This is a genomic window from Acidimicrobiia bacterium, assembly GCA_029210695.1.
GTDB lineage: Bacteria > Actinomycetota > Acidimicrobiia > Spongiisociales > JAHEDJ01 > JAHEDJ01.
In genome coordinates this window covers 1-57671 of record JARGFH010000010.1, presented here as the reverse complement: position 1 = coordinate 57671, position 57671 = coordinate 1, and the positions used below count along the sequence as shown (strand labels likewise).

At 62.8% G+C, this 57671-nt stretch carries 50 protein-coding genes and 4 pseudogenes (1 of these 54 running past the window's edge); 28 read left to right on the top strand and 26 right to left on the bottom strand.

From position 1 onward, the window contains the following. Positions 1 to 234 carry the beginning of an aspartate aminotransferase family protein gene (locus P1T08_05190; protein MDF1595476.1) on the bottom strand. The gene continues 1095 nt to the left of window position 1, outside the view, so only the first 234 of its 1329 coding nucleotides appear in the window; its start codon is at positions 232 to 234; its stop codon lies off the left edge, out of view. A 191-nt stretch (positions 235 to 425) separates the two neighbouring features. Between P1T08_05190 and P1T08_05185 the strand changes: the two genes are divergently transcribed. From P1T08_05185 to P1T08_05160, 6 genes are all read left to right on the top strand, one after another. After that, positions 426 to 1865 (top strand): aldehyde dehydrogenase family protein, encoded by a 1440-nt coding sequence (locus tag P1T08_05185; GenBank protein MDF1595475.1) that lies wholly within the window; start codon positions 426 to 428, stop codon positions 1863 to 1865. Further along, a complete protein-coding gene (locus tag P1T08_05180) occupies positions 1862 to 2929 on the top strand; it encodes an ABC transporter ATP-binding protein (GenBank protein MDF1595474.1) in 1068 nt (355 codons plus the stop codon). The genes P1T08_05185 and P1T08_05180 overlap by 4 nt, the downstream gene beginning before the upstream one ends. After that, the gene (locus P1T08_05175; GenBank protein ID MDF1595473.1) at positions 2926 to 3807 is read left to right on the top strand and encodes an ABC transporter permease; all 882 of its coding nucleotides are present in this window, start codon (positions 2926 to 2928) and stop codon (positions 3805 to 3807) included. The genes P1T08_05180 and P1T08_05175 overlap by 4 nt, the downstream gene beginning before the upstream one ends. Then, complete coding sequence (locus P1T08_05170; GenBank protein MDF1595472.1) at positions 3804 to 4595, top strand: ABC transporter permease; 792 nt, start codon at positions 3804 to 3806, stop codon at positions 4593 to 4595. Before P1T08_05175 ends, P1T08_05170 begins: the two co-directional genes overlap by 4 nt. A 15-nt stretch (positions 4596 to 4610) precedes the next feature. Beyond that, positions 4611 to 5723 (top strand): spermidine/putrescine ABC transporter substrate-binding protein, encoded by a 1113-nt coding sequence (locus P1T08_05165; protein MDF1595471.1) that lies wholly within the window; start codon positions 4611 to 4613, stop codon positions 5721 to 5723. A gap of 126 nt (positions 5724 to 5849) precedes the next feature. Continuing rightward, entirely contained in the window at positions 5850 to 7859 is a 2010-nt protein-coding gene (locus tag P1T08_05160) for an FAD-dependent oxidoreductase (protein ID MDF1595470.1), read from the top strand. A gap of 162 nt (positions 7860 to 8021) precedes the next feature. Here P1T08_05160 and P1T08_05155 read toward each other — a convergent pair whose 3' ends face one another. The 7 genes from P1T08_05155 to P1T08_05125 all read right to left on the bottom strand — a co-directional run bounded on the left by P1T08_05155 (position 8022) and on the right by P1T08_05125 (position 19577). Beyond that, on the bottom strand, positions 8022 to 10493 hold the full coding sequence (locus P1T08_05155; protein MDF1595469.1) for an FAD-dependent oxidoreductase: 2472 nt from the start codon (positions 10491 to 10493) through the stop codon (positions 8022 to 8024). A 118-nt stretch (positions 10494 to 10611) separates the two neighbouring features. Continuing rightward, positions 10612 to 11991, bottom strand: a complete 1380-nt coding sequence (locus tag P1T08_05150) for an FAD-binding oxidoreductase (GenBank protein MDF1595468.1) — start codon at positions 11989 to 11991, stop codon at positions 10612 to 10614. Between the two features lie 64 nt (positions 11992 to 12055). Next, complete coding sequence (locus tag P1T08_05145) at positions 12056 to 13462, bottom strand: FAD-binding oxidoreductase (GenBank protein MDF1595467.1); 1407 nt, start codon at positions 13460 to 13462, stop codon at positions 12056 to 12058. A 47-nt stretch (positions 13463 to 13509) separates the two neighbouring features. Next, positions 13510 to 16005, bottom strand: coding sequence for an FAD-dependent oxidoreductase (locus tag P1T08_05140; GenBank protein ID MDF1595466.1), 2496 nt, complete (start codon positions 16003 to 16005; stop codon positions 13510 to 13512). A gap of 10 nt (positions 16006 to 16015) precedes the next feature. After that, on the bottom strand, positions 16016 to 17644 hold the full coding sequence (locus P1T08_05135; GenBank protein MDF1595465.1) for an amidohydrolase family protein: 1629 nt from the start codon (positions 17642 to 17644) through the stop codon (positions 16016 to 16018). A gap of 45 nt (positions 17645 to 17689) precedes the next feature. Beyond that, a complete protein-coding gene (locus P1T08_05130) occupies positions 17690 to 19051 on the bottom strand; it encodes an aspartate aminotransferase family protein (protein MDF1595464.1) in 1362 nt (453 codons plus the stop codon). Between the two features lie 46 nt (positions 19052 to 19097). Then, positions 19098 to 19577, bottom strand: a complete 480-nt coding sequence (locus P1T08_05125) for an Lrp/AsnC family transcriptional regulator (protein ID MDF1595463.1) — start codon at positions 19575 to 19577, stop codon at positions 19098 to 19100. A gap of 349 nt (positions 19578 to 19926) precedes the next feature. Between P1T08_05125 and P1T08_05120 the strand changes: the two genes are divergently transcribed. Genes P1T08_05120 through P1T08_05105 form a run of 4 tightly spaced genes read left to right on the top strand, consistent with a single transcriptional unit; the run spans position 19927 to position 24031 of the window. Next, complete coding sequence (locus tag P1T08_05120) at positions 19927 to 21201, top strand: spermidine/putrescine ABC transporter substrate-binding protein (protein MDF1595462.1); 1275 nt, start codon at positions 19927 to 19929, stop codon at positions 21199 to 21201. Between the two features lie 3 nt (positions 21202 to 21204). After that, positions 21205 to 22326 carry an ABC transporter ATP-binding protein gene (locus P1T08_05115; protein MDF1595461.1) on the top strand — a complete coding sequence of 374 codons (1122 nt, stop codon included), beginning with the start codon at positions 21205 to 21207 and terminating at the stop codon, positions 22324 to 22326. After that, entirely contained in the window at positions 22316 to 23212 is an 897-nt protein-coding gene (locus tag P1T08_05110; protein MDF1595460.1) for an ABC transporter permease, read from the top strand. The genes P1T08_05115 and P1T08_05110 overlap by 11 nt, the downstream gene beginning before the upstream one ends. After that, positions 23213 to 24031 carry an ABC transporter permease gene (locus tag P1T08_05105; GenBank protein MDF1595459.1) on the top strand — a complete coding sequence of 273 codons (819 nt, stop codon included), beginning with the start codon at positions 23213 to 23215 and terminating at the stop codon, positions 24029 to 24031. Positions 24032 to 24096: 65 nt separating this feature from the next. On the opposite strand, the gene pyrB is transcribed toward P1T08_05105, so the two are convergent. The 5 genes from pyrB to P1T08_05080 form a co-directional block, all read right to left on the bottom strand. Beyond that, complete coding sequence (pyrB, locus tag P1T08_05100; GenBank protein ID MDF1595458.1) at positions 24097 to 25074, bottom strand: aspartate carbamoyltransferase; 978 nt, start codon at positions 25072 to 25074, stop codon at positions 24097 to 24099. A gap of 216 nt (positions 25075 to 25290) precedes the next feature. Beyond that, positions 25291 to 26049, bottom strand: coding sequence for an SDR family NAD(P)-dependent oxidoreductase (locus P1T08_05095; GenBank protein MDF1595457.1), 759 nt, complete (start codon positions 26047 to 26049; stop codon positions 25291 to 25293). Continuing rightward, the gene (locus P1T08_05090) at positions 26042 to 26986 is read right to left on the bottom strand and encodes an SDR family oxidoreductase (protein ID MDF1595456.1); all 945 of its coding nucleotides are present in this window, start codon (positions 26984 to 26986) and stop codon (positions 26042 to 26044) included. The genes P1T08_05095 and P1T08_05090 overlap by 8 nt, the downstream gene beginning before the upstream one ends. Further along, positions 26983 to 27894, bottom strand: coding sequence for a bile acid:sodium symporter family protein (locus P1T08_05085; protein ID MDF1595455.1), 912 nt, complete (start codon positions 27892 to 27894; stop codon positions 26983 to 26985). The genes P1T08_05090 and P1T08_05085 overlap by 4 nt, the downstream gene beginning before the upstream one ends. Positions 27895 to 27899: 5 nt before the next feature. Then, positions 27900 to 29624, bottom strand: coding sequence for a thiamine pyrophosphate-binding protein (locus tag P1T08_05080; protein MDF1595454.1), 1725 nt, complete (start codon positions 29622 to 29624; stop codon positions 27900 to 27902). A gap of 141 nt (positions 29625 to 29765) precedes the next feature. Between P1T08_05080 and P1T08_05075 the strand changes: the two genes are divergently transcribed. Together P1T08_05075 and P1T08_05070 are read left to right on the top strand one after the other, a co-directional pair. Beyond that, positions 29766 to 30149, top strand: coding sequence for a hypothetical protein (locus P1T08_05075; protein MDF1595453.1), 384 nt, complete (start codon positions 29766 to 29768; stop codon positions 30147 to 30149). Between the two features lie 51 nt (positions 30150 to 30200). Next, positions 30201 to 31130 carry an oxygenase MpaB family protein gene (locus tag P1T08_05070; GenBank protein MDF1595452.1) on the top strand — a complete coding sequence of 310 codons (930 nt, stop codon included), beginning with the start codon at positions 30201 to 30203 and terminating at the stop codon, positions 31128 to 31130. Between the two features lie 298 nt (positions 31131 to 31428). On the opposite strand, the gene deoD is transcribed toward P1T08_05070, so the two are convergent. Then, positions 31429 to 32154 carry a purine-nucleoside phosphorylase gene (gene deoD / locus P1T08_05065; protein ID MDF1595451.1) on the bottom strand — a complete coding sequence of 242 codons (726 nt, stop codon included), beginning with the start codon at positions 32152 to 32154 and terminating at the stop codon, positions 31429 to 31431. 116 nt (positions 32155 to 32270) lie between these two features. Further along, positions 32271 to 33071, bottom strand: coding sequence for an LLM class F420-dependent oxidoreductase (locus P1T08_05060; protein ID MDF1595450.1), 801 nt, complete (start codon positions 33069 to 33071; stop codon positions 32271 to 32273). A gap of 88 nt (positions 33072 to 33159) precedes the next feature. On the opposite strand from P1T08_05060, the gene P1T08_05055 reads away from it, so the two are divergent. From P1T08_05055 to P1T08_05045, 3 genes are read left to right on the top strand one after another with little or no spacing between them, the layout of a single operon-like run. Continuing rightward, positions 33160 to 33810, top strand: coding sequence for a YceH family protein (locus P1T08_05055; protein ID MDF1595449.1), 651 nt, complete (start codon positions 33160 to 33162; stop codon positions 33808 to 33810). Then, complete coding sequence (locus P1T08_05050; GenBank protein MDF1595448.1) at positions 33803 to 34174, top strand: VOC family protein; 372 nt, start codon at positions 33803 to 33805, stop codon at positions 34172 to 34174. Before P1T08_05055 ends, P1T08_05050 begins: the two co-directional genes overlap by 8 nt. Before the next feature lie 49 nt (positions 34175 to 34223). Further along, complete coding sequence (locus P1T08_05045; protein ID MDF1595447.1) at positions 34224 to 35285, top strand: hypothetical protein; 1062 nt, start codon at positions 34224 to 34226, stop codon at positions 35283 to 35285. A gap of 4 nt (positions 35286 to 35289) precedes the next feature. Here the strand turns inward: P1T08_05045 and P1T08_05040 are convergent, their stop codons facing one another. From P1T08_05040 to P1T08_05030, 3 genes are all read right to left on the bottom strand, one after another. Next, positions 35290 to 36090 (bottom strand): RNA methyltransferase, encoded by an 801-nt coding sequence (locus P1T08_05040; protein MDF1595446.1) that lies wholly within the window; start codon positions 36088 to 36090, stop codon positions 35290 to 35292. 2 nt (positions 36091 to 36092) lie between these two features. Then, positions 36093 to 36713 (bottom strand): nitroreductase family protein, encoded by a 621-nt coding sequence (locus P1T08_05035; protein MDF1595445.1) that lies wholly within the window; start codon positions 36711 to 36713, stop codon positions 36093 to 36095. A 141-nt stretch (positions 36714 to 36854) separates the two neighbouring features. After that, positions 36855 to 38378 carry an ATP-dependent DNA ligase gene (locus tag P1T08_05030; GenBank protein ID MDF1595444.1) on the bottom strand — a complete coding sequence of 508 codons (1524 nt, stop codon included), beginning with the start codon at positions 38376 to 38378 and terminating at the stop codon, positions 36855 to 36857. Between the two features lie 167 nt (positions 38379 to 38545). Between P1T08_05030 and P1T08_05025 the strand changes: the two are divergent. Next, positions 38546 to 38908 (top strand): annotated as a pseudogene (locus tag P1T08_05025) (pyridoxamine 5'-phosphate oxidase family protein). 103 nt (positions 38909 to 39011) lie between these two features. On the opposite strand, the gene P1T08_05020 reads toward P1T08_05025, so the two are convergent. Next, entirely contained in the window at positions 39012 to 39359 is a 348-nt protein-coding gene (locus tag P1T08_05020) for a hypothetical protein (GenBank protein ID MDF1595443.1), read from the bottom strand. Further along, positions 39360 to 39971, bottom strand: coding sequence for a hypothetical protein (locus P1T08_05015; GenBank protein MDF1595442.1), 612 nt, complete (start codon positions 39969 to 39971; stop codon positions 39360 to 39362). It abuts the gene before it with no gap. 55 nt (positions 39972 to 40026) lie between these two features. Here P1T08_05015 and P1T08_05010 point away from each other — a divergent pair, with 55 nt between their 5' ends. Further along, positions 40027 to 40866, top strand: coding sequence for a phosphotransferase (locus tag P1T08_05010; protein ID MDF1595441.1), 840 nt, complete (start codon positions 40027 to 40029; stop codon positions 40864 to 40866). Positions 40867 to 40888: 22 nt separating this feature from the next. Then, positions 40889 to 41332 (top strand): DUF6174 domain-containing protein, encoded by a 444-nt coding sequence (locus tag P1T08_05005; protein ID MDF1595440.1) that lies wholly within the window; start codon positions 40889 to 40891, stop codon positions 41330 to 41332. Positions 41333 to 41383: 51 nt separating this feature from the next. Here P1T08_05005 and P1T08_05000 read toward each other — a convergent pair whose 3' ends face one another. Next, positions 41384 to 42379 (bottom strand): hypothetical protein, encoded by a 996-nt coding sequence (locus tag P1T08_05000; protein ID MDF1595439.1) that lies wholly within the window; start codon positions 42377 to 42379, stop codon positions 41384 to 41386. A gap of 136 nt (positions 42380 to 42515) precedes the next feature. Between P1T08_05000 and P1T08_04995 the strand changes: the two genes are divergently transcribed. The 3 genes from P1T08_04995 (at position 42516) to P1T08_04985 (ending at position 46162) form a co-directional block, all read left to right on the top strand. After that, the gene (locus P1T08_04995; protein MDF1595438.1) at positions 42516 to 43904 is read left to right on the top strand and encodes an FAD-dependent oxidoreductase; all 1389 of its coding nucleotides are present in this window, start codon (positions 42516 to 42518) and stop codon (positions 43902 to 43904) included. 83 nt (positions 43905 to 43987) lie between these two features. Then, complete coding sequence (locus P1T08_04990; GenBank protein MDF1595437.1) at positions 43988 to 45517, top strand: NAD(P)/FAD-dependent oxidoreductase; 1530 nt, start codon at positions 43988 to 43990, stop codon at positions 45515 to 45517. 75 nt (positions 45518 to 45592) lie between these two features. After that, positions 45593 to 46162, top strand: coding sequence for a rhomboid family intramembrane serine protease (locus tag P1T08_04985; GenBank protein ID MDF1595436.1), 570 nt, complete (start codon positions 45593 to 45595; stop codon positions 46160 to 46162). A 122-nt stretch (positions 46163 to 46284) separates the two neighbouring features. Here P1T08_04985 and P1T08_04980 read toward each other — a convergent pair whose 3' ends face one another. Then, entirely contained in the window at positions 46285 to 47553 is a 1269-nt protein-coding gene (locus tag P1T08_04980) for a hypothetical protein (protein MDF1595435.1), read from the bottom strand. Positions 47554 to 47686: 133 nt separating this feature from the next. Between P1T08_04980 and P1T08_04975 the strand changes: the two genes are divergently transcribed. From P1T08_04975 to P1T08_04965, 3 genes are all read left to right on the top strand, one after another. Further along, on the top strand, positions 47687 to 48757 hold the full coding sequence (locus P1T08_04975) for a type IV pilus twitching motility protein PilT (protein ID MDF1595434.1): 1071 nt from the start codon (positions 47687 to 47689) through the stop codon (positions 48755 to 48757). Beyond that, entirely contained in the window at positions 48754 to 49209 is a 456-nt protein-coding gene (locus P1T08_04970; GenBank protein MDF1595433.1) for a hypothetical protein, read from the top strand. The genes P1T08_04975 and P1T08_04970 overlap by 4 nt, the downstream gene beginning before the upstream one ends. Before the next feature lie 62 nt (positions 49210 to 49271). Beyond that, a complete protein-coding gene (locus tag P1T08_04965) occupies positions 49272 to 50261 on the top strand; it encodes a GNAT family N-acetyltransferase (GenBank protein MDF1595432.1) in 990 nt (329 codons plus the stop codon). Positions 50262 to 50317: 56 nt separating this feature from the next. On the opposite strand, the gene P1T08_04960 is transcribed toward P1T08_04965, so the two are convergent. Both P1T08_04960 and P1T08_04955 read right to left on the bottom strand, forming a co-directional pair. Continuing rightward, complete coding sequence (locus P1T08_04960) at positions 50318 to 51013, bottom strand: hypothetical protein (GenBank protein ID MDF1595431.1); 696 nt, start codon at positions 51011 to 51013, stop codon at positions 50318 to 50320. A gap of 254 nt (positions 51014 to 51267) precedes the next feature. Further along, on the bottom strand, positions 51268 to 53178 hold the full coding sequence (locus P1T08_04955; GenBank protein MDF1595430.1) for a DUF885 domain-containing protein: 1911 nt from the start codon (positions 53176 to 53178) through the stop codon (positions 51268 to 51270). Positions 53179 to 53298: 120 nt separating this feature from the next. Here P1T08_04955 and P1T08_04950 point away from each other — a divergent pair, with 120 nt between their 5' ends. The 3 genes and pseudogenes from P1T08_04950 to P1T08_04940 all read left to right on the top strand — a co-directional run bounded on the left by P1T08_04950 (position 53299) and on the right by P1T08_04940 (position 55698). After that, positions 53299 to 54195 (top strand): M15 family metallopeptidase, encoded by an 897-nt coding sequence (locus P1T08_04950; GenBank protein MDF1595429.1) that lies wholly within the window; start codon positions 53299 to 53301, stop codon positions 54193 to 54195. Between the two features lie 59 nt (positions 54196 to 54254). Then, positions 54255 to 55196, top strand: a complete 942-nt coding sequence (locus P1T08_04945; protein MDF1595428.1) for an aminoglycoside phosphotransferase family protein — start codon at positions 54255 to 54257, stop codon at positions 55194 to 55196. Positions 55197 to 55434: 238 nt separating this feature from the next. After that, positions 55435 to 55698 (top strand): annotated as a pseudogene (locus P1T08_04940) (transposase). A gap of 58 nt (positions 55699 to 55756) precedes the next feature. On the opposite strand, the pseudogene P1T08_04935 reads toward P1T08_04940, so the two are convergent. Together P1T08_04935 and P1T08_04930 are read right to left on the bottom strand one after the other, a co-directional pair. Then, a pseudogene (locus tag P1T08_04935) lies at positions 55757 to 56182 on the bottom strand (ATP-binding protein). A 211-nt stretch (positions 56183 to 56393) separates the two neighbouring features. After that, positions 56394 to 56840 (bottom strand): transposase, encoded by a 447-nt coding sequence (locus P1T08_04930; protein ID MDF1595427.1) that lies wholly within the window; start codon positions 56838 to 56840, stop codon positions 56394 to 56396. Positions 56841 to 57271: 431 nt separating this feature from the next. Here P1T08_04930 and P1T08_04925 point away from each other — a divergent pair. Further along, positions 57272 to 57550 (top strand): annotated as a pseudogene (locus P1T08_04925) (transposase). The last annotated feature ends 121 nt before the right edge of the window (positions 57551 to 57671 follow it).

Genomic DNA, 57671 nt, shown 5'->3' with positions numbered 1-57671 from the left:
ATCCGGATCGCCATGACCAAGGATGACGGGACCGAAGCCGAGCTGGTAGTCGATGTAGCGATTGCCATCCATGTCGATGACGTGGCCACCTTCCCCGTGGTCGATGACCATCGTGTCGTCATCGCCCCAGTATCGGAACTGGCTCGACACGCCATTGACCAGCGCCGCCTTGGCTCGACGGAACCAGGCCGCCGTCTGTTCACCCTGCAACCCCATGAGTTCTCCTCCTGCCATGGATACAACGGACTTTCGATTTCAATGACTCAGCGTCGGCGGACAAAGCGACACGAAAAACTCAGACGGAAGCGTTGACTGCGTGGCGATCACAATGCTACCGATGCTCGAGCCAGGCCGGAACCCCGCGCCGGGCGAAGCGAGGAGCCGCTCCCATCGGCAATAATGAGGCGACCTGATTCTGGAGAGCGATGGCACCAACTCTGAAGATGTACCTTGGCGGCGAATGGACCGAAGGTACCGGCGATCACGCCCACGACCTCATCTCCCCCGTGACGGGCGAGCACATTGCGACGGTTCCGCTTCCATCCAACGCGGATGTTGATCGCGCAGTCACGGCAGCTCGCCGGGCGGCCGACGAAATGCGGCACTGGTCGGCCTTCGAGAGAGCGGATCTCTGTCTCCGGATAGCGGCGGCCATCGAACCGCTGGAATCAGAGATTGCCCGAATCCAGACCCTCGAGCAGGGCAAGCCCTATCACGCTGAGTCACTTGCCGACATCGCGGAGGCCAACCAGTACTTCTACAACGCGGCCGAAGATGTGAAACGGCTGACCGGTGAGGTGATCCCCACCTCCGACCGCAACAAACGCATGTTCACCTTCCACCGGCCGATCGGCGTGTGGGCGGCGATCACGCCCTGGAACTTCCCGGTGACCATACCCCTCGAGTACGTCGGCCCGGGCCTCGCCACCGGCAACTCCGTCATCGTCAAACCACCTGAGTTCACCTCGTGGGCACTGTTGAAACTGGCAGAGGCATTCGACGAGGCCGGAGTACCGAAGGGGGCAATCTCCGTCCTACCCGGAGATGGCCGGGTAGGCGAGGCGCTGGTCACTCACGACGGAGTAGACGCAATCGGTTTCACCGGATCGTCGGCAACCGGCAAGCGGATCATCGCCCAAATGGGGGTGAAGCGGTCGATCATGGAGATGTCCGGCAACGGACCGACAATCGTCACGGCAGATGCCGATGTCGAGGCGGCCGCTCCCCTGGCGGTGTACGGGGCTTACTACAACGCAGGCCAGGTCTGCTGCGCCACCGAGCGTGTCATCGTGCTCGACGAGGTTCACGATCGGTTCGTCGAGTTGGCAGTCGCAGCTGCGTCCGACGTCAAGCTGGGAGATCCATTCGACGAGACTACAAACATGGGTCCGCTGAACAACGAGCCGACCGCGGCAAAGATGGACCGCCACCTGGCCGACGCCCGCGACCGGGGTGGGCGGGTACTGGTCGGCGGAGGAAGATCACCGGGACACCCGACCGACCTCTACTACGACCTGACGATCGTCGACAACGTGCCTGAGGAAAGCGCTCTCTCGCAGGAGGAGTCGTTTGGGCCGGTCCTTCCCATCCTGCGCGCCGCAGATGACGCCGAAGCGGTGGCGATCGCCAACCGTTCGAGGTTGGGCCTGCAGGCTGCTGTATTCACCCAGAGTCTCTCCAAGGCTTTTTGGTACGCCGACCGAATCCGGTCGGGTACGGTCGTTGTCAATGACTCGACCGACTTCTGGGAGACCTTCCAGCCGTTCGGAGGAGCGGCCGGGACGGACACCGGCTGGGGGCGTGGAAGAATCACGGAGTTCACCGACCTGCAAACGGTCGTATTCGACATCGGCCGCACTGAATGACGGCAGCAGCAGTCGGCATCAAGGGAGTGACGAAGCGGTTCGGCGACGTCGTAGCCGTCGAAAGCATCGACCTAGAGATCACAGACGGCGAATTCTTCTCATTGCTCGGGCCGTCTGGATGTGGGAAGACCACCACACTGAGGATGATCGCCGGACTCGAATACCCAACCGAGGGCAGCATCACCATCCATGGCGAAGAGATGGGGTTGCGTCCGCCCAACAAGCGACCGGTCAACACCGTCTTCCAGTCATATGCACTGTTTCCGCACATGACGGTGTCCGGCAACGTTGCGTTCGGTCTTCAGATGCAGAAGATCTCCGAAGATGCAACAAGACGACGGGTTGGTGAGGCAATCGATCTCGTCCGGCTCTCGGGAATGGAGAATCGCCGACCGGGAATGCTCTCCGGAGGTCAGCAGCAGCGAGTTGCCCTCGCCAGGGCACTGGTCAATCGGCCGCAGGTCCTCCTGCTCGATGAGCCACTCGGCGCCCTCGACCTCAAGTTGCGGCAAGCCATGCAACTCGAACTCAAAGAGATCCAGCGCGAGGTGGGTATCACCTTCGTCTACGTGACGCACGATCAAGAAGAAGCGCTGACCATGTCCGACCGCATTGCGGTGATGAATGAGGGCCAACTGCTTCAGGTCGCTCCCTCGGAAGAGATATACGAGCGACCCAACACGCGGTTCGTCGCTGAGTTCATCGGCGAAACGAATTTGATTTCGGGCACCGTTGTTGAGTCCGGGATCGTGAAGCTGGCAGACGGCAGCATCGTCAAAGCCAGAACTCATTCGGGTGCCGGGACCGCCGTGACGCTCAACCTGCGACCCGAGAAGATCGACCTGCATCACACGGAGGACTCCGTACCTGGGCACTTCAACAAGCTGGCCGGCACGATCGTCCGCAGGCTCTACTTCGGCGACTCACACTTCTACGAAGTCGACTTCGGCCACTCGATCGTCGACGCACGAGAGGAGAATCGGCCGGGCCGGGAACGCTTCGCGGAAGGCGCCCCCATCATCGCCGCCTTTCACCCGGATTCGGCTGAGGCGTTGACCGAATGACGACGGACGGGCCGGTCACCGCCGAACTGGAGGCCGCTGCCGACCGGGCGGAGTCGCGCCGCGGTTTGTTCCTGGCTCTGCCTTCCTACATATACCTGTTGTTCCTATTCGCACTGCCGCTGCTCATCATCGGTGTGTACTCCTTCGCCAGCCGGTCCCGCACCGGCATGCCCAAGCTCGAAGGCTGGAATCTCGACTCGATCACGAAGCTGTTCACCGATGATCTGATCCGTTCGATCTTTGCGCGGTCGCTGATCGTCGCCGTTCTCACGACTGTGTTCTGCTTGCTGGTCGGCTATCCATTCGCCTACTACATCGCCACCAGATCCGAGAAGATGCGAAACATCCTGCTTGTCTTCGTGATGATCCCGTTCTGGACCAACTTCCTGGTCCGCACCTATGCCTGGCGGGTTCTGCTCGGCGAGGACGGTCTGATCACCGCACTGGGCAGGTTCTTGAACTTGTGGGATTCCATGCTGTTCACGCTGCCGGCCGTCTACATCGGCCTGGTGTACGGCTTCCTGCCGTTCATGGTGCTGCCGTTGTACGCCTCCATCGAGCGACTCGACTGGTCGCTGGTCGAGGCGGCCCGAGATCTGTATGCATCCGGATGGGTGGCGTTTCGCAAGGTCACGCTGCCGCTCACCAAGCAGGGCATCATCGCCGGTTCGATTCTCGTCTTCATCCCGAGCCTGGGCGCCTACGTGACGCCGGACATCCTGGGCGGAGCGAAGACCACGCTCATCGGCAATTACGTCGTCAATCAGTTTCTGACCGCCCGCAACTGGCCGCTCGGATCGTCCCTATCGATGGCGATCATGATGGTCATGCTGGTCGCCACCGTCTTCTACTTCCGGTCGGGAGCAAAGACGCTATGACCACTCGCAACGGATCGGCTCTCACCCGCCGCCTCGATCGGATCCTCAAAGGCCACGCCTGGTTCGTGTATCTGTTCTTCTATCTCCCGATCCTCGTGTTGATTGTGTTCTCGTTCAATGAGAGTCGGTTCTTCACGTGGGAGGCTCTGTCGCTGCGGTGGTACCGACAGATGTTCGCCAATGACAACCTGATGGCTGCACTGTGGGCGTCTCTGCAGGTAGCGGCGATTTCCACCGTGATTTCAACGGTCCTTGGGACCGCCGCGGCGCTGGCGCTCGAACGCTACAAACGCTGGCTCGGCAAGCGGACGTTCGACGCGCTGCTTTATCTTCCGGTCATCATCCCGGACGTGACCATGGCCGCCATGTTGCTCGTCTTTTTCACTTCCCTTGGCCAACAACTGAGTATCACGACCATTGTCCTCAGCCATATCGCCTTCAACATTTCGTTCGTTTCAATCGTCGTGCGAGCTCGCCTCGCCAATCTGGACCCGGCGCTCGAGGAAGCTGCGGCCGACCTCTACGCGGGCCGGTGGCAGGCTTTCAGGAGGATCACGTTGCCGTTGATCATGCCGGGGGTATTGGGCGGAGCCTTGCTGGCGTTGACCCTTTCGCTAGACGATGTGGTCATCACCCAGTTCGTCAAGGGCCCGGATACTTTGCCGACGTTCGTCTTCGGTCTGATCAAGCGGGGTGTCACCCCTGAGATAAACGCCGTCTCAACGCTCATGTTGACGGCTTCCGTGGTCCTGGTACTCAGTTCACTAGCCTTGCAGAGACGGAATTGATAGGAGGAGTGGGCAGTGAGACGAATACTGATGATCGGATTGGCGTTCGCATTACTTGCGGCCGCTTGTGGGGGGGACGGGAATGCCGAACTGGTGGACGCAGCCGCCGCCTGTGAGGTCGGAGACGTCGATGGTGACCTGGACCTATACAACTGGTCTGAGTACATCGACCCGGAACTGATCACCGCCTTCGAGGCGGAGTACGCCGTAGCGGTCAACGAATCGTTCTACGACTCGAATGAGGCGATGCTCCCGCAGATCGAATCGGGTGGCAATGACTACGACCTGGTCGTGCCGTCCGACTACACGGTGACGATCATGTCGGAGGAAGGCCTGATCATTGCACTCAACAAGGATGCGATCCCGAATCTGAGCAACCTCGATCCTGCCTTCACCGGCCTCCCATACGACGAGACCGACGAATACTCGGTTCCCTACCAGTGGGGCACCAGCGGTATCGGCTACAGCTACGACGTTGTACCGGAAGACTGGGAGGTGAGTTGGGAGATCATCTTCGACCCCGCCTTCGCTCCCGATGTGTCCGGCAGCATCTCCCTTCTCAACGACCCGCGGGAAACGATAGGTATCGCACTCAAGTATCTGGGCTACTCCATCAACACGACCGACCAGGCAGAACTGGATGAAGCGGTCGAACTGCTCCAAGGCATCAAGGACCGCGTCAAGCTGTTCGATTCGGATCAGTTCGAAGACCTGCTCGTATCCGGTGAGACCACGGTCGCGCACGGCTGGTCCGGCGACTTCTTCGCCGCATTCGACGAAGCGTCCGACGACGAGTACGACGCCTATGAGGAGTTCGGATACGGCATTCCCAAGGAAGGGGCGGTGGCCTGGGTTGACACGATGGCCATTCCCATCACCGCCGATGCTCCATGCACCGCCCACACCTTCATCAACTTCCTTCTCGACCCTGAGAATGGAGCCGCGTTGACGAACTTCAACTTCTACGCCAGCCCGAACGCGGCGTCGGAGCCCTTCGTTGATCCCGAGATTCTCGACGATGAGACGATCTATCCCCCCGACGAGGTGTTCGAGCGCCTCGAGTTCCTCGCCGATACCGGCGACTTCGAGACCAACTACTCGGACGCCCTCAACGAGGTGAAAAGCTAGGAGCCGTTGGTGGGGACGGCCCTCGGGCCGTCCCCACCACAACCTCCGCCCGCCATGGGCTACCGGCTCGCTCATTGCGAAGCGTCGGAGTCTCAGCGGGTCGGACGCCAGAGCTTGGAGGAAGAAATGCCCCGCGACCCCCGATTTGACGTCCTGTTTGAGCCCGTCCGGATTGGACCTGTGACGGCTCCGAACCGCTTCTATCAGGTGCCCCACTGCACGGGCATGGGGTATCGCCGTCCCCAGACACTCGCCGGGTTGCGCGGGGTCAAGGCCGAGGGCGGGTGGGGCACGGTTTGTACTGAGTACTGCTCAATCCACCCCTCATCGGACGACGAGCCTTTCCCGTCCGCATCGCTTTGGGACGACCAGGACGTGACGGCCCTGGCGATGACGGTCGACAGGATTCACGAACACGGTGCTCTTGCAGGTGTCGAGTTGTGGCACGGCGGGGCGGCCAGCGCCAACCACTATTCCCGTGAGGCGCCCCTCGGCCCCTTCAGCCGGCCGGCCGGAGTGTGGGACCCGGTGCAAACGCGGGCGATGGACAAGGCCGACATTCGAGAGCTGAAGCGCTGGCACCTCGAAGCCGCCCGTAGGGCACAGCGCGCCGGCTTCGACATCGTTTACGTCTACGCGGCTCACTGGTATCTCATTCGCCAGTTCCTGCTCCCATCGAATCAAAGGGGCGACGAGTACGGCGGCTCGCTCGAGAACCGCGCACGGCTGCTGCGCGAGTTGATCGAGGAGACGAAGGAAGCCGTCGGAGACACCTGTGCGGTGGCCGTGCGCTTCTCCGCCAGCACCGGGGGCCCTGACGACGATCAGGAAACCGCTGAGCCGCGGGAGATGATCCGGCTCCTCGCAGAGCTGCCCGACCTGTGGGATATCACCGTGCACGACTACACCTTCGAAATGGGAACTTCGCGCTTCGTGCCCGAGGCCGGGCTCGAAGCGACGATGTCGTGGGTCAAGAGCGTGACCAACAAACCGGTCGTCAGCGTTGGACGTTTCACTTCCCCTGAGACGATGTTGCGCCTCGTTCGGCAGGGCGTAATCGATCTGGTCGGCGCAGCTCGTCCCTCGATTGCCGACCCATTCATACCCCATAAGATCTCAGAAGGACGGGAAGACGAGATCCGCGAGTGCATCGGCTGCAACATTTGCTACACGGGCGATCAGACGGGGACGCCGATCCGCTGCACACAAAACCCCACCATGGGAGAGGAGTGGCGGAAAGGATGGCACCCCGAGTACATCCCGGCGAAGGGATCCGATTCATCCGTTCTGATCGTCGGAGCCGGCCCTGCAGGACTCGAGGCCGCCGTCTCGCTCGGCAAGCGCGGCTACGACGTCACCCTGACAGAAGCACGCCGTGAGTTGGGCGGCCGGGTCACGCTCGAGTCCTCCTTGCCCGGCCTCGCCCAATGGGCTCGCGTCCGCGACTGGCGGCTCAATCAAATCGGGAAACTGCCGAATGTCGAGTTCTACCTCGAGAGCGTGGTCGACGAAGAGCAGATCCTGGAGTTCGGCGCCGATCGCGTTGTGATCGCCACCGGTGCCAAGTGGCGTCGAGATGGCACGGGTCGCTCGCTCGAAGAGCCGATTCCAGGCTGGGATGGCCCGTCGGTCATCACGCCGGACGACATCCTGGCCGGGGTGATGCCGACCGGTCCCGTCGTCGTCTACGACGACGATCACTACTACATGGGCGGTGTCATTGCCGAGAAGCTTCGCCGAACCGGCTTCGACGTCACCCTGGTGACGCCGGCCAACGAAGTCTCTACCTGGACCACTCACACGGAGGAACAGCACCGGATTCAGGAGCGGGTTCTCGGGCTGGGAATAGTGCTGGCGACCGGCACCACACTCGCCGGCGTCGCCGGGCACACGGTGTCGCTGAAGAGCATCCACACGGGGCACTCGCGAGAAGTCGAGGCTGCGAACGTCGTCATGATCACGTCACGGATCCCTCAGGATGATCTCTATTACGCGCTGGTCAATCGCATCGACATCCAGCGAATCGGGGATTGCCTCGCCCCCGGGACGATCGCAACTTCGGTGTATTCAGGACATCGTTGTGCGCGAGAGATGGATTCTGAGTCGATGGTTCCGGTCCCGTTCCGGCGGGAATGAGCAAACGGCACGGCATAGGAGATTCTCCAGAGACGCCGCTCACATTGGGAGGTTCTGGGTCATAGGTTCTAGGTTTTGTGATCGGCCGCGATTACTGACTAGCACCCAGAACCTAGAACCTAGAACTAACGCCTCTCCCTCTCGCCGCATTAGTCGGCATCTTCACATTCTCACGCGCCTGCTCATCGGATCGTAGAAAGAGCGGATTGAGGCAGTTGCCGGGATGCGTTCCATGGCCACTTCGATCTCGTACGTGCCTGCCTCCAGCCAGTCTTTGGTTACCCCGCCTCGATAGTTCAGGTAGCCCATCGCCAAACAGCGATTCTGGGCATAGCTCCACATTCCGGAGCTGGTGCGACCGACTATTCGGCCATCGCGGAAGATGGGCTCGTCGTGGTACAGCAATCGATCCGGGTCTTCGAGCCGGAACTGGATGAGGCGCTTCGCCCTCGGGAGCTCACGTTGCGCAAGCAGAACCTCCCGACCTCTGAACGATGGTTTTTCCCATCCGACTGCGAACCCGAGCCCCGCTTCGAGCGGGGTGTCCTCGTCGGTGATGTCATGTCCCCAGTGGCGATATCCGGCTTCGAGCCGCAGCGTGTTCATTGCGTGATATCCGGCGTTCCTCAATCCGAACTCATCGCCCGCCGCCAAGATGGCGTCGTACAGGGAACCCGTCTCGTCCCACGGGACGTAGAGTTCCCAGCCGAGTTCGCCCTCATAGGTCATGCGCATAGCCAGCACGTTGTGTCCCGCCACTTCAATCCGCTGCGCCGTCCCGAACGGGAACACGTCGTTGGTCAGTCCCGCCGAAGTCAGCTTGGAGAGCAACCCCCGTGAGTTCGGCCCCATCAAGCCGAGTGTCGAGGTCTGCTCCGTGACATCGGTGATGGCCACGTTGTAGCCGCGACATCCTCGGCGAAGCCAGGCGAAGTCACGAGTTCCGGCTGCCGCGGCGGTGACGACCATGTAGTCGTTTTCGTCGATCCTGGTGACCGTGAGGTCGGCCTCGATTCCACCCCGATCATTGCACCATTGCGTGTACACAGCCTTGCCGGCGGGAACATCGACATCGTTCGCGCAAATCTCGTTGAGGGCGGTGAGTGCATCCGGGCCCTCGACACGGATCTTGACGAAGCACGTCTGGTCGAAGAGCCCGACCGCGTTTCGCACTGCACCGCACTCGACACGGGAAGCATCAAACCAGTTCTGCTTGCCGTAGCTGTACTCGTAGACCCGTTCCTGACCCTCGAGGGCAAACCAGTTCGGTCGCTCCCACCCGGCTACCTCACCGAATACTGCACCGCCGGCATCGAGTCGATCGTGGATCGGAGACAGCCGCTGATTGCGGGCGCTCTCGTACTGGCGGAACGGCCAGTGCATGGCATAGAGCAAGCCCAGGCTCTCCGAGATGCGCTCCTGGAGGTAGTGCGGATTCCTCTGGAAAGGAAAGGCACGGCGGATATCGACCGACGCAAGGTCCATGGGTGGATGGCCGTCAGCGATCCAGTCGGCGAGCACCCACCCCACGCCACCTGCCGACTGGAGTCCCACCGAGTTGAAGCCTGCCGCGACGTAGCATCCGTCGACCTCCGGTGCTTCGCCGAGGTAGTACACCCCATCGGGGGTGAAGGCTTCCGGGCCGTTGAAGAAGAGCTCGAGCCCGCACTCCCCCAACGCCGGGACCCGGTGGATGGCCCTCTCGAAGATCGGTCCGATGTGTTCCCAATCCTCCGGGAGGGTACCGAACGAGAAGTCCCGTGGGATACCGTCCAATCGCCATACCTTGGCCCGGGGCTCGAAGAACCCGGCCATTATCTTGCCGGTCTCTTCCTTGAAGTAGGTGTAGCCACCCGGGTCGCGGAGCGTGGGCATACCCCGTTCCACACCGTCGAGCGGCTCAGTGACTATGTAGAAGTGCTCGCAGGCCTGGAGTGGAACGTTGACACCAACCGTCTCGGCGAGGTGACGGGTCCAGATCCCACCGGCAAGCACGACGGTCTCGGTTTCGACGTACCCCTGCTCGGTCTCGACGCCGACGATCCGGCCGTTTTCGGCAACGAGCTTCGTTACTGCGACGCCTTCGATGATCCGCGCTCCGCGCGCTTTGGCACCCTTGGCCAGCGCCATGGTCGTATCGACCGGAGAGGTGACGCCGTCGTCCGGGATGTACAGCGCTCCCACCAGGTCATCGGTGTTGAGGAGGGGAAACAGCTCCTTGGCGCGATCGAGGTCGATCACCTCCGTCTCGACATCAACAGTGGTTGCCATCGTGGCACCGCGCAGGATTTCCTCCCAGCGTTCCTCATCGGCCGCCACCGAGATTGAGCCCGGTGTGCGCCATCCGGTCGCTTGTCCGGTCTCGTCTTCGAGTTCTTCGAACAGCCTCGCCGAATAGGTTGCCAACCGGGTGAGGCTGTGCGAGGACTTGAGCTGAGACACCAGGCCGGCCGCGTGCCAGGTAGTTCCGCCGGTGAGCGCACCCTGTTCGATGACGGTGACGTCTGTGATACCCCGCCGGGTCAGGTGATAGGCGACACTCGCTCCAATCACGCCACCGCCGATCACGAGAACCTGCGTTCGGTCCGGCAAAGTCGCCTTGGACTTGGTGGTGGAACCGGTTGTTCGGATCATGGGTGCCTTCCCCTCTCGAGTGGATCGCTAACGGATTTGTGATCGAGTTGGCGAAGCATCGATCCTGTCGAGCTGGACATCTCCGATGATGAGCGCTTCCTGCTTGAAATGAATCCGATCACCGCATCAACTTCCACATCAGCTTGGCAAGAGTGGAGTCCTTGCCGGAGCGTGACTCGGAGCGGTCCGCCTGTCCCATCACTGCCAGGGCGCCGTTGATAGCGAGCCAGCGAATCGGTTCGGGTTCCCATTTGCGGGACCGATGCCCCACCCAGGGGAGATCGACCCGCGGAGACTCAGTGCCCGTAATCAGCTCGGCGAGTGTGCGACCGGCGAGGTTTGACGGCGATACGCCCTCCCCGACGTAACCGCCTGCCCAGGCGATCCCGGTGGTGCGATCGAACCCGACCGACGGGTACCAGTCGCGCGGCACACCGAGCACCCCGCCCCAGCGGTGGGTGATGCCGATGCCTTCAAGTACCGGGAACAACTCAACCAGTGAGGCGACGATCCGATCGTGTATTCGCGACCGCTGCTCGATGGCCGGGTCGATCCTGGAGCCAAAACCATAGGGCGCACCTCGCCCACCGAACGCAATTCGTCCATCCGCGGTGCGCTGGCCGTAGATGACCATGTGGCGATCATCTGAGAAAGTCTGCCGGTCGGACAGCCCGATTTCTGCCCAACGGTCGTCGCCGAGTGGTTCGGTGGCCACCATCAGGGAGTACAGGGGCGACAGCGTGCGCCCGTGGCCCTCGAGCGTTGGGGTGTAGCCCTCAGTGGCTCGCACCACCACCTCTGCCCCAACTGTGCCGAGTTCGGTCACGACCCGACCCGCTTCGATGGCGGTCGCAGCGGTCTGCTCGACGATAGTGCCGCCCAACCGCTCGACCGCTTCGCCCAAACCCCGGACGAGTCGGGCAGGGTCCAATGCCGCGGTATGGGCGTAGAACAACCCCCCAACCACGTCGGTGGCATTGAGATGAGCCCTGGCTTCACCGGCGTCGAGCATGCGGAGATCATCGTCGGTGAGTCCGAATGAAAGCTGGTGGTGGGCGACCTCTGCACGCTGACGCGCCAACTGTGCCTCGTTTCGAGCCAAGCGGATCGTGCCCCCCTTGGCGAAGTGACAGTCGATACCCTCCCTTTCTCCAACGCGCCCCACCTCATCGACCGAGTCGAAAACCTCTCGCAGCAAACGCCGAGCGGCATCGTTGCCGGCGACCCGCTCATGACGATCCGGGCTCGCCGCCAGTTCACCGACACACCAACCCCCATTGCGACCTGAGGCGCCGAAACCGACGATCTCCTTCTCGATCACCAACACCCGCAATGTCGGGTCCAGGCGGAGGAGGTAGTAGGCGGTCCACAGGCCGGTGTATCCGCCACCGACTATGGCCACGTCGACCTGAGTGTCGCCCCCGAGCGGGGGGCGTGGGTCGAGTGCTCCGGGATGAGCATCCAGCCAGAACGAAAGACTGCGGTAGTCGACAGTCATGCGGAAATCTCCTTGCGTCGGCGTGGTTAGCGTGGGTTGTTGATCGGTTGCTGAAACGTGGGGGTCACGAGTCGAATCCCACGCCAAAACGGTCGAGCAATCCGAGCCAGGCACCGCGTTTGCCGCCGTGACGGTCGGATCTCTGGATGGCTTTGCGGGTGAGTTGGACCACTGCCCACCGCAATGGTTCGGGCGGGAACGGAAACGGCTTCTTCCTCACCATTTCCAACTCGGTGTATTCCGTGGTCCGTCCGAAAACAAGATCCAAAGCCACCCGCGCCCCGAAGCGGCTGGAACCAACACCCAATCCTGTGTAGCCGCCCACCCATGTCAGACGGCCACCGTGGGCGGATCCCCAGGTGGGGGCAAAATGCGAGGTCGTCGCAACGGGTCCACCCCAACGATGCGTGAACCGTAGGCCCTCGAGTTGGGGGAATGTCTCGAAGAAATGTTCGGCCAGCAAGCCGTGCGTGACCTGGCTTTGATCATGTTGCGGATCCAGATCGCTACCGAAGTGATAAGTAGCGTCGTAACCGCCCCACAGAATCCTGTTGTCTTCGGTCAACCGGTAGTAATGGAACTGGTTCGAAACGTCCCCAACCCCCTCCCTTTCCTGCCATCCGATCGACGTCAGCTGTTCCGAACTCAAGGGTTGGGTCATGAGAACATGGTCGTAGACCGGGATGATGTACCGGCGCGGTCGGCCGATGGGACCGGCATAGGCGTTGGTGGCCATCACGACTCGCCCGCAGCGGACGGTGCCGGTCGGAGTTACGACTTTCAAGTCGCGGCCATCGCTCTCCACCGCCGTGGCAGGTGAGTTCTCGTAGAGCGCTGCACCCAGAGACTCCGCCGCTCGACGTAGCCCCCAACAGAGACGGGCAGGGTCGACCAACGCTATGTCGTTGTGGCGAACGAGGCCACCCAGGTAGGTCGGCGAATGGATCCGGGCCTGCATCTCATCGGCACCGACCAACTCGACGTCGTCTCCGAACGTCACGTGCTGCTCGACTGCTTCCCCCAAGGCCTCGACATGCCAGGCTTCCGTCGCCACGTCGATTTCTGCTGCCCGCCGGTAATCGGCGTTGATCCCGTAACGGATGATGCCGGCATCGATGCCGTTGAGGTTCTCGCGCCCGAGCCGGATCAGGCTCCTCATTTCATCGGGCCAGTGTGACAGCCCGTTTGCGAGGCCGTGGGTGAGCGAGCCGTCACAGAATCCACCGTTGCGGGAACTGGCACCAAAGCCGCATCGCTCGGCTTCGAGCAGGACGACGCTCAGGTCGGGCTGATCCTCAAGTGCCTGAACCGCCGTCCATAGGCCGGTCAGGCCCCCGCCGATCACGGTGAGGTCTGCCGTGACTTCGCCACCAAGAGAAGGTGCCGGTGGTGGAGCGTCCTGGCGGTCGGACCAAAACACGGCCGGCTTGGCGCCGGCCAATGCCTGCACTGCCCAACTTTCACTTCCCATTGCCGCAGCTCCCTCGGTCGGTTCGGATGGCGGTCAAAGAAGGCACCTCACATTCGCACACGTTCGGCCCCGGGGTCGTACATCGGCCGGAGCGATGCTCTGGCGGAGAATCGTTCACCCGCCACCAGGATCTCAAATCCACCAGCGCGGAGTAGATCCGGGGTCACACCGTCGGCGTGTTCAACGTAGCCGAATCCCATGGCACCGCCGAGTGTGTGCCCGTAGGCGCCCGATCGAAGGTAGCCAACCGCCACCCCGTTGCGCAGAATGGGCTCTTCCCCGTACAGCAGCGGCTCGGGATCTTCGAGCAGGAACTGGACCAGCCGGGATGGCAGTGGCCGGTTTTCCCGTTGCGCCAGGAGCGCCCGGCGACCGACAAATCCGCCCGGCTTGTCGAAATCGATGGCAAAGCCGAGGCCTGCTTCGAGAGCAGTGTCGCTGTTCTCCATGTCGAGCCCGTAGTCTCGCCTGCCTGCTTCGGTCCGAGTGCTCTCGAGCGTCTCGATGCCAGCGTGCGCGAGACCGAACTCGGCTCCGGCTTCGATGATCCGGTCGTACACGCCGAGGGCGAATTCCGTGGGGACGTAGAGTTCCCATCCGAGTTCACCGACGAAGCTCATCCTCAGCGCCCAAACCCTCGCCATGTGTATGTCGATTTCTTGCCCCGTGAAGTAGGGGAAGACGTCGTTGGTCAACCCGGCGGTCGTGACGGTGCTCAGAAGATTGCGCGACTCGGGGCCCTGCACACTGAGCAGTGTGTATCCGGAAGTCACGTCCGTCACATAGGCGCGGGCGTTGGCCGGTATGCCCCTATGCAGCATGTTCTCAACCCTCCGATGAAAAGCCTCAGCGGCGACGATGAAAAAGCGGTCCCCCGCAATCCGGGTCACCGTCACATCGGCTTCCACACCTCCTCGCACGTTCAAGAACTGTGTGTAGACGCACCGCCCGATCGGGACCGCCACATTGTTGCCTGCCAGATGATTGAGAGAACTCTCGGCATCGGGGCCTTGCAGCAGGAACTTCGACATCGACGACAGGTCGAACAGCGCCACACCCTGGCGGACCGCCTTGTGTTCGGCTGCATGAAACTCGAACCACTCCTTGCGTGCGTAGGCCTGCTGGTACTCGATCTCGACGCCGGGCGGCGCGAACCAGGCGGCGTTTTCCCATCCGGAGGAGTCCGCAAAATGAGCTCCGGCCTTCTCGAGTCTTTCGTGTATCGCGGAGCGCCGCACGTTTCGTGCCGTGGTCGGGTGGGAGTGCGGCCATGAGCCCGTCGAGTGCAGCCTGCCGAGCAACTCGACGCTGCGTTCCGCCAGATACGGGCGGTTCGTCTGAAACGGCAGCAACCTGGCGATGTCGATGTCAGTAACGTCGACCGGCGGAAGGCCATCGACGATCCAGTTGGCGACTATCGACCCGGCGCCGCCGCCGGTGAGGATCCCCAAGGAATTGAAGCCGGCGGCCACGAAGAAGTTGCGCAGCTCGGGAGCCTCCCCGATCAGGAATCCATTATCCGGAGTGAAACTCTCAGGGCCGGTGAATAACTTGCGAATGCCCACGTTGGCCAGGGCGGGCAGGATCTCCATCGCGTACTCCAAAAAAGGCGCCAGTCGATCCCAATCCGACGGTATCTCACCGAAGCTGAAATCATCGGGAATGGCGTCGAGCGACCACGGAGCCGCCACCGGCTCGAAGAGACCCACCATGAGACCCCCGACCTCTTCGCGGTAGTAGGCGAACCGATCCGGATCTTCGAAGATCGGCAGATCTCGCGACACCCCCTCGAATGGCTCGCTGATCAAGTACGCATGCTCGATCGCCTGGAGTGGCACCGAGGCGCCGGCCATTGCACCGACCTGTTTCGCCCACATCCCTGCGCAGTTGACGACGTACTCGGCTTCAATCGTCCCCTGGTCGGTCAAGACCCCGGTGACTCGTCCATCCTCTTTCTGGATCCCGGTTACGCGAGTGCCTTCGAAAACGCGAGCGCCTCGCATCCTCGCCCCTTTGGCCAGGGACAGCGTGACGCTCGAGGGATCGGCCCTACCCTCGTTGGCAGTGAAGAAGCCTGCCATGACATCTCTGGCGTCAATCTGAGGCCACATGGCGGCGACCTCAGCAGGAGAGATTTCCTGGCGATCGATCCCCATGAGTCGCATGAAGTCCGCTTCGCGGCGGAGCTTGTGCGTCCGCTCCTTCGTGCTCCCCGTCTGCAGGTATCCAACGGGGCGAAAACCCGTCGAGAGACCCGTCTCCTCCTCGAGGACCTCGAAGAGGTCACGCGAGTACTTCGCCATCCATGCCAGCGTCTCCGTTGTCATGCCTCCCGACACGACGAGACCCGCCGCGTGCCAGGTGGTACCCGAGTTGAGCTGATCGCGCTCCAACAGGACTACGTCACTCCATCCGAGCTTGGTGAGGTGATAGGCGACGCTGGCACCGATCACGCCGCCTCCGATGATGACTACTCGCGCCCGATCGGGGAGCGACTTGTCCGGCCTCGTCTCCGCCATGCTCCGACTTCCGTCATCCGTCATTTGTCACCTTTCAGTTCTCATAAACGCACTCGCCTTCGATGAACGTCATCTCCACTCCTGCATCAGCGATCTCATCCACGGGGCTGTGGCGGATGTCACGATCCAGGACGACGAAGTCGGCCAGTTTGCCGGGGACCAGAGTCCCGGTCAGGTGATCGAGATGATTCACGTAGGCGCTTCCTCTGGTGGCCGCCTGCAAGGCAATTCCGAGATCAAGCCTTTCCTCGGGATAGAACTCGGCGGCAGCTCGATCGAACGGCGACACACGCCTCACCGCGGTTTCGATGATCGCCAGGGGGTTCGGGGTGGATACCGACCAGTCGCTTCCGAAGGCAAGGCGAGCGCCACTGCGCACCAGGCTGTGCCACGGGTATTGCCAACCGCTGCGGTGTGGACCCAGAAACGGAGCAGTGAGGTGATCCTGCTGGTCCTCGTGGACCGCCCAGAACGGCTGCGCGTTGGCCACCACGTCGAGCAGGCGGAATCGAGGGATGTCGTCCGGGTGAACCAGCTGGAGATGGGCAATGTGATGGCGGTGATCCGATGCGCCGTTGACCCGTCTGGCCTGGTCGACGGCGTCCAGGGCGTTTCGGACGGCGCGATCGCCGATGGCATGGAAGTGGACCTGAAACCCGGCGGCGTCCAACCGCGCTACGTATCGGCCGAGCCGCGACGGGTCAATGAAGTCGAGGCCGGCGTTCTTGGTTGGCCGGCCGTCTGCGCCGCGGTACGGCTCGAGCAGCGCGGCCGTGAAGTTCTCGGCGACGCCGTCGAGCATGATCTTCACTGCGCCGGGTTTGAATCTCCCGGCCGGCCCCCTTGCCCTCCTCCGCTGGAGCTCTTCGATCTGCTCTTCGCCTCGATCCCGTTCCCACCAGAGCGCGCCGACCACCCGGGCTTTCAGACTCCCGTCCGCTGCAAGAGTTCGATATGCCTCTTCAACCTGGCTGGTTACCCAGGCGTCCTGCCAGGCAGTGATCCCCAGCGACAACAGGTAGCTCTGCCCTTTGGTCAGTGCCTGTTGCAGTTCGGTATCCGTTGTCTCAGGCACCAACCTCTCGACCAGATCCATGGCACCTTCCTGCAGGCAGCCGATGGGATCTCCGCCGGCGTCTCGCTCGATTCGACCGTCGGCCGGGTCGTCGGTGTGCCGTCCGATACCGGCCAGTTCCAAAGCTTTCGAGTTGACCCATGCGCCGTGGCCGTCCCGGTTGACGAGGAATACCGGGCGGTCGGCAACCAGGCGGTCGAGTTCGTCCCTGGTTGGAATGCCGTTGGGGAAGTGATCCATGCCCCAGCCGCCTCCCAGAATCCACTCCCGCTCGGGGTGATCGTCGGCATACCGCCGGATGCTGTCCAGATAGGCGCCTCGATCGGGGTCGTTCGCCAGGTTGCAGCGCAGGAGATTCAGCCCACCAATCGGGGGATGAACATGGGAGTCCTGGAAGCCGGGCAGCACCATCCGGCCATCCAGATCGACGATATCCGTCCCGGGACCTACCCACTCGTCGAGGCCACCGCTCATCGCCACGATCCTTCCACCCCGGACAATGAGGTGGTCGGCTTCGGGTTGGTCCCGATCCACCGTCACGATGGTGCCACCGTGGACAATGAGATCGGCAGGCTGACCCGGTTTCACTGGGCTCCTCGCTCCTGCTGTGGTCTCACCAGCACAGCTCCGACTTCAGGAAGTCACATCCTTGGCGAACTCCTCGAAGACCGCGACGTAGTGGTCGAGTTCCTCGTCCGAGTGCGCAACCGAGAGGGTCCATTGCTCGTCGGCCCCCGGCGTCATGTAGACGCCGTTGGTCATGTGGTACAGCCAACCCAGGTAGTTGAGGCCCTCGTCGAACCCGGAGATGTACGACCGGTAGTCCACCACCCGCTCGGTGGAGAACATGACGCAGCCCTTGGAGGACATACCGACCGCGTAGGCAGGCAGGTCGTAGCGATCGACCACGTCCTGACATCCGGCCAAAATCCGATCGCCGGCTTGCTCGAGGCGCTGATAGGCGCCTGGGGTGAGGACCTGGGTCAGTGTCGCCTCGGCCGCCGCCATGGTGAGCGGATTCCCATTGAACGTCCCGATCTGCGTCACCGTCCCGTCGCTGATCTGAGCCATGATCTCATCGGTGCCGAGCACCGCACCGATCGGTGTGCCGCCTCCCGTCGCTTTGGCCAGCGCGATGAGATCCGGCACCACCCCGTAGCGTTCGACCACCCCGCCTGCCGCGATGGTTGCTCCCGTCTTCACCTCATCGAAGATCAGAACGACGCCATGTTTCCGGGTAATCTCGCGCACCGCTTCGAGATAGCCTTCCAGCGGGGGAACGACTCCGATGTTGAGCATGATCGGTTCGATGATCATCGTCCCGATATCACTGTGTTCGGTGAGCACTGCGTCCAGGGCGTCGGGGTCGTTGAACGGGATGACCACGGTGAGGTCCAGCAACGCGGATGGGATTCCGGCGGTCTGTGGAACAGAGACCGGATGCGCCCTTGGCCCCATCTTGTCGGCGGCCGGCCCTACCGACACCATTACGGCATCATGATGCCCGTGATATGAGCCCTCGATCTTGACGATGGCATCTTTCCCGGTGAAGGCCCGGCCCAGCCGGACGGCGTCGAGCGTCGCTTCGGTACCCGAATTCGAGAAACGGACTTTGGGCAGGCGGAACCTCCGGGAGAGTTCCGTTGCCACCCGCACCGCCGATTGATTCGGCGCCGCAAAATGGGTTCCCTTGTGAGCCGCGACCGCGATAGCGCCCGCAATCACCGGATGCGCGTGGCCAACGACCATCACGCCGAAGCCGTTGTGATAGTCGGCATAGTCGTTGCCGTCGAGATCTACGACGCGCGAACCATGCCCTTCGACGATGTACACCGGATGCGGAGGTTGGTCCTGGAACGAAGAGGCGACGCCGGCCGGCAGCACTCGCTTGGCCTCCTCCACGAACTCCCCCGACCGGCGAGTCTGTGCCAGGAGTTTCTCTTCCATCTGCTTCGTGAGACGCTCGACGCGATCTCGGTCGATGTGGGCGGTCATCTGATTCCTCCGCGGGTGGTCGTGGTCGTTCTCAAAGACGGGTGGTTCATTCCGGTACACCCCAGTTGTAGGTCTGTTTGGCGAGGCGGAGATAAGAGAAGACCTCCGCCGACTGCACGCCCGGTTGCATACGGATTCCCTGCAGGATCTCAAGCAGTCGCGTGGTGTCCTCGCATACGATCTCGGCAAGCAGGTCGAAACGGCCCGCCGTTACGACCAGATACACGACTTCAGGCTGAGCTTCGAGGTCCCCGACCACTCGGTCGATGTCGCCCTGGACCTTGATACCGAGCATCACCTGAACACGATGGCCGATGGCAGTCGGATCTGTGACCGCCACGATGGACATGACTCCATCTTCCATGAGCTGCAATACGCGCTGCCGGACGGCCGCCGGGGAGAGCTCAACGAGCGGTCCGAGCCTCGAAAACGGCATGCGGCCGTCGCTTTGGAGACGGCGGATGATGGCTCTGTCCGTCTCGTCGAGTCGTGACCGTTGTTGTTTCGCCACCGTGTTCTGCGCCATTGTCGACCAACTACTCCTAGTGATCCCTTGGGGACCCACTCAGCTCAATTCTATTGACAGACGCCAACCCTGCATGCGTAACCACCGAATCGAGCACTCAGTACAGCAGTTTCGCTTGCATCGAACGGAAACGCAACCGATAATGTCGTGACCAGTCGACAAGAACCGACTACGGGGAGGTGGGATCGGCTACAGACGGCGACAAATCAGAGCGCATCACAGCCACACGACAGCAAACCGGCAAGTAGCCTCAGCCCGGCAGCGGTCAACGGGCATCATGCGCTCAGGAGGCGAAGCTGCAAAGACTGCAGATCCCGGAAAGCCGGATCCATCCGTTGAGGAGGCTCACATGACCAATAAGCGACCATCACAGCGACGCGGCAACAGAGATGCCCTGATGAGGGAACTATCCAGGCAAGGCATCGACCGGCGCGAGTTCCTCAGGAAAGCAGGAGGAACCGGCCTGTTCTTGATCGGTGGCCCCGCCCTGCTGGCCGCCTGCGGCGTTGACGGTTCTGAAACCGCCACCACGCTGGCCGGCACCGGAGGCACCGCCACCACCGCTGCGTCGGGCCCGAAGAAACTCGTCATCGCCAACTGGCCCTTCTACATCGATCCGGGCGGGGACGACAGCTACTTCGAGACCTCCTCGCTCGACGACTTCATGGCCGAAACGGGGATTGAGCTCGAGTACATCGAAGAAGTCAACGACAACGACGGCTTCTTCGGCAAGTATCAGGCTCCTCTGAGCGCCGGGGAGAACATCGGCCGCGACATCGCAGTATTGACCGACTGGATGGCGGCCCGCTTCATCCAGCTCGGATGGGTCGATGAGATCAACAAAGCCAACGTCCCCAACGCAGCCAACCTGGTAGCTGCGCTCGAGAGCCCGGGATTCGACCCCGATCGCACCTATACCCTGCCGTGGCAGTCGGGCTTCACCGCCATCGGATACAACCCTGCATTGACCGGTGGCGAGCTGTCATCAATCAACGACATCTTCGATCCGGCCATCGCCGGCAGCGTCAGTTTGCTGACCGAGATGCGTGACACTCTCGGGCTGGTGATGCTCGGCATGGGCCTCGATCCGGCAACGTTCACCATGGACGAGGCACGGCAAGCGATGGACAAGATCCAGGAGAACGTGGACAACGGACAGATCCGTCAGTTCCTCGGCAACGACTACACGGGTGAGCTCGCCTCCGGCAACCTGGCCGCCGCGTTTGCCTGGTCCGGTGACATCATCCAGCTGCAAATCGACAACCCCGACCTCCAGTTCCTGATTCCGGAAGAGGGCCTGATGTTGTGGTCGGATAACATGCTGATCCCCAAGGGCGCCACCAACAAGGCCGAAGCCGAAGCGTTCATGAACTACGTCTACGACCCGGTCGTGGCGGCCAAGATCGAGAGCTGGGTCAATTACATCTGCCCGGTCGCCGGCGCGCAGGAAGCCCTCCGCCAGCTCGGTACAGAAATGGACGACGAAGAGCTGGCGGGAATCGCCGACGACCCGCTCATCTTCCCGGATGAGGCGACTCTGGCCAAGACCCACATCTTCAGAGACCTCAGCGAAGAAGAGGAGATCGAGCTCAACGAGCTCTTCGCCGCCGTCACCGGTGGATAGCGAGTGATCGATTCGGTCGCAACGACGGAAGGCGGGTTCGGACCATCCGAACCCGCCGCCGTCGAACTCTTCAACATCACCAAGCGGTTCGGCGACGTCCTGGCCGTCGACAACCTGACGCTCTCCATCGGCGAGAACAAGTTCTTCGCCCTCCTCGGACCATCCGGCTGCGGCAAGACCACAACGCTTCGCATGATCGGCGGTTTCGAAGACCCCACCCAAGGCAGCATCAACCTGCACGGCGACGACGTAACGGGTCTGAAAGCCTACCGGCGGCCCGTCAACACGGTCTTCCAGAGCTACGCCCTCTTTCCGCACCTATCGGTTTTCGAGAACGTCGCATTCGGCCTTCGCCGGACCAACGTCGACAAAGGTGACCTGGAGCGACGGGTCGCCGAGATGTTGTCTCTCGTGCAACTGTCGGGCCTCGATAACCGGCATCCCGCCAAACTGTCCGGTGGACAACAGCAGCGGGTTGCCCTGGCGCGCGCCCTGATCAACCATCCGCGAGTCCTGCTACTCGATGAGCCGCTCGGCGCGCTCGATCTGAAGCTCCGCAAAGAGATGCAGATAGAACTAAAGCGGATCCAGCAGGAGGTCGGCATCACGTTCATCCACGTGACGCACGATCAGGAAGAGGCCATGACCATGGCCGACACCATCGCCGTGATGAACAAAGGGAAGATCGAACGGATGGGCGACCCCGCCGAGATATACGAGGACCCGAGGACCGCGTTCGTCGCCAACTTCCTCGGAGGTTCCAACCTGATGCCGGTGTCGGTGGTCGACCGGGCCGCCGGATCGGTCGCAACTGCCGACGGAACGACCATCTTCGTGCCGCCAACCGCGCTCGGCGCAGAAACCAGCGGACTCCGAGTCGGAGTAAGGCCCGAGAAGTTGAACGTCTACCGGCATGGAAGCGGCGACATCCCACCCAATGTCCTCACCGGCCGGATCTTGGACGCATCGTTCATCGGGGTCAGTACCCACTACGTGGTGCGGACCAACACGGCGGGTGACCTCAGCGCCGTCGTGCAAAACCTCACGGGCGATCGCTTCGCGCAAGGCGAGGAAGTCTCCCTCGGCTGGCATCCCGAACGGAGTTTCGTTATCCATGACGACTGAGGAAGCCGCTCCACTGGTCAACGTCGGCGCCCGCAAGGCCGCCCGCCGCCGGAAGGCCGTTCCATACCTGCTGCTGCTCCCCGGCGGTTTGTGGCTGGCCATTTTCTACATAGCCCCCATGATCCAGCTGGTCGGTATCTCCCTGCAGGAAGGGACCTACCAGACGGGCTACACGCAGACGTTCCGATGGGAGAACTACGCCGACGCCTTCGCGTTGGCAGGCTCGCACTTCCTTCGCTCGTTCCTCTATGCGGGAGCGGCAACCGCGCTGGCACTCGTCATCGCCTATCCGCTCGCCTACGGCATCGCATTTCGGGGAGGGAAATACAAGAACCTGCTGCTGGTACTCGTGCTGATGCCGTTCCTGACTCCGTTCCTCCTCCGAACGCTGGCCTGGAAGGTCATCCTGGCCGACAGCGGCTTCGTCGTCGAAACCCTCAAGACGCTGCACATCATCTCGCCGACCGGACGAATCCTCGCCACCGGATCGGCGGTCGTGGCCGGCATCACCTACAACTTCCTGGCCTTTATGACCCTGCCGATCTACGTGTCGCTGGAGAAGATTCACCCGTCACTGATCGAGGCGGCCAATGATCTGTATGCGAAGCCGATCACCGCCTTTCGGAAGGTCACGCTGCCGTTGTCCCTCCCGGGGATCGTGGCCGGAACGCTGCTGACCCTGATCCCGGCGGCGGGCGATTTCGTCAACGCGAGCCTGCTCGGCAATCCGCAGCGGCTGATGGTCGGCAACATCATCGACAACCGGTTCCTCCGCATCGTGGACTACCCGACTGCAGCTGCCCTGTCGTTCTCGCTGATGCTGGTGATCCTGGCGATCATCATCCCCTACGTCCGGGCTTCCGGCACCGAGGATCTGGTGGCGTAGATGGCTCAGGTAGCAACGGCCCGCAGGAAGCCATCGGCCTGGGCGTGGATCAAGCGCAAGATCTTGCCCGTCTACATGGTCGTCGCCTTGACATATCTGTTCATGCCGGTGGCGATCGTCATTCTGTTCTCGTTCAACGACCACCTGGGACGGTACAACTTCACATGGCAGGGCTTCACTCTGGACCACTGGCAGAACGCCTTCGGCGTCCCGAGGCTCTTCGATTCCCTCGTCACGAGTCTGCAGATCGCCTTCATCTCTTCGGCCATTGCCACTCTCCTCGGGACGCTCATCGCGCTCGCCCTAGTCCGCTACCAGTTCAGGGGCCGGTCGGCGACCAGTCTCGGGTTGTTCCTACCGATGGCCACCCCTGAGGTGGTGATGGGATCTTCGCTGCTGGCGCTCTTCATTGTCATGGGGGTCACCCGTGGCTTCGGAACCATCGTCATCGCCCACATCATGTTCAACATCAGCTACGTCGTGGTCACAGTCAAAGCGAGGCTGGCCGGATTCGATCGCCACCTCGAGGAGGCCGCCATGGACCTCTACGCCAACGAGTGGACAACTTTCCGCAAAGTGACGCTGCCGATGATCCTCCCGGGCGTCATGGCTGCGTTCCTGCTCGGGTTCGCCCTCTCATTCGACGACTTCATCATCACCAACTTCAACTCCGGCAACACAATCACATTCCCGCTCTTCATCTGGGGTGCCGCCCGCGTCGGCGTCCCTGCCCAGGTGAATGTGTTCGGGGCGGCGATCTTCTTCATCACCGTGTCGATCATGCTGCTCAACATCCGCCTGCAGCGGAGACGAAGCTGACCGTTCTTGCGACAGTAATGAGCGCGGAGCGCTCGAAAACGACGCAAGAACGGGATGAGAGTGGCCTACGCCCGGCCGAGCACCAGCGCCAGCAGCGCCATCCGAACGTACATGCCGTATTCCATCTGGCGGAAATAGGCGGCGCGCGGATCGTCGTCGACCTCCATGGCGATTTCACCCACTCGGGGCAGCGGGTGCAGCACCGCCATCCGCTCCTTCGCTGACTTCATGGTCTCGGCGGTGATGACGTAGGAGTCTTTGACCTGGTCGTACTCCTCGATGTTCTCGAACCGCTCCTTCTGGATCCGCGTTACGTAGAGGACGTCGGTGTCCGGGAGTACCGCGTCGAGGTCGGCCGTCTCCGTTTGAGAGATCCCGGCCGCGCCGACCTCTTCGACGAGGGCGGCCGGCATCCTGAGGATCTCCGGCGACACATAGTTGATCTTCACGTCAAAGAGCGTCAGGAGCTTGGCCAGCGAATGCACCGTCCGTCCGTACTTGAGGTCACCGAGCATGGTGACCGTGAGGCCGTCGAGGGTGCCCATTTCCTCCCTGATCGTGAAGACATCGAGGAGCGCCTGAGTTGGATGCTCACCGGGCCCATCTCCGGCATTGATGACCGGCTTGCTCGCTGCTGCCGCTGCCTCGGCCGCCGACCCCTTCTCGGGATGGCGGATGACGATGGCGTCGGAGTACGACTCGAGGGTCCTGATCGTGTCGGGAAGCGACTCACCTTTCGAAACGGACGAGTAGGTCACGTTGTTGATCTGGATGACGCTGCCACCCAACCGCTCGATCGCCGCCACGAACGATGATGACGTCCGCGTTGACGGCTCATAGAAGAGGTTGGTGAGGACTTTCCCTTTGAGCAGGTCGAACGTCCCGATCCGTTCGACCATCCCCCGCATCTCGCCTGCGACCTCGAAGATCGTTTCGAGGTCGGAACGATCAAACTGCGAGACCGACAAGACATCGATGCCGAAGAACCGGGGGTCTCGTTTCTCACCGAATGGGAGGTGATCTGTGGTGCGTCTGGTGGTCATATGGGCCCTCCTTGGAAACGACGTTCGCTCGATACCGGCGCGGCCGCGCACCGCACTCCGGACAGAAAAAAGGCCGCCCCTCGGGGCGGCACTTCAACAAACGACAACTGGATCATCGAAACGACACCATAGCGGACCGTACGGTCGCGATGAAACCTTGCCGACGGATTGCCCTTCCGGCACGGCGCCTCCCCATGGACGGGGAAACCCGGAGGCTCACGACGGCCGACCGATGCGTTTGCGCATGAACCGTTCGAACAGCGCCGGACCGACCCTGGAGAGAACGTAGGCGGACCGGGCAGTCGACGACGGGAGCACGAGCCTGCGCCTTCGCATGACACCCTTTCGAACCAAACCGGCCAGGTGCTCCGGTGTCATGACTCGGCCGGTCGTCGTCCAGGAACCGGGTGCGCCGGCGGCCCGGTGGGCGGCGCGCCGTTCGATTCCGGTGTCTACGAACGAAGGGCAGATCATCGTTATGGATACACCGGAATCCGCCAGTTCGGCCCGAAGGCTCTCGAAGAACCCGTGCAGAGCGTGTTTCGAGGCGGCATAGGCCGTCCGGTAGAGGAGCGGGCTGAAGCCCGCCACACTCGATAGCACGCCGATCCGCCCGCCCCGCGCGATCAGACCCGGCAAGGCGGCCGCGGTCACGATGACGGCGCCGCTTACGTTGACGTCGAGCACGCGCTCGAACGCTTCGAGGGGCGTATCCATGAATGGGCCGAGGGCAGTGATGCCGGCCGCATGGATGAGTACATCGATTGGCCCGAGCTTGCCAAAGATGTGAGCGACGGCAGCGGGGTCGGTGACGTCCAGGGCCACACCCTCGATCCCCACGCCGAGCGACGCCAGTCCGGCACGGTCGACATCGAGGCCTATCACTCGACCCCCGTCCGCTGCGAACGCCCGGCACACTTCCCGGCCGATTCCCCCGGCCGCTCCAGTCACGACGACCGTCGGCAAGTCAGCCACGATGCTCTAAGTAGGAGCGAAACGCCTCGAGCGAGGTCTTGGTCGGCGTGTAGCCGAATTCCTCGATCAACCGGCGGTTGGACAAGACGGGACGGTACCGGAGAAAGTCGACTTGTTCTGGTCCATAAGGAGCCAGCCGCAGACGATGGAGCACGGCCAGTACGGCCCTGACGACCGTCGCCGGCAATGGAACATAGCGCTTGCCGAGTTCGCCGGCCAGGTCTCGCATCGGGACGGCACCGGAACCGGCCAGGTTGAAGATGCCGGTCCGCTTTTCGAGCGTTCCCCGCACGATGACCTCAACTACATCGGCATCCCATATGAACACGAACGGCGACGGCGACCCGGCGATCCCGAGCACGACGGGCCACTCGAAGAGCCGGGTGATCTGATTGGCAACGGAGGCTCCGAGAATGGTTCCCGGACGCAGAACGAGCTGCTCGACCTCCGGGTGCGCGGAGCGGTGAGCGGCCAGCATTTCCTCGAGAATGCGCTTGTGATCCGAGTAGGCAAATGCGGCGTTGCCGCGCAGCTGATCGTTCTCGTCGATCCACTCCGGGTTGTCCGGGTGATAGCCGTAGGCGGCGCCACTCGACGTTACCGTTAGGTGGTTGACGGCACCGGTGCCGCAGGCGGCCAGCACGTTGGAGGTTCCCTCTACATCAACGGAATATAGGAACTCCCTGGTCTGATCGGGGCGAGGCGTCACCACCGCCGCCAGATGCACGATCCGATCGACTCTCTGCTCCACCACCAGATCGACGAGGGCCGGATCGCGCACGTCGAGTTCATGGCGGGAGACACCGTGCCGTCCCTCCATGGCACGCACGTCCACGGAAACGACATGCGCAACCTCCGGGAGTCCGGCGAGTCGGTCGACGACCTGAGCTCCGATGAACCCTGCCGCCCCCGTGACCAGAACGCGTGATCCCGTCATGCCGCCTGCGGGATGGGAACCGGCCGCCTGGACCACCAGGTCGAAATGGTGAGACCCGAGATGAGATGCCAGACCCCCCACCAGGCCGCCACGATGGCCATCCCACCCAGGCCCTCGAAGAACGTGAAGATGAGAATGAGCCCGAGCGCCGAGTTCTGGATGCCGACCTCGATCCCTATCGCCCGCGCATCGTATCTCGGGGACTTCAAGCCGCGGGCCGACCAGTAGCCGAGCAGGATCGCGAAGCCGTTGTGGAGGAACACGGCGATAACCACCGCGCCGATGTGGTCCATGAACTGCTGCCAGTTGGCCGCCAGCGCTCCGACGATGAAGAGGCCGAAGGCGGCCAGGGAGAAAACCTTCATCGGGCGGCGTAGCCGGGCCGTCAGGGTCGGAAAACGCGCTGCTACCCACATCCCGGCGACCAGGGGAATTCCAAGAATGAGGAGAATGGTGAGTAGCAGGTCGATAGGTTCGAGGTCGACCGCGGTCAGGATGGCGGCGGTGCCTTCGTTGAGTCCGCCCCAGAAGGCCAGATTGAGGGGAGTCATGAAGACGGCGAGCGCGGTCGAGACCGCCGTCATGCTGACGCTGAGCGCCGCGTTCGCACCGGCATGATGGGCGAGGAAGTTGGAGAAGTTCCCCCCAGGGCAGGCAGCCACGAGAATCATCCCGAGTGCAATAGACGGCGCCGGGTCGATGATCCTGGTCAACAGGAACGTGAACGCAGGGAGCAGGAGGAACTGCGCCCCTAGCCCGATGAGCGGCCCTCGTGGATCGCGCACAACGCGCCGGAAGTCCTCCAACCGGATATCGAGCGCCACCCCGAACATGATGAGGCCGATCAGGATGTTCAGCAACGTCAGCGTTGCCTCGTTGAAGTTCAGCTCAACCTGATCGATCACCACTTCTCCTAACCAGACGGTTCCTGGTGCATGTCTCTGAAGGTCCGCAAGGCCGGTGCCCACATGTGAGTGACGGGATCAACGTCGACATGGACGACTGAGGGCAGCCCGGCCTCCACGCAGCGTTGGAGCGCAGGTGCAAGCTCATCGATACTGGACACCCGCTCGCCGTGGGCTCCCATCGCGCGGGCGAGATCGTCGAACCGGATTTCAGAGAAGTCAGCGTTGATCGTCTCGTCCCCATCGAGCGACTTGCGCACGATCGTCTTGAGTGGTTTCAGGGAGAACTGCTGGTTTATCTTGACCATGCCCCACTGGAGGTCCACGAACACCACATAGATGACGGGCAGCCGGTTGCGGACGGCCGTCTCGAGTTCTTGCGGATGAAAACCCATTGCTCCGTCACCGATCAGGCAACACACGACTCTGTCCGGGCAGGCGATCTGGGCCCCGAGAGCCTGGGCGACGCCTGCTCCGAGCATCCCGAACTTGAAGGTTGTCACCAACGAGTTGGGGTGCTTGGTTTCATGGAAGAAATGCGACCAGACGGTGGTGTTGCCCCCATCGAATACCCATACGGTGTCGTCGGGCAATGTCTGCTGGGCGATGCGGGGTACCGCACCGGGGTTCACACCGTCCCCGGTCTTTTCGAGCCGCTTGTCGAGTTTGGCCCGGTCGGCCGCGCGATCTGCCGTCCAGATGTCCGGCTGCCGTTCAATGGCGGATCCGAGTTCCTCCCCGACCCGCTGAAGGAACCACCCGATGTCGCCCAGGATCGCCAGGTCGACGGGCTTGTTGACGCCGATGGATGAATCGTCGATGTCGACCTGAATCACCCGCTGATCGGCAGACCAGTAGGGTGGCTTGCCCCACCAATCCGTCTCCCCGAGGCGCGATCCGAGGACGAGGACGAGGTCGGCGTTGTTGCGCAGCTTCTGGTAGAGGTCGAGGTGCACCATCGGAATGGCCAGTGGATGTGTTTCCTCGAGCGCCCCCCTGCCTCCCCAACTCGTTGTTACCGGGGCATCTAGTTGCTCGGCCAGGCTCCGCAATCCATCGTAGGCACGGGCATGGATCACACCGGTCCCTGCATGGATCAGCGGTGCCCGGGCTTCAGTGAGCATCCTGGCTGCCTGCTCGATGTGGACTGGGTCGGGTTCGATCGAGTGGACACGGCGATACGACTCCGGAGAGCGGATTACACGCTGGTCGAACTTCCCTTTGCCGTTCATCACGCTCTCGGGGATATCGACGTGCACGACTCCTGGACGGCCGGACCATGTTGTTCTGAACGCCCGGCGCATGAACTCCGGAATCCGGTCCCGGTTCGGGACGGCCCCCGCCCATTTGCACATCGGTTTTGTGACGGCCACTTGATCGAAGTATTGGAACGCCCCGCCCCGATCCGGATACCCGATTCCCTCGCGGCGGGACGAGGTGATGAGAAGCACGCGATTGCCTTCACCGTTCTCAACTGCAACTCCCGGGAGCGCATTAGCTACCCCAGGGCCGTTGGAGGCGATGGCCACCCCGAGGCTCCCGGTCAGGCGGGCATATGCTCCGGCCATGTGCAACGCAGAGGTTTCGTGCCGGGGCGAAATCAGCCGGATGCCGAACTGCTCTAATCTCGAGTAGAGGCCGAAGTACGTTCCGTCGATGATCCCGAATACCGTGTCGACACCTTCGGCAGCAAGCATCCTGGCGACTATCTCACCACCTGTGCAGCCGGCCATGAACCCTCCTGCGAAACGAACGATCGCGAGCCTACCCGGCACCTCCCCGCCCGGATCGGCAGAGGCCGGTTTTCTGGAGACGATCTTCCAGAATTCGTGCCATTGTCGCTACAGTCTGGTTTTGGCCGAGAGGGACAAGCCATGCCGGATAGGGTACAGACGCCGCTGGGTGAGATGTGGATGACGGACGAAGGCGTGCTCGTTCATCGCATCGAGCATGGCCTCAGTATCACGATGGAGGACGCCGCCGCGGTCCAGGCGGCCGTCCTTGAGCTCACCGATGGCCGTCCTGCGCCCGCCGTGGTCGACATGCGAGCCGTTGGATATGCCGAACGCGCCGCCCGTCAGATGTTCGGCGCCTCGACACAAGAGACATCCGAGTCGGCGACCGCCCTCATCGTGGGCTCGAGCGCCAGCCAGACCATGGCGAAGGCGTTCCTGGCCACGGAGCCCAAACGGCCGATCGAGATCTTCACTTCTGAGATCGAAGCCATGGAGTGGGCGCGCTCCCACATCACCGGCTGACAGCCGGGATTCCCGGTTGCGCAGCAGCCGTGGAACACTGCTGACAGGATCATGTCACCCGCCGCGCACCTCTTCGAGTCAATCCGGACCCGGCTGACCGCCGGTGTTACCGGGCCATTCAGTCACGCCGGATATCCGCTGGCGTCCACCCTCGAGCATCGGGGTGATCCCGGGTTGTTCGGACCAGACTCGGTGACGTGGCGGGTCGTCGGTGACGTTGCTGCGTTCATCGGAGGCATTCGAGCGTTGCTCATTCAGGCGGCCCACCCCGAGGTCGTCGCCGGCGTTGCCGATCACTCCTCTTACCGTTCCGATCCTCTCGGCAGGCTCTCTCGGACCTCTGCCTATGTCACGGCGACCTGCTACGGCGCAAATCCGGAGGTTGAACAGGCGATCGAAATCGTCCGCACTGCGCACCGTCCGGTACATGGCTCTTCCACCAGAGGTCGGCGCTATTCGGCGGGCACCCCCGAATACGCGGCGTGGGTTCACAATGCCCTCACCGACTCCTTCCTCGTCGCCTACCAGACCTTCGGACGGGATCGCCTCTCTCCGGCCGAGGCCGATGCCTTCGTAGCGGAGCAAACGGCCGTTGGATCGATGCTCCGCGCAGACCCGCTCCCCGACCAGGCCGCCTCGTTGTCGTCCTGGCTCACGAACCACCCCGAGGCTGCCCCTTCACCGGGGATGCAAGAGACGGTTGCCTTCCTCGTTCACCCCCCGCTATCCAGGATGCAGAGAGCCGGATATCGACTCCTCTTCAATGCAGCTGTCGCCACGATCCCACTACGGCTGCGCCGGATGCTGGGAGTCCGCCGGCTCCCGGGGTCGCGGTTGGTCGGGCGCGGTACCGTTGCGACGCTACGGTGGGCGCTGGGTTCGTCACCCTCCTGGAACCTTGCCCTCGTCCGAGTCGGAGCGCCGATTCCGGAGGGACTCTTCGTCCAGCCGCTGCCCGTAGGCGATCCGACCGGCCGCTGACCGCCTAGACAAGCTGAGTGACTGCACGGCGGCCGGAGGGAGTCCCCACGCGGAGAGGCCCCGCAATGCTGCGCAGCATCCCGGGACCTCCCTTTCGTGAACACCGCCTGGTGCCCACTCACCAATCGCCGTGGTCCGGCGGTGAGAGCCTTTCTGTTTCAGCTCGTCAGCCGCCTACGTATCCCGATCAGACCCTCATCGTACGACGAGTTGGGAGTGCTGTCGAGTAGTCATTTTCGCGAACCGCAACCGGTCCCCAACCGTCCGACGGCCGGTCGCAACGGCCTTCGGATCGGGTTCAGCGAGCCGGTTGGGCATCGAGCAGGAGCCCGGCCAGCGCAATGCGAACCATGTCATCGAAACTGCGTTCGCGTTCTTCCGGACTGGTCGATACTCCAGTGCGGACATGGTCGGAAACCGTGAGGATCGTGAGCGCTCGCGCCCGTGCTTCTGAGGCCGCTCCATAGATCCCGGCAGCTTCCATCTCGACGGCCAGCACCCCCATCTTGTCCATAACGTCGAACGCCTGCGGATTCGGGTTGTAGAACAGGTCGGCCGAGTGCACATTTCCAACCCGGACGGGCACCCCCGCTTGCCCGGCAGCCAGGACCGCGGTTCGCGCGAGCTCGAAGTCCGCAACTGCCGAGTAGTCCCAGCCGGCGTATCTGGCGCGGTTCACACCCGAGTCGGTTGATGCGCCCAGGGCGATGATGACATCGCGGACTGCCACATCGGCTCCGATCCCTCCGCAGGATCCGACTCGAACGAGACGCCGAACGCCGTACTCATTGATCAGCTCTGATACGTAGATCGAGGCTGAGGGAATGCCCATTCCGGTGCCCATGACTGAGACGGGCATCCCTTCGTACTCGCCCGTGAATCCGAGCATGTTCCGGATGGCCGTGACCCGCTTGGCCTGCGACAGGAAGGTATCTGCAATGTATTCGGCCCGCAATGGATCACCCGGCAGCAGAATCGCTTCGGCGATATCGCCCGGTTGTGCGGCAATGTGTGGGGTCGACACCCATCCTCCTGGAATGTGTAGAGCGATAACCTACCCGATCGCGTGGCCCCCTGTTTTCTCAGCAATGCAGTGCATCACCACGCGCCATTACATTGCGGAGAAAAGGAGAAGGAGTCCTAGCCGGCCAATCGCTCGTTGGTTCGGTCTCTCCACTCGAGCCACCGGGGGACGGCCGCCAGATCGAAGTCCGGCCCGCCGACACCAAGGGTGAACTGCCGAACACCCAGATCGACATACTCATCGGCTTCGGCAAGGCCCTTGTCGAGCAGGTGAGGGTGAACACCGGCGCTCCGCTCGATCGCATCAGGCGAGCGGCCCTCCTTCTCACACCATCCGTCGAGAATGGCCATCTTGTGCGCCATCGCCGCCGGATCTTTCGGGAAGAAGTGCCACACGTCGGCGTGGCGGGCGGTGAGCCGCAACGTCACCTTCTCTCCCCCACCTCCGATCAGCACCGGGATCTTCCGCGTCGGGGCCGGGTTGAGCTTCTCCCACCGTTGCTCGATCAGCGGCAGCGCCTCCCCGAGATCATGAAGGCGAGATACCGCAGTCCCGAACTCGTATCCGTACTCGTCGTAGTCCCGCTCGAACCATCCTGATCCGATACCCAAGATCAGCCGGCCGTTCGAAATGTGGTCCACAGTCCGCGCCATATCGGCGAGCAACTGGGGATTGCGATACGAGTTACAGGTCACGAGCGGCCCTATCTCGATTCGCTCGGTCTGCTCCGCCCATGCACCCAACATCGTCCATGCCTCGAAGTGTTGACCGTCGGGGTCACCGTAGAGCGGATAGAAGTGATCCCAGTTGTAGGCGATATCCACGCCCAGGTCCTCTGCTTCTTTCAAGGCATCGTGGATGGCAGCGTACGAACCCTGCTGCGGATGAATCTGGACGGCAATACGGACGCGAGACACGGATGGACCTCCTGGACAAACGAATGGCGATCCTAAGCTCGAACTCTCCACTATGTCGGGCCACGACCGACGCCTACGCTTGATACCCATGGAATCACTCAGTCCCGAAGAAGCCCGGGTCCTCGGTTGCCTCGTCGAGAAGGAACGGACGACTCCCGAGTATTACCCGTTGACCGTCAACGCGCTGGTGGCGGCCTGCAACCAGAAAACAAACCGACAGCCGGTCGTCGAGTACGACGAGCTAACCGTCGAACGGGCACTGCGCTCTCTCGACTCCAAGGGCCTGATCGGCCTGGCGCGTTCTAGCGGCGGCCGGACCACCAAGTACCTACACAGAGCAGAAGACACCTATGAGATAGACGACGAGCAACTGGCGATCCTGGCGGTGCTTCTCCTACGAGGACCGCAGACCCCCGGTGAACTGCGGGGACGGACCGAGCGCTACTTCGAAGTCGCCAAAACTCCGGAGGCGATCGAGGTAGTCCTCGACGATCTGATGGCCAGGGCAATACCTCTCGCCGAGCGCCTGCCCCGGGCGGCCGGTCAGAAGGAGAACCGGTATCGAACCCTGCTGGTGGAAGGGTTCGAGGAGTCTGCCCAACCGGCCGCCTCGCCTCCGACCAACTCCCTGGTCGATCGGGTCACGCTCCTCGAGCGGCAGCTACGGGACCTGGCCAAATCCCTCGGCATCGACCTCGACGATGCGAGCACCGACGGCCCGGACCGGGCGAGTGAGTGAGCCGGCGCCGACCCCCGCCGGGGTGATCATCTGGACCGAATCCTCGCGCTTCGCCACTCTGGCCAACTTCTACGAGCACACGCTCGGACTCGAACCTGCCACCAGGCGCCCCGATCATGTTTCGTTCGAATTCGGGGCGTTCCGGTTGACCATCGGAGTGCACGATGAAGTCTGGGGCCGGGCCACCGATCCGCTCCGACTCATGATCAACCTGGCGGTTGAGGACATCGCCGAGTCGTTCATGAGGCTCCAGAAACTCGGTGTTCCGTTCACCCGACCTCCGGAGTCCGAGTCGTGGGGAGGCCGGATCGCCACACTGAGCGATCCCGACGGCAACACGATCCAATTGCTCCAACTTCCGTAAGAATCCCGATGAGGTCTACACTCCATGGCCTCCCACCCCCGAGCGTTACATGCGTTACCTCCTGTCCGCCCTTGCCATCACCCTGGTGCTCGCCGCATGCGGCGAATCCAGGCCACTGACCGTCGCAGCAGATCCCGACGTCTTCAGGCTGGCTGCCGTCGACTCGTACTCGAGCACGACTGCCTACACCTACTCGTTCCAGGCGGGCGAGACCTTCGGCGATGTCGGATCCATCGCCAATGCAGTGCATACCGCCGAGCCCCGCCGGACGCGCGTCAACGGCGAGATCACCGCCGCCGGAGTCACCACCCAGGGCGAAATCTACTTCCTCGAAGATGGCTCGGTTCTGTCTCGCACGGGCATGGGCCCGTTTGTGCCGATCGACGAGACGGTCGACGACGTGACCTGGCTGGGTGCAATCCATGCAGAAGTCGCCAACTCGGCCGGCGAATTCGAATATGTCGGAGAGGAAACGGTCGCCGCGCGCGTCGCCTCGCACTTCGAGGGGCCCCCCATCTTCCCCGGGCCGGTCGTTGCCGACCAGCTCGCCGCCGGGCTCGGCATCACCGTCGACTTCGAAGGTACTACGGATGTGTGGGTCGATGCAGACGGACTCGTGCTCGCCTTTGAAATGGCCGCAACTGCAGACGACGGCATCGGCTTCGTAACCGTCACGGTCTCCGCCCGCATCAACGAACTCGGGGCCGTGATTGCCATCGTGCCCCCGGCAGAAGGTCTGATCATTCCCGGCGATGTGCTGGCAGACGACCGGGCCAAGAACCACCTCAACGACGTTCTGATTGCCGCCCAGTTGTTCCATACCGGCGAAGACACTTTCTCGGGTTTGACCACCGAAACACTCGACCTGCGTGAACCGAGTGTCTCGTACGTGGACGGGCCGCTGGTGACCACACCGGATGTCGTCGGATTCATCGCAGAGCCGGATCGGGTGCTGTTGGTGACGTTCAGCGAGACCGGGACCTGGTTCTGTGTAGCTGAGGATCGGTCCGCATCAACTCCGATCGTCACCTTCGGTGGCGGGAGTTCGAATGATATGGCCGATTCGTTTGAAGACTGTTCGAACCCGGTCTGGCCCCCTTCCACCAACTAACCGGCTAGACCGACCCGAAGCGGTGGAACGCCACCGCCGCCGCGTGCCCGACGTTGAGCGAGTCGACCCCTTCACGAATCGGGATCCGCACCCGGTAGGTCGCCCGCTCCAGCGTCTCCCGACGAAGCCCATCTCCCTCCGCCCCCAACAGCAGGGCGGGACGCTCCCCTTCCGCCAGCACCAACCGGTCAATCGGTAGCGCAGTGGGATCGGGAGTGAGCGCAATCGAGGCAAATGCGGCCCCATCCAGCACATCGACGAGATCGGCCGGTGCCACAATTCTGGCAAACGGCAAAGTGAAGGCGGCCCCCATGGAAACCCGCACAACCCGCCGGTAATAGGGGTCGCCACACGCTGAGTCGAGGATGACGCCGTCGATGCCGAGGGCCAGGGCGCTGCGGAAAATGGCCCCCAGATTCTCGTGGTCGTTGATGCCTTCGAGGGCGGCCACGGTTCCGAAACCAGAGAGCAGATCGTGCACCGCCATCGACGGGCGCCGCAACGCCGAGGCGATCACCCCACGGTGGATGTTGAATCCGACCGTGGCGTTGAGCACCTCCTGCGACGCGACCAGTACCGTCACATCACGGTCGGCGAGGCGCGACCCGAGTCTGTCGAGCTTGGTACTTGTTACAAGCACCGACCGAATCACCATGTCGGAGTCGAGCAACCGCTCGACTCCGCGGATCCCCTCGCACAGGAATGCTCCGGAATCGGTTTCGGTGGGCCTGCCGGACGTCCGCAGCGCCCTGTAGTCGTCCAACCTTTCATCTGCCGGGTCGTTGATCTCGACGAAGCCGGCCATTCTCAAGCCTCACACTCGACCATGATCTCGGCCAGAGGCTTGCGATCGAGTCTGGGCACCACCGATCCTTCCGCCGGATACCCGATCGGGAACAACACGAAGGGTCGCTCGTTGACCGGGCGGTCCAGAAGTCTGGATAGGAACGCCATCGGACTGGGCGTGTGAGTGAGCGTCGCCAGGCCCATAGTGTGAAGCGCGGTGATGAACAGGCCGGCTGCAATGCCGACGGATTCCTTTGCGTAGTAATGCTTTGTCCGGGATCCGTCATCGGCGAGCCCGTAGCGTTGCTCGAACAGGACCACCAACCAGGGGGCGCCTTCGAGAAAGAGCTTCTGCCAAGACGTACCGAGTCGGGCGACGTCCCGTTTCCAGTCGTCCGGCATCCGCCCTTCGAGATAGTTAGTCCGCTCCTCATCCTCGGCCGCCAGGCGAATCCGTCGCTTGAGGTCTGGATCACCCACGGCAACGAAGGTCCAGGGTTGCTGGTGTGCTCCCGATGGAGCGGTACCTGCCGCCAGGACGGCGAGTTCGATGAGGTCGCGAGGAACGGGATCTGAACTGAACGTTCGGATCGACCTGCGCCGGTTCATGAGTTCGAAAAACGAACGAGCGGCCCCTCGCATGGTCTCCTCTGAGGATCGACCCACGTCGTAGGCAACGAAGTCGCCTTCGCTCGTATACGGGTATTCGGACACACTCATTATCGCTCCGATCGGCGTCCGACCCAGCCTGGCAGAACTCAAGTCCATCCGGATGTGCCACTCTTACTTCTCGAAGATTGCCCTGACTGTGTCGACGGTGTCGGCCTCCCGGGCCGCCTTGTCGTGGCGGTAGCTCTTGACCCGTGCGAAGCGCAATGCCATGCCACCGGGATAGCGGGAGCTGGCCTGAATCCCGTCGAACGCAATCTCTACCACCTGTTCGGGACGCACGTGCACGACGTGACCGTCCCGGTGGGTCTCCAACTCGAGGAACCGCCCCGTTTGCCACTCGAGCATCTCATCCGTCATCCCCTTGAACGTCTTTCCGAGCATGATGAAGTCGCCGGTTGCTGCCTCGCGCGCACCGAGGTGGATATTCGACAGCCATCCTTGACGCCGCCCGCTCCCCCACTCCACGGCCAGAACAACGAGATCGAGGGTGTTCGCAGGTTTGACCTTGAGCCAGGTAGCGCCGCGCCTTCCCGCCTCATAGGACGAGTCGAGGCGTTTGACCATGATCCCCTCGTGTCCCTCTGCTCTGGCTTCCACCAGCGTGCGTTCTGCCCGATCCTCTTGGTCGGTGATAACGCGAGTGACCCGGTATGCCGCCGGGACCACCTGATCGAGAACTTCCTGACGGGCCGAGAGCGGCAGGTCGATGAGGTCCTGCCCGCCCTCATGCAGCACGTCGAAGAAGAACGGTACGACCGGCGCCTCCTCGCCGTCACGATGCTCGGTTCCAAACCGGCTCATCGTTTCGACAAACGCACGCGGTTCGTTGCCTGCAGTCAGGGAAATGACCTCTCCGTCGAGTACGAAATGTTCGGACCCGAAGCCGAGCACCACATCCGCCACGTCCGGCAATCGCTCGGTCACGTCGTTGAGATTGCGCGTGTAGATCCGCACGACGGACCCCGCCCGATGCACCTGGATGCGGACTCCGTCGAGTTTCCACTCAACCGACGAGAGTCCCTCCGCCTGGACCGCAGCAGTCGCTGAAGCCGCCGTCTTGGCCAGCATGGGCTGGATCGGGCGAAGCACTTCCAGCCCGATTCCTGCCAGGTCTCCGGCTCCCCCGGCCAACGCGACCGTCGCAACCCGGCCCAGGTCTGGCAACATCATCAACGCTCTGCGGACGGCGGCGGCCGGAACACCAGCAGCCGCCGCCACGGCATCGGTCATGATCCCCTCGAGTGCTCCCTGGCGGACTCCTCCGACGAGCAGCCGTTTGAGGAAATCTTGTTCCGGTGCCGTGCAGCGCCCGAAGAGATCCGTCAAGAGGCTTTCCCGGTCCGCCTGCGAACCCTCACCGCGCCTGTCTTTCAGTGCGGTGAGGATTTGGTCGACCTCGACGATTGTGACGGTGGGGGTCCCGGCCGGTTCGGCCCTGATGCTCGAGACTGCGCGGTAGCCGACCCCGATCTTTCCCTGCCTTGCTGCACCGGAGAGCATCGCCACCATGATCGGCACGTCCGCCTCCCCGGCTCGCGAGAAGAGGTCCACCAGCGCAGCAATCTTCTCCGTTCGTCTGCGAGTGGCCGCCACCCGAGAAGAGACCTCGACGATGTCGCTGAGCAGGAGTGTCATGAGCCCATTCTGGTGGAGGATGGCCGGTGGCAGTAGGCAACAGGCAGTAGTCGGTTGTGCTCGATCGCCGAATCTCCATGACTCAATAGACTTCGCCCATGACGTGGGATGAATTGGTGCAGGCGGCCGGCGATATCGACTGGGTCACGTAGGCGGCCTCCAGTGGGCCGGACGGTCGACCGCACGTTGCGCCGGTTTCGCCGGGATTCACCGAAGGAACGATCTGGTTTGGGTCGCGCTCGGCCAGCCGGAAGGTTCGGAACCTACGAGGCAACCCGAACATAACGTTCCACTGGCCGGTCACGTCCGGGTCTGGTCCCGGCGAGTTGTTCGCCCGCGGGGTAGCGACACTCCACGACTCGGAAGCGGCCCGTCACCGACTGTGGGAAGACGGCGTCCTGGGTTACGACCCGATTCCGTTCTTCCAGTCCCCGGACAATCCCGACCTGGTGTTCGTAGAAACTGCAGTGTCGTACGCGTCACTACTCGGCCCCGGCTTCATTCGCGATATCTGGCGACCCGGCGTCTAAGCCCGGCCGGCACACCACGCGCTCGACCCGCAATTCAGGACCTACAACTCAGAACCTGGAACGGCGACAACGAATCGCACGAACCTGCAACGTGCGCGGCGAGCTAGTCATGCATGAAACGATCGAGTCCAAGTGCGGCGCGGACATCTGCGGTTCGTGCCAAAGTGCCCCGGCCGGTCGGCATCCCGGTGGCATCGGCGATCCGATTCATCATCGAGAAGTTGGCGATCACCCCGGCTGCTCCGGTCAACCCGGCCTCACCGAGGGTTGCGATGACTTCCCGCCGCATCGTGCCGGCGTCCCGTCTCTCCAGAACCGCATCGGTGAATTCGATCAGGACCGAACCATGCGGAAGCAAAGGATCTACTGAGGGGTCCGTCACGGACCGCAGATCAACCTGATATGAAAATGCCTCGCTGCTCGCCCGGAGCATCATCGTGTGTGAAAGCACTCAGTAGAAGCACTCGTTGACCGCCGACACGCGGGCGGCAACGAGTTCCATCTGAGGACGGGTGAGTTCCCGCCGGAATCTCAAATCGCCCATCTGCTCATAGGTCAGGTACAAGGGCCCATGGAGGTCCTCCTGCGCGGCAGATTCGGCCGGCACCAGGCTGAGCGACTGGGTGATCGAGGCCGGACCGGCCGTCGGGAGCCACGACCGGCCGGGTCTGGCCGGAGGAGCCGGCTCGAAGGATGGGTCGCCGGGAAGCGGATCCGGAAGGGGTTCGACCGATTGCCCGAGCGCTCTGCTGAATTCGTCGACCGCCGCCAGGCGGCTGACGATCCCGATGATCTCGATGAAAGCCGGAATCCCCAGACCATCCTGTATCAAGTTGTCCACCCAGTCCCGCGAGGTGGCGGTGATATCTGCGTACACCGTCCGGGCAGCTGCCCCGGCGGAGGCCGGAATGACGTCGGTCGCCTGGCCCCTGGCCGCGCCGGCGATGGCGACCCGCTCGACACCCGACCACCACGTCCCGGGTGCCGCCAGGCTCGCCCACACTTGTCGCAGCGCAGCGGCGAGGTCGGAACGCACCGGGACCGAAGCCTCAGAGAAAGCCACGATCCAAACCCTACATGTTGACCACCGGCGGACGATCGGCTTTCGTTGCAGGTACATGAATCCACCCGAGCGCCTCGAACGTCTGCTCGACAGCCCGGTCATCGACGTGCAGCAGCCGACCGGGGGCCACACTCGGTCGTGGCGGGGTATGGTGACCACCGAAGCGGGCACCAGGGTTTTCGTCAAGGCGGCTGCCGATGAGCGAACCGCCCGGTCCCTGCGGACGGAGCACAGCCTGTACGCCGCGCTCGAGGCCGACTGGCTCCCGGTCGTATGGGCATGGGAGGACGGTCCCGAACCGATTCTCATCCTCGAAGATCTATCGAAGGCTCAGTGGCCGCCGCCGTGGCCGGCCGAGTCGAGCATTCTCTTCCCCACACTGACCCGGATCGCCGACACCAGAGTGCCCTTCGATCTCGAAGCGATGCCGCCCCTCGAAGTATCGCCTTGGTCGGAAATCACGGCGGATCCAGCAAAGATCACGGGTCTCGGCATCGTGGATTTGGAGTGGATCGCCCGACATGGCACCCGGCTGATCGAGTTGTCGTCAAAGATAGACCTGTCGGGGGACGATCTCATCCACGCAGACCTTGGTGCCGGCAACCTCTGCTTCACGAAGCGCGGACCGGTGATCGTTGATTGGGAGTATGTGTCTCGCGGGAACCGCTACCTCGACGTCGCCACTGCATTGCTCGACATGAGAGCCTGCCACGCCCCAACCCCGCATGTTCTCCCTCAACCTGCCGCCTGGGCATCCGTGTTGGCCGGGTTGATGGGTATCCACGCCTCGCGGCCCCCACCGGATTGGGCGGCCGACGGAACCGAGTTGCGTCGGCTCCAACGCCAGTTGGCGAAAGTGGCCGTTGAGTGGGTCGCCGAACTCGAAGGTTGGTGAAGCCTGGAGCCAGCGCGATCATGTGACTGTTGTGCAAAGGACTCTGCTCATCGGGATCGCCCTGACTCTGGCCGCCTGTAGCGGCGGAACCATCGAGCGGTTGGCCGATCGACAGCAAACGTGGTCCGAACGAGGTCCGGAGTCCTACCGGTACCAGCTCACAGTCGATTGTTACTGCCCCGAAGAAGTGAGAGGCCCGTTTCAGATCACAGTCCATTCCGGCGAAGTGGCCGGCGTGATCCGAACGAGCTCACCCGCCGGCTCGGTCGCCATCGTCGAATTCCTGGACCCGACGATCGAAGGGCTGTTTGCGCTGATCGAAGCAAACGCGGATGGAGACGTCATCGACGTCGCCTACGACGGGCAACTTGGCTACCCGGTTTCGATCATCCTCGACCCATCCGCCGACAATTTCGACGATGAGCTGAGCGTATTCGTTCGCAACCTGGAAGCCACCGAGGGCTGAGCGCGACGATGGGGCGCCGAAACGCCCCATCGTCCATCTGTTCCGGTTCGTTCAGCCCTCGCTCGAGGCCAGGAAGCCCCACGCTCCGAACAGCACTATTCCGATTCCGACCAGGATCATCGTCCAGATGATCGGAACGAATTTGACCGGCTTGAGTGTGTCGTAGTTGTCGAGGTTGACGTCGAACGCCGTCACCATGCCTTGGAACCGCCCCATGGTGGTATCCATGTTGGCCATGACACCGGCCATGGCCGGGAAGTTCTCACCAATGAACGCCGACAACTGGTCGGGCTGCATTTCCAACTGCTGGGCCAGAGCAGGCAACATGGCGGTCTGGAGTTCCATACCCATGGCGCCCACCACGCCGAGTGCCCCCTGTGCCCCGGCCACCAGCTCGGCCGTGTACACAGGCTCGAGGTTCTCATTGAGTTGATCGGCGTCTGCTGCCTTCTGTGGGAGCGACAGGAAGGCGGGGACCGCTACCAGCGCTACTCCCAGCACCAGTGCCAGCATGGATCCAAGTCGCGGCCGAACGAACATGAAGAGGCCGATGAGCACCGCCACTACGCCGGCTCCCAACATGCCCCACGGAACGGTCGTGGCTGGAAGGGACTCGGTCGGGATGGCGTCCGCCGAAGCGAACCGCCCCTGCTCGGCCTCGAGGGTGCCGATCAGGCTGTTGAAAGTTGTTGCGATCTCGGGCAGCGCCGCCGCTCCCTGGGCAACTGCAGGGAAGCTCTCACCCAGGAATCCACCGAACTGCGCAGCATCCATGACCAACTGCTGCGACATGCCCGGGATCACCGCGTTTTGGAATTCGTCTGCTACCGCAGCCAGGCCTCCGATATCGGCCTTGGCCGTGTCCAACGCCTCATCCGTCAGCATCGGACGGAAGTCGTCGATCATTTCTTCGAACGCCGGGCCCACTTCAAAGAGGTTGTTGATGAACGTCGATGAGATCAGGACGAGACCCGCTACGACGACGAGCGCCCCCGCTGCCATGCGTGGCCAGCTCTTTGGTGCAGCGGTCTTCGCTTCGGTTGACATGTGTTCCTCCTCGGGCCGATGGATCCAGCCCACTTCAGCTGGATTCCACCACGTTGCTCACCGAACGGTGTAGGGCCTTCCGGCACGAAACGGATGCTCAAGGAAGGCTGCGTTGGCAGGCGGATAGGGTGGGATCATGCAGATGCAGCCGAAGGCACCCGGGCGTGCAGACGTCGTGATCGCAGGCGCGGGTATCGCCGGCATATCCACGGCGTTTCACCTCTCCGTGCAACTCGAAGTGGAACGGGTGGTCATCTGCGACCTGCTCCCGCCGATGACACTCACCAGCGACAAGTCGACGGAGTGCTACAGGAACTGGTGGCCGGGTCCCGGCGACGGCATGGTGGCGTTGATGAATCGTTCGATCGACCTCCTCGAGGAGTGGGCCACCTCCAGCGACAACGCGTTCAACCTGTCACGGCGCGGCTATCTCTACGTCACGGGCGACCCGGTGAATCTGGCGGCCATGGAACAACAGGCCGGGGCGATCTCAGCACTCGGAGGCGGCGACCTGCGGGTGCTTCGAGGTCGGCCCGACGATCCGGCCTATGCCGCCTCACCTCCGGCGGCATTCGAGGAAGTGCCCGGCGGTGCCGACCTATTCCTGGACGGTGGCGTGCTGCGCTCCCACTTCCCGTATCTGTCAACGGCGGCGGTCGGCGGCTTGCACGTTCGTCGGGCCGGCTGGTTGTCTGCCCAGCAACTGGGAGCGTGGCTGCTCGAGCGGGCCAGAACGGCCGGCGTCGAACTCGTCACAGATCGGGTGGTGGCTCTCGACATCTCAGACGAACGAGTGAGAGGCGTGCGGCTGGAATCAGGCGAGATGATCGAGACCGATCGGTTTCTCAACGCGGCCGGACCGCTGGCGGCCGACGTTGGAAAGCTCGCCGGCGCCGATCTCCCGCTGTTCTCGGAGGTGCATCGCAAAGTCTCGTTTCGCGATGTCCGCTCTGCCCTCCCACGTCACGCTCCAATGCTGATCTGGAACGATCCCCAGGCGCTGGCCTGGAGCAACGCCGAACTGGCAGAACTGGCTGGGGACCCCGAACTCCGCTACCTGGTCGGGATACTTGGAGCGGGTGCGCATTGCCGGCCGGACGGGCCGGATGAGGCGGCCACCGTGCTCGGATTGTGGGAGTGCCACACGGACGTCCGTCCGCCTGAGTTCCCGATCGCGGATGATCCGCTCTACCCCGAGATCGTGTTGCGCGGTCTCACCACGATGGTGCCGGGGTTCGGCGAGTACCTCGAACGGCTTCCGCAGCCGTACGTCGACGGCGGCTACTACACGAAAACGGCAGAGAATCGGCCCCTGATCGGCCCGGCCGGCGTGGCCGGATCGTTTGTGGTCGCCGCCCTCTCCGGATTCGGGATCATGGCGGCCGCGGCAGCGGGAGAACTCGGCGCACTGCACGTGGTTGGAGGCGCGCTCCCGGACTACTGGCGGTGGTTCTCGCCCGACCGGTATGCCGATCCGGACTACCTGACGCTGGTCGACCGGATGACGGACTCGGGCCAGATTTGATCCGCCTGCGCCGGCCGCGGGCGCGGGCGCGGGAGCCGGACGCCGGCCGGTAGCCTCCGGGCAAGAAACAAAGGGGCCACTGAATGGAACATCGGGATGTCATCGTCATCGGAGCCGGCCTGGCCGGACTCAGTGCCGCCGCCCACCTCGCCACACAGGGGCAGAAGGTGCTGGTCATCGAGCACCATGCGGTCCCCGGCGGATTTGCCCACGAGTTCAAACGAAGCGGTTTCCGCTTCGAGGTCGCGTTGCACGCGCTGGATGGAGCCGGGCCGGGGGGCTGGTTGTACGGAATGCTTCAGGAGCTCGGGATAACCGACCGCCTCACCATGCAGCGTCTCGACCCTCTCTACACGCTGCGGCTGCCCGATTTCGAGGTCACCGCCCACGCCGACATCAACGACTATCGCTCCGAGCTCGTCGAGCTATTCCCGGGGGAAGCGGGAGGGATCCGATCCTTCCTCGACAGCGTCGTCCAGGTCGGCCGAGACATTTCTTCCTATGCGCGCGACCGGGCGGAGGGCGATCGCCCCGACCCCGGTCAGATGCTCAAACGCTACCCGGCGATGAGCATCGCCTTCACTCAGAGCTGGGCAGACTTCTTGGGGGCGCACGTGACCGACGACCAGCTGAAAGCGACCCTCTCTGCGCTCTGGGGCTATTTCGGGCTTCCGCCCAGCCGGATGAGCGCAGGGCTGTTTGCGGCCGCCCTGTCGAGCTACCACATCAACGGCGGCTACTACCCGGTCGGCGGAAGTATGGCCTTGAGCAGGGCTCTGGAGGCGGTAATCGTCGAAAACGGCGGCCGGGTCGTCTACCGGAACACGGTCACCGGCCTCGATGTGGTGGACGGGCGGATCACCACAGTTGAGACCCACCGGGGAAATCGATATGAAGGGGACGTATTCATCAGCACGGCAGGCCCGCTCGACACCATCGGATTCGCCGGCGAGGAGAATTTCGATGACGCCTTCGTTGCTGCGCTGTCGTCCGATCAGCCGGCGCTCTCCAATCTGGTCGTCTATCTAGGAGTGAAGGGGGACCTGGCGGCGGAAGGCTGGCCTCACCACGAGTTCTTCGTGGACGACGGATACGATCTCGAGGCCGGATACCAGTTCGTGGTCAACGGCGATTTCGAACGGGCGGGGATGGTGATCACCAATTACACAGAGTCCGACCCCGGCTGTGCGCCTGACGGACATAGCTCCCTCGTGCTGATGACACTGGCGCCGTGGGACCACGCAGATGTGTGGGGAACCGGAGGCAACCTCGACGGGTACTCGAAGCATCCGGGGTACCTGGCGGTGAAAGAAGCGGCCGGCGAGGTGCTGATCAAGAGAGCAAGCGCGCTCATCCCGGGCCTCGCCGACCGGATCATTATCAAGGAGATCGCCACCCCGTTGACCAACGTCCGGTACGGGCGCCAGCCATTCGGGTCGATCTACGGGCGCGAGCAGACCGTTGAGAACATGTTCACCAACCGGCGGTCACCGAGGACACCGATCCCCAATCTGTTCCTGGCGGGTGCGTGGATAGGCGGCGGTGGAATGAGCACGGCTATGGGCTCCGGCCGGACGGCGGCCGCCCTCGCCGCTAGAGCACTGGATGGCTGACCGTGCCATTCGACGGGAATCGACCAGCCTCTCTTATCCATGCACACGTCAACGAACTATCTAGGTTGAGCACGGATGGAATCCACGGATAAGCCCACAGAGCCAATCCGCGAGCTGCAGCTGCTCATCGCGGTGGTCATCCTGCTGTGGAGCATCGAGATCGTGGACAGTGTGTTCCTCGGTGATGCCCTCCAGTCGCAGGGGATTCGCCCGAGGACCCTCTCGGGATTCGACGGGATCCTGTGGGCGCCGTTCCTGCACGGATCCTTCGGCCACCTCATTTCCAACACGGTCCCGTTCATCGTGGTGGGCGGACTGGTGATGTTGCGCGGAATCCGCAAGTGGCTGGCCATCACCTTGACGATCATGGTGGTGGGAGGGCTGCTCGTGTGGCTGCTGGCCCGACCGACCCTCCATATCGGCGCCAGCATTCTCGTCTTCGGGTACCTCGGGTATCTGCTGGTGGTCGGCTTCTTCGAAAAAGACCTGCGGTGGATCGCCATCGGCGTTGGCGTGTTATTTGTGTACGGCGGAGCCATCATTTGGGGACTCCTGCCGTTCCAGCGTGGGATCTCGTGGGAGGGCCACCTCTTCGGCATGGCCGGCGGCGTGCTGGCGGCCTACCTGCTGAGCAAGCCTGACTGATTTACCAGATTTTTCTCCGCAATACAGTGCATTGCCACGGTCCATAGTATTGCTGAGAAACTCCAATCCGTTTTCTCCGCAATGCAGTGCATTGCCACGGTCCATAGCATTGCGGAGAAAAGTCAGTTGCTCTCTCGGACCGAGACGAGCAAACCCGAAACGATGACTGCCTGGACGGCCAGGGCTGAGGTGCCGGCCAGCGCCAGGCCGAGTGGCACACCGATAGGGATGGCGACGGGAACGATCGCCCCCAGCACCCAGGCAATCTGAAAGAACGTCTCAGACCGGGTGAAGGCCAGGCCGCGCCGGTGGGCCGGCGTGTGGTTCTGCAGCATCCCATCGAATGCGAATTTGGCGGTTCCCCACGCCAGTCCGGCCGCCGCCGCTACCGCGGCTCCAGCTGCCAGGCCGAAGACCTGCGCGGCGATGAACGCAGCCGCTGCCTCAACGGCCAGCGCAGCCACAACCATGGGCTCCTCTCGCAGACGGCGCTCGAGCCACGGAGCCAGCAGCGATGAAAGCCCGAACCCTCCGCCCGCCGCGGCCAGCAGGGCACCGAAATCGAGGAGTCCGGCGTCGGCCTCCTTGAACGCAAAGGCAAGGAGGAGAACGAGAAATCCGTGCAACAACCTGACCATGGCGGTTGCCGTCATCGAGAGTCGCACGACCCGGGGCGGCGACCACACATGGTTCCATTCCCTGGCAAATCCCTGCGCCGCCCTGGGTGCATCGATGGCGCCGGCCAGGAACGCCATCACTGCGAAAGCTACGGCAGCCAGCAAGAGTGATGCCTCCGGCCCGAACACCTCCATCACCAGGGCTCCAACCAGTGCGGCCACCGTCCCGGCGGCCAGCCCCACTTGCGCCAGACGGGAATTGGCGGCTACGAGTGCCACGGCCTCCGGCAAGGTAATTGGGAGCAGCGAACTCCGGGCGATCCCATGCAGGCGTGAAAGAACGAGCAAACCAAACGCAATCGGGAACAGCCAGATGCCATCGAGTCCAACGAGTACCAGGATCACCGTGAGAACTGCTCTGAGACCGCCACTGCCGACCAGCCCGACCCGGTAGGGGTTGGGAAGGCGAGCGAAGATGCGAGGAAGAAATGGACTGAGGACGACGAACGGCGCCAGCGTCAGGAGCAAGTAGAGGGCCACCTTGCCGCGTGCTTCCGCCGACGGGATATCGAAGAAGATCGTCCCGGCCAATCCGATCGCCACCAGCGTGTCGCCGGCATAGGCAGCCGCCTGAGTCACGGCGAGCCGCCGAAACGCCGGGCCATGCACAGACACCCACCGGTCAACGCCGCGACCACCCGCCCGGATCGCCTGCCTGGCAGCATCGCCAACGGCGCGGCCGGCCCGACCTGCCGACGTCCGCATGCCCGTCATGGGTTTCCTTTCTCACCTTCAGTTTGGTCGATCGTGCGGCGGTACACATCGCTTTCCCCGCGCAAAGCCCTCAAGAAGCACGACCCCCCGGCCGATGCCATCTCTTCACAACGAACCTCCTGGGGGGCCCGGCTTGCCGCAACTCGACAATCTGTTTCGTGCCATGAAAGAGCATGGTGCGTCTGATCTGCATCTGGTGGCCGGCAACCCTCCCATCATGCGTATCGACGGCGAACTGATCCGTCTCAACAGTCCTGCCCTCACCGACGCCAACCTCCGGCCGCTGCTCCAGGAGATCACTCCCCCTTCGATGTGGACCACCTACACCGAATCGGGCGACGTTGATTTCGGATACGAACTGGCAGATATCGCCCGCTTCCGGGCCAACCTATTCGTGCAGAAGGACGGGGCAGCCGGTGTCTTCCGGCTCATTCCTTCCAAGATCCTGAGCTGCGCCGACCTAGGTCTTCCAGAGGAGGTCAGCAAGCTGGCCTACCTCCGGCAGGGCCTGGTGCTCGTCACCGGCCCGACCGGCTCCGGTAAGTCGACCACGCTGGCCGCCATCATCGATGAGGTCAACCGGAATCGATCAGACAACCTGATCACGATCGAAGATCCGATCGAATTCGTCCACCAGGGCGTGAAAGCGCTCGTCAGTCATCGCGAGGTCGGCAACCACACGCAGAGCTTCACAGCTGCGCTGCGGGCGGTGTTACGTGAGGATCCGGACATCATCCTGGTTGGAGAAATGCGCGACCTCGAGACGATTCGGCTGGCACTCGAAGCCGCCGCCACCGGACACCTCGTTTTCGGGACGCTCCACACCCTCAACTCGGCAAAGACGGTCGATCGCATCATCGAGGTCTTCCCCTCCAGGGAACAGGCACAGATTCGCTCCACTCTCGCCGACGCGCTTCGGGCCGTAATCGCTCAAACCTTGTTCAAACGCGTCGACCAGCCGGGTCGAGTGGCGGCACTCGAGCTCATGATGTGCACTCCGGCCATCTCCAACCTCATCCGCGAGGGCAAGACGTTCCAAATCCCGTCAGCCCTCCAGACCGGCAAGAGGGAAGGGATGCGCACGATGGATGCCTCCATCATTCAACTCCTCGAGGCGGGCAAGATCGATCCGCTCGACGCGTCGGACAAGATGCTCAACCCGGAGTTGATCGCTCCGTACCTCGCCCGAGCGGGCCACCGATGAGCGAGCGGTTTCTCATCGAGAAGCACTCCTGCCCGGCCGAGGTGTTCATGTCCGACGGGCGGGTCATAGAGGCACTCCTGTTTCTGGCCGACTTCGCCCAGACCCACGGCGGCTCCCAGACGGTAAAGGACCTCATCGACGAGCCCGGCAATGTGTTGCCGGCTGTGGATGGTGACGGCGAGTTCGTCCTCATCCACAAACCCGCGGTGAGCGGGGTGTCGGTGACACCATCCGCACTCGATCTCGAGGGCTACTGGCACGAAACACCCGCCACGCTTCGACTCACCGGCGGACATCGTATCGATGGTGTACTCCTCGTGGATGATGGTTCCGGGGAACGCTTATCGGATGTGATCAATAATGCCCAAGACTGGCTGCGCCTTCGGCAATCCGACCATCTGATCTGGGTGCGCATGTCTGCGCTGGTGACTGCCCGCAGTCCCGAGGCCTAGAGCACCCTGCCTGCCAAGAAAAGGACCCGGTTGGGGTTTGGCGATTGTGTAGCGTTGCGCAAATGGACATGCAGCTTCCCGACATCGCCGGTGTTAGCGACCGCCCGTTCGGGCGGGAGGGCGACTTCCAGGTAGTCGCCGAACTCGTCGTCGCCGAAGCACGCGCCGACGGTCAGGCCGACGCCGTGATGACGGCCGAGGACGTCGAAGTCGCCTTCCGCAACACCGACCATATGGACCTCGAACATGACTTCCGATTCGTAGAGATCGAGGGAATCCCGGTCGGCTACGTAACGACCCGCTGGTGGGATGAGGTCGACGGGCCCCGCGTCTACCGCCACATGTGCAAGGTGGTACCGGAATGGCGCAACCGCGGCATCGGGACGGCCATGCTCCGTTGGGCGCAAGACCGCCTGTCAGAGCGGGCCGCCACCCATCGCACCGATAAGTTGAAAGCGTACCGGACCGACGTCGACGAGCAAGCAAGCGGTGGGGCGGCCCTACTCGAGGAGGCCGGCTATCGAGCAATCCAGCACGGAGCGACCCTCGTCCGCCCGAACCTCGACGGGATCCCCGAGGCCATCCTTCCGGCTGATCTGACCATCCGCCCGGTGACGGCCGAGCAGCTGCGGACGATTTGGGAGGCCGACGTCGAGGCGTTCCGAGATCACTGGGGCTTCTCCGAACCGACGGAAAAGGATTGGCAGACGTTCCTCGACTTTCCCTATCGGGACGAATCGCTGTGGAAGGTCGCATGGGACGGCGATCGAGTCGCCGGCCAGGTCCGATCGTTCATCAACGAGGTCGACAACCGAGAGAACAACCGCAGGCGGGGATGGACGGAGTTCATCTCGACAGCCAGGGAGTGGCGCGGAAGGGGCGTGGCGACGGCTCTCATCTGCGCCAGCTTGCGACAACTGGCAGAGCGGGGGATGGAGGAGGCGGCCCTCGGTGTCCACGTGGAGAACCCGCACGGCGCCTACCGGCTCTATCAGAGCCTTGGTTTCGAGGTCGTCAGTTTCGGGACCACGTACGAGAAATCGTTCGCCTAGACAGAAGGGTGTCCCCGCCATCGGGCGGGGACACTCGCCTGCGCGTTATCGGTTTGTTATGCGACCGGAGCCGGCTCGAGCGGAGGTGGGGAGACAACAGGAGCCTGAGGATCACTCCGCACGCCGAAGTAAGTCAGGACGATTCCAACCGCCAGGCCGATGACTCCGATAACCAGGATGGCGGCGCCGATCGGCTGGAGGAAAGGGACCCTGGCGGCCACGGTGACCGAGCTATCGATGCCGGCCGTGCCGTCTTCGTTCATCACGACGACCGACCAGTGACCGGATTCGAGGTCCCAGTTCAGGACGTCGTCGAGCGTCGAGGCAACCCAGAAATCCTGATCGGCGGGCGCTCCTAGACGGGACGAACCGGCGAAGTCATCGAGGACCACGTTGTCGCCGAAGGCCTCCACGATCGAGTACGACCCGCCCGCCAGGAACCGGTTGACGTCGCTCGATGGTCCGATTCCGACGAACAACCCTTTGTCGTTGCGGGGATTCACGGCGAGGCGGGTCTCGATGTTGTCGATTCCCAGGAACACGCCGCCCCGGACCGGTTCGTCGAGGAAAACGTCGAGGTCGTCACCAACGAGGGCGGCCGAATCGGTCCGCACTCGCACCGGGCCGGCGGATATGAATCCGTCCGCATCATCGGTAGCGACGACCAGGAAGGTTCCGGCGGCCACCAGACCGAGGCTGCCGACGACCATCATGATTCCGACGAACGCTGCAATGAGTTTGCCTATACGCATGTGCATGTCTCCTGTGTGTTTCTCGCTAGTTTGTGCGGTTCCGTGTCCGCGGCCGCCCGTGATCGGAAGGCGACGGCCAGAGTGTTTGTCATAGCCACATAGTGCGGCTCCAGACAGCGGGCCGCTATTGGGTCTCACCCTCCGAAAACCCTGAATGGGACGACCGGTGTAGGGGATTTCCCCTGACTTCAGCGTTTTCGCGCGGGAATCACCCCAAATACGGTGGGATTCCCGCGCCAAAACGACCCCGACGTTCAGCCTGAGGCGCTCGCTCCTTCGACAACGGCTTCCAGTACCCCAAGCGGAATGCTTCCACCGCCGAGCACGAGATCGTGGAACGCGGCGATATCGAGCATCCCCTCTTCAGCCGACTCCTCCCACTGCGTCCGAAGATCGAGAATCGTCTGCATCCCGATCATGTAGGCGGTCGCCTGACCGGGCAGCACCATGTAGCGCTCGACCTCAGGGGACCAACCGTCGATCTTGTCGTCCATGTAGGCGTGCGCTTCCTCACGACTCCACCTCAGTGCATGGATACCGGTGTCGACCACCAGACGAACCGCTCGAAGCAGTTCCAACTCGAGCCGGCCGATGTCACCGTACGGGTCGTTCTCGTACAAGCCCATCTCGGACGCCAGCCTCTCCGCATAGAGCGCCCATCCCTCCGCAAACCCGTTGTATTGAATGAAACGACGGAAGGTAGGAAGGTCGAGCTCCTGCGCGATGGCTATCTGCGTGTGATGACCGGGAACAGCTTCATGAAAGGTGACGGTCGGCATCGTATAGGAAGCGATCGGGCCACCAACACCCGCATGAAAGGCACCGGGCCGGGAGCCGTCGACGGATGCCGCCACGTAATACCCGCCCCGCCCGGCAGCTTCGGGAACGATCCCCACCTCGGCCTCCGGCCACAGATTGAAGAACTCTCCGGCGACGTCTTCCGCTCGCGCGATCAACGCGGTATACGCGCCGACGACCTGCTCCGCACCTGCAGTCGAAGAACCGTCGAGGAACCCTCCGTCGTCGGCGGCGCGGTGCCGGAGGTCCCCAATCGAGGCGTCCTCTGGATAGCCGAGTCGATCGAAGGCCAACCGCAGTTCAGCTTCCACTCTCGCTACGCCGTCGAGTCCGACCTGATGAATCTCTTCGGGAGTCAGGTCGGTTGAGGTGTGATCACGCAGCAGGTACTGGTAGTACTCATCCCCGTCTGGCAACCGCCACACGCCGGCCTCCGTACCTGCCAGCGATCTGATTCCCTCCATGTGGTCGATGAGTGCGACCCATGCCGGGACGAACGACGCCACCAGCTCGGCTTCCGCCCGATCAAGAAGCGACTCTCGCATCGAATCATCGATACCATCAACACCTTCCATTCGTTCGGCGAACGCTGTGTAGAGGTCCAGGCGCGTCACCCTGACGGCTGAGGGATCCCGGGTACCTCCAAGATCCTCCTGCAGGCTTCCACTGGTCCACGCGACGATGATGCTTGGAGGAAGCACCCCCATGTCTTCACTGATCTGCAGCCGTTCGAGTACTTGCGACACCTGGTCGTCGATCTGGGAAAGGCGCGTGATGTAGTCCTCCGCATCCGCGACCGTATTGAGCGGGTGTTCCTCGCTCAAAAAGAGGATCAGATTGAAGTTGTAGCTATTGACGAAGTGGTGCACCGGGTAGTCGTGGTAGGCGAAGCGATGCCCGCGCACCTGCTGATCGAGGTACCACTCGTAAACGTCGTAGGACGTCCGGTCACCGGCGAGGAGAGCGGAGCGATCGAAGACACGCAGTCGTTCCAGAATCCCGGTCTCCAGGGCCTGCGTCTGTTGAAGATACGACGGAGAGAGGTCATCGAGCTGATCGTTGCGCAACCCGTAATCGGCAGAAACTCCGAGCGAGGTGAGCAATTCCGGGCTCCGAAGGAGAAGGATCCGGTAGGACTCTTCGAGAAAGTCTCCGAAGGCGAGTCCGTCGAGGGCAGCCAACTCCAACAGGCCCGTACCGGTGGTTGTGGGCGCTGTCATGGGCGCGGTGGTCGAGGGCGCGGGAAACAGGGCAACGGTGCTGGTCGACGAGTTGTCCGGGAACGTTGTGCCTGATGCCGCACCCGTACAAGCAGTCAACACCAACGAGAGGGCAATCGCCGCGGTCGGCCTGAAGACGGATCGCATCCGCACTCCTTTCGGTCGTTCACATGATGCCCGGTAGGACACAGAGCGGCCATTCGGGAACGGGGGAGAAGGCGCTGCCGTTGACATGCCGATGAACACACAACCGGTACCGTGTCACATATGAGAATCAGCGAAATCGCAGTACTCATCACATTGGTCGCGGCAGGATGCACCTCTGACGCCGCCGTTGAAGGGCCCACCGCGGTCTCGACGGTGACATCCCCGACCACTGCGGAATCGACTACTACTTCGACTCCGGCCACGCCCAGCACCACGACCGTGCCGGCTCCAACCACCACGACGACCATCTCGCCGTTTGCCCGGCCGGCCTGGTTGGGAACACGCCCGCTGCCCCTCCGACCCGACGAGCACGGTGAAGTGCGGCCGACACCGGCCGAGCTGATCGACCGCCGGTTGGCGACCCCCGATGTGCTTCCCCCACCCGACTCCAGCGAGTTCAATTGGACGCTCGCACCCATTCCAGACGACGTCCTCGCTCGATCGAGCTGGGTTCCTGAATGCCCCGTTACCGTCGATGAACTGGCCTACGTCACGGTCTCCCACATTGGATTCGATGGAGCGTTCCACACCGGTGAGATCATTGTGAATGCTGCCGTGGCCGAGGATGTGGTCGGCGTGTTCCGACGGCTGCATGAAGCCCGGTTCCCGATCGAGCAAATGCGAGTGATAACCAAAGAGGAGATCGATGCCCCGCCGACCGGGGACTGGAACGACACAACCAGCTTCGTCTGCCGGCCTGCCGTCGGGTCGAACGGTTGGTCCCAACACGCCTACGGGCTGGCGATAGACATCAACCCGTTTCACAATCCATATCTGAAGGGCGATCTGGTGCTCCCCGAGCTGGCTTCGGCGTACCTCGATCGGTCGGACCTGCGCCCCGGAATGGTGCAGCAGGACGACGTGGTCTTTGAAGCATTTCGAACCATCGGGTGGTCCTGGGGCGGCAACTGGAACACGCTGAAGGATTGGATGCACTTCTCAAAGAGCGGCGGCTGACGGCCACAGGATCCGGGGATCTGCGCTGATGGTCGACCGATTGGATACGCTGAAAGATCATGCAGCCGGAAGACATCGAGAACGCACTCGTCGCCGCCGGGATCCATCCGACATCGGTCATCCGTGTCGAGGAAGTTGGGGATGGATGGGAGTGCCGGGTGTTTCGCGTCGGGCGAGATGGTGTCGATGATGTCGCTCTCCGCCTCTATACCGCCGACCCGTCCGGAGGAACGATGCGAACCGAGGTGGCGGCATACCGCGCCCTCGAGCAGATTGAGTATCCGGCCCCGCGCTTACTGGCGCAGCACGAGAGCCGGGACCCGCTGGGGGCGCCGTTCGTGCTCATCGATTGGCTCGATGGCCCGCTTGCCGACTCTCTCGGCGCCTCTCACGAAGCGCTCGACGAGCTGACGGGCTTGCTCGTTCGGCTCCACGACATCACACCCGACAGGGAGGCAGCCGCGCGGCATGCAGTCGCTGTACGCACAAACCGGGATCTGCCGGCCGGCCGTTCCGCGGCGCTCGACGAAGGCGACCTCGATGGATTTCGTCCGGCACTGCAGTGGCTCGCCGAACGGGCTCGGGACATCGAGGCCGTGCCCCTCTCATACGTGCACATGGATTTCCACCCGAGAAACGTCATCCTCACCCGGCGGGGACCGGTCGTCATTGATTGGGGAGGGTTCGCGATCACCGACCCGCGGTCTGACCTGGCCTGGTCACTTCTCCTGGCCGAGGCCTACATGGGCAGTGATACTGCGGCACGAATCCTCTCGGCCTACGCGAATCGGAGGCCCGACGGTCTCGAGGATCTGTCTTTCTTCAGGGTATCCGCCGTCTGGAGACGGTTGGCCACCATCACCGTGATGCTCCGAGAGGGTCTTCCGCCCGGTGTGAAGGATCAGGTGCTCGAGGGAGTTCGCCTCCTCGAACCCGCGTATCGGAGCCTCACGGAAGCAACCGGCACCACGATCAACGAAGTCGAGGGGTTGTACACCTAATGGGGGTCTACGGGGCTTCTGCGGTTGTGGGAGTCTTGTGGCTGAGCCTGCTGGCCGGTGAGCACTGCCGGCGCCAGGAGCTTCGATTCCTAGGGCTAGATCGTGCCCCGGCCGGTTGGTGAGGGTGTGCCTGTAGCGCTCATGGGGTGTCGTGCCGTCCGAGCACTGATCCATTAGGTCGCAGCCGGGTTCCCTTCGAGGCTCGAGGAATGGCTGTGTCGATGGAAGGGAGATCGGGATGATCTTTGTTGGTGATGATTGGTCTGAAGACCACCATGACGTCCATGTGATGGACGAGGGAGGGCAGCGGCTGGCGAGTCGGCGCTTGCCCGAAGGGTTGGAAGGTATTCGTGGATTCCATGAGCTGGTGGCTGAGCATGCCGATGATCCTTCGGGGGTGGTGGTTGGGATCGAAACCGACCGGGGCCTGTGGGTTCATGCTTTGACTGCTGGGGGTTATCGGGTGTTTGCGATCAACCCGTTGGCTGTGTCTCGGTGTCGCTCGCCAGCTTGATGGGACCACCGGTTCGCCAGTGTGATGGGACCGGGTTGGGGTTCGGTCAGGTCCGGCGTGGAGATGATGGCACCTGGGTGGGCTGGCTGTCAACGGTGGGTTTTTGGCGTTGCCGGTAGGACTCGCCGTCGAGGACGAGTTCGTGGGCGGCTGATTGGAGCCGGTCTATGGCTGACTGGGCGAGGAGCGGGTCGGTCATCAGCCCGATCCATTCGACCGGCTCACGATTGCTGGTGACGACTGTCGCTGAGGTCCGATGCCTTTCCACGATCAGTTCGTAGATGTCAGCGGTGTCAACAGGGTCGAGGGCTTGGAGGATGAAGTCGTCGATGATGAGCAAGTCGACACGCAGCAGTTTGCGGATCTCAGCATCGTGGCTGTTGTCGAGCCTGGATACCCGTAGGCGTTTGAGGAGCCGGTCGCAGCGTTCGAAGTGGACGCTGATCCTGCGTCGGACGGCGGCATGGCCTAAGCCTGGATCCACCGATTCGGTTGGCTGGTGGTGGTTTTGGGGGTTGAATCGGGGTCGGGTGGGCCGGATTGTGGATGTCGGGTCGGTATCGCCGCTCCGAGCACCATTTTCGAGGGGTGCGGGGCGCTTCAGAACGTAATTTCAGTTGATTTTGAAACAGCTCCGCTCCGGCTGGTCATTCGTTTCGGTTCAGCGACACCCCGGGTGGGGGTCAGCAGAGTTGGGGGAGGGCACGGAGGTTGGTGAGGATCCGAACGTATCGGTGGGCCCAGGGCCATCGGGTGGGGAGGCGCAGGGTGATCTGTCCGGCCCGGTTGACGAGCCTGCCTGGAATAGAGACGATGCGGCTACGGAACGTCGCAGTCGTATTGATGGGTGTGCTGGTATTGGGGTCACCGATGATCTGTGTCCAGCGTGCCAGGTTGTGGGCGAGGACCGCAGCGGCGAGCCATGCCCCGTTGGCCGAGAAGTGTCCTGATGGCATGTGTGATACGCCGGTTCCTTCTTTGAGGTCACGGATGGCCAGTTCGACGACGGCATGATGGCGATGCTCTTGGTCGACAACGGTGACGGGTCCGGTCTGGTTGGTGACGAAGGCGTGGTATCGCCAATCGGGGAACAGGGCGGCTTGTTCACCGGTGAGGCGGGTCCGACGCACTACTGGTCTGTCTGCTATTTGATGACCGGGGTAGGCAGTGCCACGAACCCTGCCACAGCGGGGATCGTCCGGCAGGAGACCAAGTCACCAAATCCGCGACGGACCACTACCAGTCTGACGGTGACCGGTTCCAGATCGTGTTGGCCCCGTCCGGTGGTGTAAGCACATGAGGCGACTTCGGCTCTGCCACCATCGGGATAGCTGATCGGGACCCAGGAACGGTCTGGGATGGCTTCGATACGGTTTCTGATCGAGGCGTGGAGTGGGGCGTGTCAGATCCTCTGTGTAAGAGGGGTGGCCTGACATAGTGACCCTGGCGGTTGGAGTCGGGGTCCGTGGAAGGAACACGAATGACAGAGAAGATTAGGACCGAGACGCGGCGGGTTTCGGCCGAGACCAACTCTGCGGGCACTCCGTTGGTGTCTGAGGAGATGTTGGACGGGCTGATGGCCCGTGCCGAGGAGGAGGGAGCTGAACTGTTGGGCCCTGACGGTCTGCTTTCTCAGGTGACTAAGGCCGTGTTGGAGCGGGCTTTGGATGAGGAGCTGACCGACCATCTCGGTTATGAGCGGGGTGATCCGGGGGGTCGGGGTTCGGGCAACTCCCGTAACGGGATCACTCCCAAGATGGTGCATACCGATGTGGGCTCGGTCGACTTGGAGGTTCCGAGGGATCGTAACGGCGAGTTCGAACCGCGGATCGTCCCGAAAGGCTCGACCCGGCTGCGAGGGTTCAACAAGCGGATCATTGCTCTTTGACGCCGCTCGCTGAAATTCCCCAGGGTTGCTCATCGAAATTCCTCACCTTGGGTTGGGTTTGGATGCTAGTTGT

Bases quoted from the DNA above. Each gene is read 5' to 3' on its own strand.
- P1T08_05160 (MDF1595470.1), top strand. From the start codon at position 5,850: ATGCCCCGCGACCCCCGATTTGACGTCCTGTTTGAGCCCGTCCGGATT.
- P1T08_05070 (MDF1595452.1), top strand. From the start codon at position 30,201: ATGTCACCCGCCGCGCACCTCTTCGAGTCAATCCGGACCCGGCTGACC.
- P1T08_05030 (MDF1595444.1), bottom strand. From the start codon at position 38,378: ATGACACTCCTGCTCAGCGACATCGTCGAGGTCTCTTCTCGGGTGGCG.
- P1T08_04985 (MDF1595436.1), top strand. From the start codon at position 45,593: ATGGAATCCACGGATAAGCCCACAGAGCCAATCCGCGAGCTGCAGCTG.
- P1T08_04980 (MDF1595435.1), bottom strand. From the start codon at position 47,553: ATGACGGGCATGCGGACGTCGGCAGGTCGGGCCGGCCGCGCCGTTGGC.
- P1T08_05125 (MDF1595463.1), bottom strand. From the start codon at position 19,577: ATGGCGCAGAACACGGTGGCGAAACAACAACGGTCACGACTCGACGAG.
- P1T08_05110 (MDF1595460.1), top strand. From the start codon at position 22,316: ATGACGACTGAGGAAGCCGCTCCACTGGTCAACGTCGGCGCCCGCAAG.
- P1T08_04965 (MDF1595432.1), top strand. From the start codon at position 49,272: ATGGACATGCAGCTTCCCGACATCGCCGGTGTTAGCGACCGCCCGTTC.
- P1T08_04950 (MDF1595429.1), top strand. From the start codon at position 53,299: ATGAGAATCAGCGAAATCGCAGTACTCATCACATTGGTCGCGGCAGGA.
- P1T08_05145 (MDF1595467.1), bottom strand. From the start codon at position 13,462: ATGGGAAGTGAAAGTTGGGCAGTGCAGGCATTGGCCGGCGCCAAGCCG.
- P1T08_04990 (MDF1595437.1), top strand. From the start codon at position 43,988: ATGGAACATCGGGATGTCATCGTCATCGGAGCCGGCCTGGCCGGACTC.
- P1T08_05170 (MDF1595472.1), top strand. From the start codon at position 3,804: ATGACCACTCGCAACGGATCGGCTCTCACCCGCCGCCTCGATCGGATC.
- P1T08_04955 (MDF1595430.1), bottom strand. From the start codon at position 53,178: ATGCGATCCGTCTTCAGGCCGACCGCGGCGATTGCCCTCTCGTTGGTG.
- P1T08_04945 (MDF1595428.1), top strand. From the start codon at position 54,255: ATGCAGCCGGAAGACATCGAGAACGCACTCGTCGCCGCCGGGATCCAT.
- pyrB (MDF1595458.1), bottom strand. From the start codon at position 25,074: ATGACCACCAGACGCACCACAGATCACCTCCCATTCGGTGAGAAACGA.
- P1T08_05090 (MDF1595456.1), bottom strand. From the start codon at position 26,986: ATGACGGGATCACGCGTTCTGGTCACGGGGGCGGCAGGGTTCATCGGA.
- P1T08_05055 (MDF1595449.1), top strand. From the start codon at position 33,160: ATGGAATCACTCAGTCCCGAAGAAGCCCGGGTCCTCGGTTGCCTCGTC.
- P1T08_04995 (MDF1595438.1), top strand. From the start codon at position 42,516: ATGCAGATGCAGCCGAAGGCACCCGGGCGTGCAGACGTCGTGATCGCA.
- P1T08_05185 (MDF1595475.1), top strand. From the start codon at position 426: ATGGCACCAACTCTGAAGATGTACCTTGGCGGCGAATGGACCGAAGGT.
- P1T08_04960 (MDF1595431.1), bottom strand. From the start codon at position 51,013: ATGCGTATAGGCAAACTCATTGCAGCGTTCGTCGGAATCATGATGGTC.
- P1T08_04970 (MDF1595433.1), top strand. From the start codon at position 48,754: ATGAGCGAGCGGTTTCTCATCGAGAAGCACTCCTGCCCGGCCGAGGTG.
- P1T08_05000 (MDF1595439.1), bottom strand. From the start codon at position 42,379: ATGTCAACCGAAGCGAAGACCGCTGCACCAAAGAGCTGGCCACGCATG.
- P1T08_05175 (MDF1595473.1), top strand. From the start codon at position 2,926: ATGACGACGGACGGGCCGGTCACCGCCGAACTGGAGGCCGCTGCCGAC.
- P1T08_05075 (MDF1595453.1), top strand. From the start codon at position 29,766: ATGCCGGATAGGGTACAGACGCCGCTGGGTGAGATGTGGATGACGGAC.
- P1T08_05040 (MDF1595446.1), bottom strand. From the start codon at position 36,090: ATGGCCGGCTTCGTCGAGATCAACGACCCGGCAGATGAAAGGTTGGAC.
- P1T08_05105 (MDF1595459.1), top strand. From the start codon at position 23,213: ATGGCTCAGGTAGCAACGGCCCGCAGGAAGCCATCGGCCTGGGCGTGG.
- P1T08_05155 (MDF1595469.1), bottom strand. From the start codon at position 10,493: ATGATCCGAACAACCGGTTCCACCACCAAGTCCAAGGCGACTTTGCCG.
- P1T08_05180 (MDF1595474.1), top strand. From the start codon at position 1,862: ATGACGGCAGCAGCAGTCGGCATCAAGGGAGTGACGAAGCGGTTCGGC.
- P1T08_05035 (MDF1595445.1), bottom strand. From the start codon at position 36,713: ATGCGAGGGGCCGCTCGTTCGTTTTTCGAACTCATGAACCGGCGCAGG.
- P1T08_05130 (MDF1595464.1), bottom strand. From the start codon at position 19,051: ATGACCGCCCACATCGACCGAGATCGCGTCGAGCGTCTCACGAAGCAG.
- P1T08_05045 (MDF1595447.1), top strand. From the start codon at position 34,224: ATGCGTTACCTCCTGTCCGCCCTTGCCATCACCCTGGTGCTCGCCGCA.
- P1T08_05120 (MDF1595462.1), top strand. From the start codon at position 19,927: ATGACCAATAAGCGACCATCACAGCGACGCGGCAACAGAGATGCCCTG.
- P1T08_05140 (MDF1595466.1), bottom strand. From the start codon at position 16,005: ATGACGGATGACGGAAGTCGGAGCATGGCGGAGACGAGGCCGGACAAG.
- P1T08_05080 (MDF1595454.1), bottom strand. From the start codon at position 29,624: ATGGCCGGCTGCACAGGTGGTGAGATAGTCGCCAGGATGCTTGCTGCC.
- P1T08_05010 (MDF1595441.1), top strand. From the start codon at position 40,027: ATGAATCCACCCGAGCGCCTCGAACGTCTGCTCGACAGCCCGGTCATC.
- P1T08_05150 (MDF1595468.1), bottom strand. From the start codon at position 11,991: ATGACTGTCGACTACCGCAGTCTTTCGTTCTGGCTGGATGCTCATCCC.